Annotated in this window: 64 protein-coding genes, 3 tRNA genes and 1 pseudogene (2 of these 68 cut by a window edge); 58 read left to right on the forward strand and 10 right to left on the reverse strand. The window is 62.7% G+C overall.

Translation table 11 applies throughout. The features are described from left to right. From rnc to U1R88_RS00240, 4 genes are all read left to right on the forward strand, one after another. On the forward strand, positions 1 to 76 hold the end of the coding sequence (gene rnc / locus U1R88_RS00225; RefSeq protein ID WP_322429504.1) for a ribonuclease III. 638 nt of this gene lie to the left of the window's left edge; 76 of the gene's 714 nt are visible here — the last part of the coding sequence; its start codon lies off the left edge, out of view; it ends in the stop codon at positions 74 to 76. 237 nt (positions 77 to 313) lie between these two features. After that, positions 314 to 1228, forward strand: coding sequence for a GTPase Era (gene era / locus U1R88_RS00230; RefSeq protein WP_322429505.1), 915 nt, complete (start codon positions 314 to 316; stop codon positions 1226 to 1228). A 111-nt stretch (positions 1229 to 1339) separates the two neighbouring features. After that, positions 1340 to 2071: a DNA repair protein RecO gene (gene recO / locus U1R88_RS00235; protein ID WP_322429506.1), complete on the forward strand. Its 732-nt coding sequence runs from the start codon at positions 1340 to 1342 to the stop codon at positions 2069 to 2071. 64 nt (positions 2072 to 2135) lie between these two features. Continuing rightward, positions 2136 to 2675, forward strand: coding sequence for a hypothetical protein (locus U1R88_RS00240; protein ID WP_322429507.1), 540 nt, complete (start codon positions 2136 to 2138; stop codon positions 2673 to 2675). A 154-nt stretch (positions 2676 to 2829) separates the two neighbouring features. Here U1R88_RS00240 and U1R88_RS00245 read toward each other — a convergent pair whose 3' ends face one another. Further along, complete coding sequence (locus tag U1R88_RS00245; RefSeq protein ID WP_322429508.1) at positions 2830 to 3603, reverse strand: TrmH family RNA methyltransferase; 774 nt, start codon at positions 3601 to 3603, stop codon at positions 2830 to 2832. A gap of 214 nt (positions 3604 to 3817) precedes the next feature. Between U1R88_RS00245 and U1R88_RS00250 the strand changes: the two genes are divergently transcribed. The 9 genes from U1R88_RS00250 (at position 3818) to rplA (ending at position 8289) form a co-directional block, all read left to right on the forward strand. Next, positions 3818 to 3902: transfer RNA gene (locus U1R88_RS00250), tRNA-Tyr, on the forward strand. 28 nt (positions 3903 to 3930) lie between these two features. Beyond that, positions 3931 to 4004 (forward strand) — tRNA-Gly (locus U1R88_RS00255). Between the two features lie 139 nt (positions 4005 to 4143). After that, positions 4144 to 5334, forward strand: coding sequence for an elongation factor Tu (gene tuf / locus U1R88_RS00260; protein WP_322429509.1), 1191 nt, complete (start codon positions 4144 to 4146; stop codon positions 5332 to 5334). Positions 5335 to 5427: 93 nt separating this feature from the next. After that, entirely contained in the window at positions 5428 to 5748 is a 321-nt protein-coding gene (locus U1R88_RS00265; protein ID WP_068297496.1) for a YbjQ family protein, read from the forward strand. A 168-nt stretch (positions 5749 to 5916) separates the two neighbouring features. After that, positions 5917 to 5992 (forward strand) — tRNA-Trp (locus U1R88_RS00270). A 284-nt stretch (positions 5993 to 6276) separates the two neighbouring features. After that, positions 6277 to 6474, forward strand: coding sequence for a preprotein translocase subunit SecE (secE, locus tag U1R88_RS00275; RefSeq protein ID WP_068297493.1), 198 nt, complete (start codon positions 6277 to 6279; stop codon positions 6472 to 6474). Between the two features lie 11 nt (positions 6475 to 6485). Next, positions 6486 to 7019 carry a transcription termination/antitermination protein NusG gene (gene nusG / locus U1R88_RS00280; RefSeq protein ID WP_068297490.1) on the forward strand — a complete coding sequence of 178 codons (534 nt, stop codon included), beginning with the start codon at positions 6486 to 6488 and terminating at the stop codon, positions 7017 to 7019. Between the two features lie 135 nt (positions 7020 to 7154). Beyond that, positions 7155 to 7586, forward strand: a complete 432-nt coding sequence (gene rplK, locus U1R88_RS00285) for a 50S ribosomal protein L11 (protein WP_105865683.1) — start codon at positions 7155 to 7157, stop codon at positions 7584 to 7586. Positions 7587 to 7590: 4 nt separating this feature from the next. After that, positions 7591 to 8289 (forward strand): 50S ribosomal protein L1, encoded by a 699-nt coding sequence (gene rplA, locus U1R88_RS00290; protein ID WP_068297499.1) that lies wholly within the window; start codon positions 7591 to 7593, stop codon positions 8287 to 8289. Positions 8290 to 8347: 58 nt separating this feature from the next. Here the strand turns inward: rplA and U1R88_RS00295 are convergent, their stop codons facing one another. After that, positions 8348 to 8674, reverse strand: coding sequence for a hypothetical protein (locus U1R88_RS00295; RefSeq protein WP_322429510.1), 327 nt, complete (start codon positions 8672 to 8674; stop codon positions 8348 to 8350). A 578-nt stretch (positions 8675 to 9252) separates the two neighbouring features. On the opposite strand from U1R88_RS00295, the gene rplJ reads away from it, so the two are divergent. From rplJ to U1R88_RS00480, 37 genes are all read left to right on the forward strand, one after another. Further along, on the forward strand, positions 9253 to 9771 hold the full coding sequence (gene rplJ / locus U1R88_RS00300) for a 50S ribosomal protein L10 (RefSeq protein WP_068297481.1): 519 nt from the start codon (positions 9253 to 9255) through the stop codon (positions 9769 to 9771). Between the two features lie 54 nt (positions 9772 to 9825). Then, entirely contained in the window at positions 9826 to 10203 is a 378-nt protein-coding gene (gene rplL / locus U1R88_RS00305; protein WP_068297478.1) for a 50S ribosomal protein L7/L12, read from the forward strand. A 312-nt stretch (positions 10204 to 10515) separates the two neighbouring features. Beyond that, on the forward strand, positions 10516 to 14637 hold the full coding sequence (gene rpoB, locus U1R88_RS00310) for a DNA-directed RNA polymerase subunit beta (RefSeq protein WP_068297475.1): 4122 nt from the start codon (positions 10516 to 10518) through the stop codon (positions 14635 to 14637). 134 nt (positions 14638 to 14771) lie between these two features. Continuing rightward, positions 14772 to 18974, forward strand: a complete 4203-nt coding sequence (rpoC, locus tag U1R88_RS00315; RefSeq protein WP_322429511.1) for a DNA-directed RNA polymerase subunit beta' — start codon at positions 14772 to 14774, stop codon at positions 18972 to 18974. 482 nt (positions 18975 to 19456) lie between these two features. Further along, positions 19457 to 19828: a 30S ribosomal protein S12 gene (gene rpsL / locus U1R88_RS00320; protein WP_068299562.1), complete on the forward strand. Its 372-nt coding sequence runs from the start codon at positions 19457 to 19459 to the stop codon at positions 19826 to 19828. A gap of 14 nt (positions 19829 to 19842) precedes the next feature. Then, positions 19843 to 20313: a 30S ribosomal protein S7 gene (rpsG, locus tag U1R88_RS00325; RefSeq protein WP_068299564.1), complete on the forward strand. Its 471-nt coding sequence runs from the start codon at positions 19843 to 19845 to the stop codon at positions 20311 to 20313. A 28-nt stretch (positions 20314 to 20341) separates the two neighbouring features. Next, the gene (gene fusA / locus U1R88_RS00330) at positions 20342 to 22417 is read left to right on the forward strand and encodes an elongation factor G (RefSeq protein WP_068299571.1); all 2076 of its coding nucleotides are present in this window, start codon (positions 20342 to 20344) and stop codon (positions 22415 to 22417) included. A 54-nt stretch (positions 22418 to 22471) separates the two neighbouring features. Further along, positions 22472 to 23662, forward strand: a complete 1191-nt coding sequence (gene tuf / locus U1R88_RS00335; protein WP_322430473.1) for an elongation factor Tu — start codon at positions 22472 to 22474, stop codon at positions 23660 to 23662. Positions 23663 to 23731: 69 nt separating this feature from the next. After that, entirely contained in the window at positions 23732 to 24040 is a 309-nt protein-coding gene (gene rpsJ, locus U1R88_RS00340) for a 30S ribosomal protein S10 (protein WP_068292049.1), read from the forward strand. Positions 24041 to 24071: 31 nt separating this feature from the next. Then, complete coding sequence (rplC, locus tag U1R88_RS00345; protein WP_068292051.1) at positions 24072 to 24776, forward strand: 50S ribosomal protein L3; 705 nt, start codon at positions 24072 to 24074, stop codon at positions 24774 to 24776. A gap of 10 nt (positions 24777 to 24786) precedes the next feature. Beyond that, positions 24787 to 25407: a 50S ribosomal protein L4 gene (gene rplD, locus U1R88_RS00350; RefSeq protein WP_068292053.1), complete on the forward strand. Its 621-nt coding sequence runs from the start codon at positions 24787 to 24789 to the stop codon at positions 25405 to 25407. Further along, positions 25404 to 25700, forward strand: coding sequence for a 50S ribosomal protein L23 (locus U1R88_RS00355; protein ID WP_068292055.1), 297 nt, complete (start codon positions 25404 to 25406; stop codon positions 25698 to 25700). The genes rplD and U1R88_RS00355 overlap by 4 nt, the downstream gene beginning before the upstream one ends. Before the next feature lie 28 nt (positions 25701 to 25728). Next, entirely contained in the window at positions 25729 to 26562 is an 834-nt protein-coding gene (rplB, locus tag U1R88_RS00360; protein ID WP_068292059.1) for a 50S ribosomal protein L2, read from the forward strand. A gap of 11 nt (positions 26563 to 26573) precedes the next feature. After that, positions 26574 to 26852 (forward strand): 30S ribosomal protein S19, encoded by a 279-nt coding sequence (gene rpsS / locus U1R88_RS00365; RefSeq protein ID WP_068292063.1) that lies wholly within the window; start codon positions 26574 to 26576, stop codon positions 26850 to 26852. A 3-nt stretch (positions 26853 to 26855) separates the two neighbouring features. Beyond that, a complete protein-coding gene (rplV, locus tag U1R88_RS00370) occupies positions 26856 to 27236 on the forward strand; it encodes a 50S ribosomal protein L22 (RefSeq protein WP_068292065.1) in 381 nt (126 codons plus the stop codon). 10 nt (positions 27237 to 27246) lie between these two features. Next, positions 27247 to 27957 carry a 30S ribosomal protein S3 gene (rpsC, locus tag U1R88_RS00375; RefSeq protein WP_322429512.1) on the forward strand — a complete coding sequence of 237 codons (711 nt, stop codon included), beginning with the start codon at positions 27247 to 27249 and terminating at the stop codon, positions 27955 to 27957. 30 nt (positions 27958 to 27987) lie between these two features. Beyond that, complete coding sequence (gene rplP / locus U1R88_RS00380; protein WP_068292075.1) at positions 27988 to 28401, forward strand: 50S ribosomal protein L16; 414 nt, start codon at positions 27988 to 27990, stop codon at positions 28399 to 28401. A gap of 10 nt (positions 28402 to 28411) precedes the next feature. After that, positions 28412 to 28615 carry a 50S ribosomal protein L29 gene (gene rpmC / locus U1R88_RS00385; protein ID WP_068292078.1) on the forward strand — a complete coding sequence of 68 codons (204 nt, stop codon included), beginning with the start codon at positions 28412 to 28414 and terminating at the stop codon, positions 28613 to 28615. Positions 28616 to 28626: 11 nt separating this feature from the next. Next, positions 28627 to 28878: a 30S ribosomal protein S17 gene (rpsQ, locus tag U1R88_RS00390; protein ID WP_068292084.1), complete on the forward strand. Its 252-nt coding sequence runs from the start codon at positions 28627 to 28629 to the stop codon at positions 28876 to 28878. Positions 28879 to 29214: 336 nt separating this feature from the next. Continuing rightward, the gene (rplN, locus tag U1R88_RS00395; RefSeq protein ID WP_068292087.1) at positions 29215 to 29583 is read left to right on the forward strand and encodes a 50S ribosomal protein L14; all 369 of its coding nucleotides are present in this window, start codon (positions 29215 to 29217) and stop codon (positions 29581 to 29583) included. Position 29584: 1 nt separating this feature from the next. Next, positions 29585 to 29902: a 50S ribosomal protein L24 gene (gene rplX, locus U1R88_RS00400; protein ID WP_068292089.1), complete on the forward strand. Its 318-nt coding sequence runs from the start codon at positions 29585 to 29587 to the stop codon at positions 29900 to 29902. Further along, positions 29895 to 30482 carry a 50S ribosomal protein L5 gene (rplE, locus tag U1R88_RS00405; protein WP_068292092.1) on the forward strand — a complete coding sequence of 196 codons (588 nt, stop codon included), beginning with the start codon at positions 29895 to 29897 and terminating at the stop codon, positions 30480 to 30482. The genes rplX and rplE overlap by 8 nt, the downstream gene beginning before the upstream one ends. A 42-nt stretch (positions 30483 to 30524) precedes the next feature. Continuing rightward, positions 30525 to 30830 carry a 30S ribosomal protein S14 gene (gene rpsN, locus U1R88_RS00410; protein WP_068292095.1) on the forward strand — a complete coding sequence of 102 codons (306 nt, stop codon included), beginning with the start codon at positions 30525 to 30527 and terminating at the stop codon, positions 30828 to 30830. Between the two features lie 12 nt (positions 30831 to 30842). Further along, a complete protein-coding gene (gene rpsH, locus U1R88_RS00415) occupies positions 30843 to 31241 on the forward strand; it encodes a 30S ribosomal protein S8 (RefSeq protein ID WP_068292097.1) in 399 nt (132 codons plus the stop codon). 17 nt (positions 31242 to 31258) lie between these two features. Further along, entirely contained in the window at positions 31259 to 31792 is a 534-nt protein-coding gene (gene rplF / locus U1R88_RS00420) for a 50S ribosomal protein L6 (protein WP_322429513.1), read from the forward strand. Positions 31793 to 31804: 12 nt separating this feature from the next. Further along, positions 31805 to 32167: a 50S ribosomal protein L18 gene (gene rplR, locus U1R88_RS00425; RefSeq protein ID WP_068292101.1), complete on the forward strand. Its 363-nt coding sequence runs from the start codon at positions 31805 to 31807 to the stop codon at positions 32165 to 32167. A 12-nt stretch (positions 32168 to 32179) separates the two neighbouring features. Beyond that, the gene (gene rpsE, locus U1R88_RS00430; protein WP_068292104.1) at positions 32180 to 32737 is read left to right on the forward strand and encodes a 30S ribosomal protein S5; all 558 of its coding nucleotides are present in this window, start codon (positions 32180 to 32182) and stop codon (positions 32735 to 32737) included. Between the two features lie 16 nt (positions 32738 to 32753). Then, positions 32754 to 32945 carry a 50S ribosomal protein L30 gene (gene rpmD / locus U1R88_RS00435; RefSeq protein ID WP_068292106.1) on the forward strand — a complete coding sequence of 64 codons (192 nt, stop codon included), beginning with the start codon at positions 32754 to 32756 and terminating at the stop codon, positions 32943 to 32945. 12 nt (positions 32946 to 32957) lie between these two features. Further along, on the forward strand, positions 32958 to 33437 hold the full coding sequence (rplO, locus tag U1R88_RS00440) for a 50S ribosomal protein L15 (RefSeq protein ID WP_068292112.1): 480 nt from the start codon (positions 32958 to 32960) through the stop codon (positions 33435 to 33437). Positions 33438 to 33513: 76 nt separating this feature from the next. Beyond that, the gene (gene secY, locus U1R88_RS00445; protein ID WP_322429514.1) at positions 33514 to 34854 is read left to right on the forward strand and encodes a preprotein translocase subunit SecY; all 1341 of its coding nucleotides are present in this window, start codon (positions 33514 to 33516) and stop codon (positions 34852 to 34854) included. After that, positions 34854 to 35444 carry an adenylate kinase gene (locus U1R88_RS00450; RefSeq protein ID WP_322429515.1) on the forward strand — a complete coding sequence of 197 codons (591 nt, stop codon included), beginning with the start codon at positions 34854 to 34856 and terminating at the stop codon, positions 35442 to 35444. The genes secY and U1R88_RS00450 overlap by 1 nt, the downstream gene beginning before the upstream one ends. Before the next feature lie 217 nt (positions 35445 to 35661). Beyond that, the gene (gene rpsM / locus U1R88_RS00455; protein ID WP_068292123.1) at positions 35662 to 36030 is read left to right on the forward strand and encodes a 30S ribosomal protein S13; all 369 of its coding nucleotides are present in this window, start codon (positions 35662 to 35664) and stop codon (positions 36028 to 36030) included. Positions 36031 to 36089: 59 nt separating this feature from the next. Further along, on the forward strand, positions 36090 to 36482 hold the full coding sequence (rpsK, locus tag U1R88_RS00460; RefSeq protein WP_068292125.1) for a 30S ribosomal protein S11: 393 nt from the start codon (positions 36090 to 36092) through the stop codon (positions 36480 to 36482). A 67-nt stretch (positions 36483 to 36549) separates the two neighbouring features. Next, positions 36550 to 37581: a DNA-directed RNA polymerase subunit alpha gene (locus U1R88_RS00465; RefSeq protein WP_202908501.1), complete on the forward strand. Its 1032-nt coding sequence runs from the start codon at positions 36550 to 36552 to the stop codon at positions 37579 to 37581. Between the two features lie 39 nt (positions 37582 to 37620). Continuing rightward, a complete protein-coding gene (rplQ, locus tag U1R88_RS00470) occupies positions 37621 to 38037 on the forward strand; it encodes a 50S ribosomal protein L17 (RefSeq protein ID WP_068292128.1) in 417 nt (138 codons plus the stop codon). Between the two features lie 179 nt (positions 38038 to 38216). Beyond that, a complete protein-coding gene (locus tag U1R88_RS00475) occupies positions 38217 to 39611 on the forward strand; it encodes a Do family serine endopeptidase (protein ID WP_322429516.1) in 1395 nt (464 codons plus the stop codon). Beyond that, positions 39611 to 40921, forward strand: a complete 1311-nt coding sequence (locus tag U1R88_RS00480; protein WP_322430474.1) for a replication-associated recombination protein A — start codon at positions 39611 to 39613, stop codon at positions 40919 to 40921. Before U1R88_RS00475 ends, U1R88_RS00480 begins: the two co-directional genes overlap by 1 nt. Before the next feature lie 98 nt (positions 40922 to 41019). On the opposite strand, the gene U1R88_RS00485 is transcribed toward U1R88_RS00480, so the two are convergent. Beyond that, positions 41020 to 41769 (reverse strand): pyridoxamine 5'-phosphate oxidase family protein, encoded by a 750-nt coding sequence (locus U1R88_RS00485; RefSeq protein WP_322429517.1) that lies wholly within the window; start codon positions 41767 to 41769, stop codon positions 41020 to 41022. Between the two features lie 112 nt (positions 41770 to 41881). Between U1R88_RS00485 and pdxR the strand changes: the two genes are divergently transcribed. Further along, positions 41882 to 43282 carry a MocR-like pyridoxine biosynthesis transcription factor PdxR gene (gene pdxR, locus U1R88_RS00490; RefSeq protein ID WP_322429518.1) on the forward strand — a complete coding sequence of 467 codons (1401 nt, stop codon included), beginning with the start codon at positions 41882 to 41884 and terminating at the stop codon, positions 43280 to 43282. On the opposite strand, the gene U1R88_RS00495 is transcribed toward pdxR, so the two are convergent. Together U1R88_RS00495 and U1R88_RS00500 are read right to left on the reverse strand one after the other, a co-directional pair. Then, positions 43277 to 43699, reverse strand: coding sequence for a GFA family protein (locus U1R88_RS00495; RefSeq protein ID WP_322429519.1), 423 nt, complete (start codon positions 43697 to 43699; stop codon positions 43277 to 43279). The two genes, pdxR and U1R88_RS00495, sit on opposite strands and share 6 nt — an antisense overlap. Before the next feature lie 60 nt (positions 43700 to 43759). Beyond that, a complete protein-coding gene (locus U1R88_RS00500; RefSeq protein WP_322429520.1) occupies positions 43760 to 44188 on the reverse strand; it encodes a GFA family protein in 429 nt (142 codons plus the stop codon). A 67-nt stretch (positions 44189 to 44255) separates the two neighbouring features. Between U1R88_RS00500 and U1R88_RS00505 the strand changes: the two genes are divergently transcribed. The 5 genes from U1R88_RS00505 (at position 44256) to U1R88_RS00525 (ending at position 47386) form a co-directional block, all read left to right on the forward strand. After that, positions 44256 to 44513 carry a DUF1127 domain-containing protein gene (locus U1R88_RS00505; RefSeq protein WP_322429521.1) on the forward strand — a complete coding sequence of 86 codons (258 nt, stop codon included), beginning with the start codon at positions 44256 to 44258 and terminating at the stop codon, positions 44511 to 44513. Next, on the forward strand, positions 44488 to 44820 hold the full coding sequence (locus U1R88_RS00510) for an ArsR/SmtB family transcription factor (RefSeq protein WP_082979948.1): 333 nt from the start codon (positions 44488 to 44490) through the stop codon (positions 44818 to 44820). Before U1R88_RS00505 ends, U1R88_RS00510 begins: the two co-directional genes overlap by 26 nt. 107 nt (positions 44821 to 44927) lie before the next feature. Continuing rightward, a complete protein-coding gene (locus U1R88_RS00515) occupies positions 44928 to 45923 on the forward strand; it encodes an RluA family pseudouridine synthase (RefSeq protein WP_068292144.1) in 996 nt (331 codons plus the stop codon). A 3-nt stretch (positions 45924 to 45926) separates the two neighbouring features. Continuing rightward, positions 45927 to 46604 (forward strand): HAD-IA family hydrolase, encoded by a 678-nt coding sequence (locus tag U1R88_RS00520; protein ID WP_322429522.1) that lies wholly within the window; start codon positions 45927 to 45929, stop codon positions 46602 to 46604. Next, positions 46601 to 47386 (forward strand): ATP12 family chaperone protein, encoded by a 786-nt coding sequence (locus U1R88_RS00525; RefSeq protein ID WP_322429523.1) that lies wholly within the window; start codon positions 46601 to 46603, stop codon positions 47384 to 47386. The genes U1R88_RS00520 and U1R88_RS00525 overlap by 4 nt, the downstream gene beginning before the upstream one ends. Positions 47387 to 47614: 228 nt before the next feature. Here the strand turns inward: U1R88_RS00525 and U1R88_RS00530 are convergent, their stop codons facing one another. From U1R88_RS00530 to U1R88_RS00550, 5 genes are all read right to left on the reverse strand, one after another. Beyond that, complete coding sequence (locus U1R88_RS00530; protein WP_322429524.1) at positions 47615 to 48892, reverse strand: aspartate aminotransferase type Ic; 1278 nt, start codon at positions 48890 to 48892, stop codon at positions 47615 to 47617. Between the two features lie 89 nt (positions 48893 to 48981). Next, positions 48982 to 50811, reverse strand: a complete 1830-nt coding sequence (locus tag U1R88_RS00535) for a TRAP transporter large permease (protein WP_322429525.1) — start codon at positions 50809 to 50811, stop codon at positions 48982 to 48984. Next, a complete protein-coding gene (locus U1R88_RS00540; protein ID WP_322429526.1) occupies positions 50811 to 51476 on the reverse strand; it encodes a TRAP transporter small permease subunit in 666 nt (221 codons plus the stop codon). The genes U1R88_RS00535 and U1R88_RS00540 overlap by 1 nt, the downstream gene beginning before the upstream one ends. A gap of 285 nt (positions 51477 to 51761) precedes the next feature. After that, positions 51762 to 52907 carry a TRAP transporter substrate-binding protein gene (locus tag U1R88_RS00545; RefSeq protein WP_322429527.1) on the reverse strand — a complete coding sequence of 382 codons (1146 nt, stop codon included), beginning with the start codon at positions 52905 to 52907 and terminating at the stop codon, positions 51762 to 51764. Positions 52908 to 53200: 293 nt separating this feature from the next. Further along, entirely contained in the window at positions 53201 to 54127 is a 927-nt protein-coding gene (locus U1R88_RS00550) for a LysR family transcriptional regulator (RefSeq protein ID WP_322429528.1), read from the reverse strand. A gap of 118 nt (positions 54128 to 54245) precedes the next feature. Here U1R88_RS00550 and U1R88_RS35640 point away from each other — a divergent pair. Continuing rightward, a pseudogene (locus U1R88_RS35640) lies at positions 54246 to 54398 on the forward strand (YjiS-like domain-containing protein); the annotation flags it as partial. 75 nt (positions 54399 to 54473) lie between these two features. Continuing rightward, on the forward strand, positions 54474 to 54647 hold the 5' end (the start) of the coding sequence (locus U1R88_RS00555) for a GNAT family N-acetyltransferase (RefSeq protein ID WP_425545384.1). The gene runs 405 nt beyond the window's last position; only the first 174 of its 579 coding nucleotides appear in the window; the start codon lies at positions 54474 to 54476; the stop codon falls past the right edge of the window.

A 54647-nucleotide genomic window follows, 5' to 3' on the forward strand; every position in this document is an offset into this window, starting at 1 on the left:
GCGCCTGGCCGAGCAGGCCGCCGCAGCCGCCTTCATGGCGCGGGAAGGCATTTCCCTGGAGGAGCGTCGCGGCTGATCAGGTCGGCGGAACACCCCGTCATAAGCCTTCGGGCTCGTCGAGCTCTCCGGCAAACGAGGAATCAACCCGGCTGCTGTGCAACATCGGCCAATCGAGCCGTATTTCGGCACGCCAATGTCTGCTAGAGCAAGGTGCGGTTTCTGCGAACCTCACTTTGCTCTAGCTCCACGTTTCGACGCGTCTTTGCGATTTGAAATGATTTCCTCAAATCGCAAAACGCTTTAGAAAGCTGAAATGAACCAGACTTCAAACACCAGATGCGGCTTCGTCGCCCTGATCGGCGCTCCCAACGCCGGCAAATCCACGCTGATGAACGCCATCGTCGGCGCCAAGCTGTCGATCGTCACCCACAAGGTCCAGACCACGCGTGCCATCGTGCGCGGTATCGCCATGACGGGTGACGCGCAGATCATCTTCGTCGACACGCCCGGCATCTTCCAGCCCAAGCGCCGGCTCGATCGGGCCATGGTCACCACCGCCTGGAGCGGTGCGGCCGATGCCGATGCCGTCTGCCTGCTCGTCGATGCCCAGCGCGGGCTCGACGAAGGCAATGAGGCGATCCTGGAAAAGCTCTCCGCCACCAAGCAGAAGCGCATCCTCATCCTCAACAAGATCGATGCGGTGAAGCGCGAGAAGCTGCTGGAGCTTGCCCAGGCCGTCAATGCGCGACTATCTTTCGACGAGACCTTCATGGTATCGGCGCTGACCGGCAGCGGCGTGGAGGACCTCACCAACCATCTCGGCTCCATCATGCCGGCCGGGCCTTGGCTCTATCCCGAGGACCAGATCTCGGATGCGCCCCTGCGCTCGCTGGCCGCCGAAATCACGCGCGAGAAGCTGTTCCTGCGCCTGCATGACGAACTGCCCTATGAATCGACTGTGGAGACCACGGCCTGGACCACGATGAAGGATGGCTCGGCCCGCATCGAGCAGACGATTTATGTCACGCGCGAGGGGCACAAGAAGATCGTCATCGGCAAGGGCGGAGAGACCATCAAGGCGATCTCCATGGCGGCCCGCAGGGAAATCACGGCCATGGCAGAGGCGCCGGTGCATCTGTTCCTGTTCGTGAAGGTGCGCGAGAACTGGTCCGATGATCCCGAGCGCTATCGCGAGATGGGTCTGGAATTTCCGGTGGAGAAGCCCTGAGGCGGGTTCCTTTTTGGGAGTGTCAGCCTCCTGGCTGACATTCTGCGCGATGTCAGCCAGGAGGCTGACACTCCAAGCCCCGCGTTCCTCTTTCAGGGCGAGGCAGTCCAGATGGAATGGATCGACAGCGGTTACATCTTGGGTGTGCGTCGCCACGGTGAATCCAGCGTGATCCTGGAGGCGATGACCCGCGATCACGGCCGTCATCTCGGCATGGTGCGGGGAGGGCGCTCGCGGACATTGCAGCCGGTACTGCAGCCCGGCAATGAGGTACAGCTGACCTGGCGCGCCCGGATCGAAGGCCATCTCGGGCATTTCGCCGTCGAGGGGCTGACATTGCATGCCGCCCGCTTCCTCTCCTCCCGGCAGGCCCTGTTCGCCATGACCCATGTGGCGGCCCTCGTCCGCCTGCTGCCGGAGCGCGATCCGCATCCCGGCCTCCATGAGGCGCTCGGCCACCTCGTCGAAGTGCTCGGAGAGCGCGATCTGGCGCCGGCGCTGATCGCCCGCTTCGAACTTGAGATCCTGTCGGATCTCGGCTTCGGCCTCGATCTGGTCGCCTGCGCCGTTACCGGCCGGCAGGACGACCTCGTCTATGTCTCGCCCAAGAGCGGGAGGGCCGTTTGCCGGGAGGCCGGAGCCCCCTGGCACGACCGCTTGTTGCGCTTGCCCGCCTTCCTGCGTGGGGAAGAGGGTATGCCGGAGGCTGGCGATATCGCAGATGCCTTGCGTTTGACCCAGTATTTCCTCGAGCGCGACGTCTTTGCCCCGCGCGGCCTTGCCATGCCGGAGGGACGGCGCGTGCTGCTGGAGAGTCTGGTGGCGGGGCAAGAAAAGGGTTAACCAATCCTTATTCCGCCAAAGTCATTGGCTACGAGCGGCGGATGAAGTTTTCGAGGATGCCGCTGTGACGATCCGCCCCGTTTCCTTGCTGGCGATTGCGCTTTCTCTCGCCGCCGTCCCCCTGACGCAGGCCCAGGCAGGCTGGCGCGACGCGCCCTTCTACGGTGATGGCGGCGGCTGGGGCGGCGAGTTCGAGGCGCCCATGCGCCCCTATCATCCCAGGCCCATCTATCGCGAGGACGATGGCGGCTACGAGACCCGCAGCTTTTATCCGCGCCCTGCCTATCCGCGCCCCTGGGTGAGAAGCCCGGCTTATGAGCCCGATATCGACGGGTCTTATGACGTCCTGCCGGAGGAGCGCGGACCGGCGATGCGTCGGCTTCGCCCGCCGCGCAATGTTGTCGGAACACCCCAGAGCCTGCCGCGTCCGGCTCTGCCGAAGCCGCGCAGCGCGACCCTGTCGGCGCCGAAGAAGATGGACCCGGCGAAAGTCCTGCCGCCCGCAACTGCTCCCACACCGCGCCCCGAGCCGGTCCAGGAGGCAAGAGCGTTGCCGGTGCCGCGGCCCAATCTCGAAAGCATGGATTTCGAACCTTCGAAATAGAGCGGTGGCTTTTATGTGGGCGAGATCTGGAGTGTCAGCCTCCGGCTGACATCTCGGGTGCCGGAAAGCGCTTGGTTTTCAGGATGTCAGCCGGAGGCTGACACTCCGGATTGCTCGCGCGCTTCCCTGAGGGGCGGCCGGATCGAAAAGCGCTTCAGGCCGGTATTCTCGTCCGCGCGACATAGAGCGCGAGAGCGGCGGCGTTCGAGACATTGAGGCTCTTGATCGCGCCGGGCATGTCGAGACGGGCCAGGGCATCGCAGAGCGAACGCGTGCGTTGACGCAAGCCCTTGCCTTCGGCGCCGAGCACGAGCGCCAGCGGTCCGTCGAACGCCGTGCCCTCCAATGTCGCCGGTCCTTCCGAGTCGAGACCGATTCGTGTCACGCCGCTCGCCCCCATTTCATCCAGCGTATCGCCGAGATTGCGCACGGAAACGACCGGCACATGCTCGAGGCCGCCCGACGCCGACTTAGCAAGCACGCCGGTGGCTGCTGGCGAATGGCGCTCTGTGGTAATGATGGCTGCCACCTTGAAGGCAGCGGCCGATCGGATGATAGCGCCGACATTGTGGGGGTCGGTGATCTGGTCGAGCACCAGGACGATGTCCTGGGCGCCGAGTTCCCCGAAGGCGGGAGCGGGGAGGGGGGTTGCTTCGAGATAAAGCCCCTGGTGAATCGAATCGGGTGTGAGCAGGCGGTCGATCTCGCCGGGGCGGACGGTTTCTGCTTTGATTCGCGTCTCGATTTTCTCGTCGGCCAGCCTTTTCAGGGCGTTTTCGGTGGCGAGCAGCCGCTTGAGCTTGCGCTTGGGGTTCTGCAACGCCTCGCGCACCGGGTGCCAGCCATAGATCACCACGGTGTCGAGCGTTGCTTCGCCGGCATAGCCCCGATGGTGGCCGCGATGGCCCCTGCGGTCCCTGTCCTTCATGTCTATCTCCGTTCCGGAGACTGCCCATGGCATGGCTGGCGTGCCAAAAAAAGCCCTGTCCGCGATTAAGTGTAAAAACTCGTCGACAATTGTCGCCTTTTGGGTTGACAGGCACCGATCCCCTCACCATAACGGCGCCCTCTGAACGACGCGGTCGCGCCACTTGGCCGCTTCGATTTCGCAGCGGCGTCACAGCGTTGCGGAAGGACGTTTTGGAGGGGTGCCCGAGTGGTTAAAGGGGACGGACTGTAAATCCGTTGGCTCAGCCTACGTTGGTTCGAATCCAACCCCCTCCACCAAACGTCCAAGGAGTGCTGTGCTTGGTTTGCGGGTGTAGCTCAATGGTAGAGCAGCAGCCTTCCAAGCTGAATACGAGGGTTCGATTCCCTTCACCCGCTCCATTCCCTTCCGGTCGGATTTCGGGCCACCCAAGCCTCGTGCTCCATTCTCTTCTTGCGCGTTGCCGCAAAAACCCCTATCGAGCCGCCCGATATTTCGCACCGGCGAAATACCCAATCCTCCAATGCTGGAAACGGGGCTATGGCCAAAGAGAAATTTGAACGCACGAAGCCGCACTGCAACATCGGCACGATTGGTCACGTTGACCATGGCAAGACGTCGCTGACGGCGGCGATCACGAAGGTTCTTGCCGAGACGGGCGGTGCGACGTTCACGGCGTATGACCAGATCGACAAGGCTCCGGAAGAGAAGGCTCGCGGCATCACGATCTCGACGGCGCACGTCGAGTACGAAACGAAGAACCGCCACTATGCTCACGTCGACTGCCCCGGCCACGCCGACTATGTGAAGAACATGATCACGGGCGCGGCGCAGATGGACGGCGCGATCTTGGTCGTGTCGGCGGCTGACGGCCCGATGCCGCAGACCCGCGAGCACATCCTCTTGGCCCGCCAGGTCGGCGTTCCCGCGCTGGTGGTGTTCCTGAACAAGGTCGACCTGGTCGACGATCCGGAACTGCTCGAACTGGTCGAGATGGAAGTTCGCGAGCTTCTGTCGAAGTACGAGTTCCCCGGCGACGACATTCCGATCACCAAGGGCTCGGCCAAGGTTGCGCTGGACAATGGCGACAAGGCCATCGGCCACGACGCCATCCTGGCTCTGATGCAGACGGTTGACGACTACATTCCGCAGCCGGAGCGTCCGATCGACCAGCCCTTCCTGATGCCGGTCGAAGACGTGTTCTCGATCTCGGGCCGTGGCACCGTGGTGACCGGCCGTGTCGAGCGCGGCATCGTCAAGGTTGGCGAGGAAGTCGAGATCGTCGGCATCCGCGCCACGCAGAAGACGACCGTCACGGGCGTCGAGATGTTCCGCAAGCTGCTCGACCAGGGCCAGGCCGGCGACAACATCGGCGCGCTGCTGCGCGGCACCAAGCGTGAGGACGTGGAGCGCGGCCAGGTGCTGTGCAAGCCCGGCTCCGTGAAGCCGCACACCAAGTTCAAGGCCGAAGCCTACATCCTGACCAAGGAAGAGGGTGGCCGCCACACGCCGTTCTTCGGCAACTACCGTCCGCAGTTCTACTTCCGCACGACGGACGTGACGGGCGTGGTGACGCTGCCGGAAGGCACGGAAATGGTGATGCCGGGCGACAACATCGCCATGGAAGTGAACCTGATCGTGCCGATCGCCATGGAAGAGAAGCTGCGCTTCGCCATCCGTGAAGGCGGTCGTACCGTCGGCGCCGGCGTCGTCGCCGCCATCATCGAATAAGCCCGGGCGAAAGCTCGAGTTCGAAACGGCGCAGCCTTGGCTGCGCCGTTTTTGTTTGTATTGCTGGTTCCATCCGCATTCGAGGAACAAGTCATGATCGTCGTCACCACCAATGATCTCCCAGGCTACCGTGTCGTGAAGCATTTCGGCGTGGTGCGTGGCATCACCGTGCGTTCACGCAGCGTGATCGGCAATATTGGCGGTGCCATTCAATCGGTCTTCGGCGGCAAGCTGTCCGTCTATACCAACCTGGCGGAAACGGCCCGGCAGGAGGCTTATGAGCTTCTGGTGCGCCATGCCGAGGAGATGGGCGCCAATGCCATCATCGCCATGCGCTACGATGCCAATGAGATCATGGACGGAATCACCGAGGTGCTGGCTTACGGCACTGCGGTGGCCGTCGAGCCGGTTTGAGTGAGGTCAGAGGCAGCGGAAGCCTGAAAAGGCGCCACGAAAGGGCGGCGAGCGCAGGTCGGCCGGACTTCTGCCCGGTCGGCGATGAAAATTTACATGATCATCCCCATCTGTGGGATTGCGCCAAATCATTTGCGCGGCTATGTAGGCGCCGCGCGAGCAACGCGTAGGGGTATAGCTCAGCTGGTAGAGCGACGGTCTCCAAAACCGTAGGTCGCGGGTTCGATCCCTGCTGCCCCTGCCAATTTACGCGGATGAGGCGTTCAGCTTTTTTCGCTCTGTCATGAAAGCCGGGGGATGGGGCTTGGCCGCACCCTCGGTTTTGTGTTGGCAAAAACGGCCGGACAGGATTTGCAAGCCCGCAGGGCGGGGTGGCAAGGCCTGCGAGGTTCACAGTCGTCGCAGAGCCTGGCTGGTCGGATCATCTCCGCATCCGCCACGCTCCGCTCAGGCCCGGTCTTGCATTTGCGAGGCAGGATTTCGAAATGAGTGCCGGAACAATCTTGTTTCGGTCAAGGCGGTAGAACGATGGCAAAGACGACTCCGATGGAGTTCTTGCGACAGGTTCGCAATGAAACGAACAAGGTCACCTGGCCCACCCGCCGGGAGACCATGATCACGGCCCTCATGGTTGTGATCTTCACCATCGCCATGGCCATCTTCTTTTCGATCACGGATGCCGTTTTGATCCGTGTCGTCTCCTTCATCGTGAATCTGGGCCGCTAGGGAAATCCATAATGGCCAAGCGCTGGTATATCGTTCACGCCTATTCCAACTTCGAGAACAAGGTCGCGCAGTCGATTCGCGAGCAGGTCGCCCAGCGTGGGCTCTCCGACCTGTTCGAAGAAATCCTGGTGCCGACCGAGAAGGTCGTCGAGGTTCGCCGTGGCCGCAAGGTCGACACCGAACGCAAGTTCTTCCCCGGCTATGTGCTGGTGAAGTGCGACCTGACGGACGAGGTGCATCACCTCATCAAGAACACGCCGAAGGTCACCGGCTTCCTGGGCGCCGACAAGGCCAAGCCCGTGCCGATTCCCGACCGTGAGGCGGAACGCATCAAGGGGCAGGTCGCCGACGGCGTCGAGCGTCCCAAACCCTCCGTCAGCTTCGAAGTCGGCGAGCAGGTCAAGGTGGCCGACGGCCCCTTCGCCTCCTTCAACGGCATCGTCGAGGAAGTCGACGAGAGCCGCGCCCGCCTCAAGGTGGCGGTTTCCATTTTCGGCCGGGCCACCCCGGTCGAACTCGAATACGGGCAGGTCGAAAAGGTCTGATCCCGTACGCGGGAGGGGAAGCAGGGCCATCGCCGCCTTGCCGAACCGAACCGCGAAACTCCGGCCATCGCATTGGTGGCCAGCCATCGGAGACGATGGCCGACAACCGCGGGGCAACCCGCATAGGAGCAACAAATGGCGAAGAAAATTACGGGCTACGTCAAGCTTCAGGTTCCGGCCGGTGCCGCGAACCCGTCGCCGCCCATCGGTCCCGCGCTTGGTCAGCGCGGCCTGAACATCATGGAATTCTGCAAGGCCTTCAATGCGAAGACCGCGCAGATGACCAAGGGCATGCCGATCCCGGTCATCATCACGGCCTATCAGGACCGTTCCTTCACCTTCGAACTGAAGCTTCCCCCGGTGTCCTACTGGGTCAAGGAAGCTGCCGGCATCAAGTCCGGTTCGCAGACCCCCGGCAAGGGCGCCAAGGCTGGCAAGATCACGATCGCCCAGATCCGTGAGATCGCCGAGAAGAAGTTGCCCGATCTCAACTGCGATACGGTTGAGGCCGCCATGGCCATGGTGAAGGGTTCCGCCCAGTCGATGGGCCTCGAGATCGTCGGGTGATATGATGGCACATCAAGGAAAGCGTATCCGCGCGGCCAAGGAAGGCATTGACCGCATCAAGCTTTACGGTCTGGACGAGGCCGTGGCCCTGATCAAGGACCGCGCCAAGGCCAAGTTCGACGAGACCGTCGAGATCGCCATGAACCTGGGCGTTGACCCCCGCCATGCCGACCAGATGGTCCGCGGCGTGTGCAACCTGCCCAACGGTTCGGGTCGTACCCTGCGCGTGGCGGTGTTCGCCCGCGGCGCCAAGGCTGACGAAGCTCGCGCTGCCGGTGCCGACGTGGTCGGCGCCGAGGATCTCGTCGAGATCGTCAACGGCGGCAAGATCGACTTCGATCGCTGCATCGCCACCCCCGACATGATGCCGCTGGTCGGCCGTCTGGGTAAGGTGCTCGGCCCGCGCGGCATGATGCCGAACCCGAAGGTCGGTACGGTGACCATGGACGTCACCGGTGCCGTGCAGGCTTCGAAGGGCGGCGCCGTCGAGTTCCGTGTCGAGAAGGCCGGCATCGTGCACGGTGCTGTCGGCAAAGCTTCGTTCACGGCCGAGAAGCTGGCCGAGAACATCAAGGCTTTCGCCGATGCCGTGGTCAAGGCCAAGCCGACCGGCGCCAAGGGCACCTATGTCCAGCGCGTCGCCCTGTCCTCGACCATGGGGCCGGGCGTGAAGATCGATCCGGCCAGCGTGCTCAGCGCCTGATCGACCTGACAGGTTGAGATCAAGAACCCCGCCGAAGCTGCTTCGGCGGGGTTTTTTATCATTGCGCTGGTCTTGACGCGACCTTCTCGCGCCATGACGCAAGATCCAGGAAGACCGGATCATCCTCATCTTCCGAATAAGTCCACCAACCATCCGCTTCTTCGGCCAGAAGACGCAGGAGCTGTGCCTGTCTCGCTGTTATCGTACCGTGCCCGTACGAGGTCTCCGGGGCGATTTGCCAAAGAGCATATTCCAGATCTGACATCCAGGCGGCGTAGTAGCATTGCTCGCTGATACCCGTCATCAGCGCCAGCAAACCCAGCGCAGCGCCGTTTTGCGGGCTTTCCGTAAAGAGGCAATCGATCGTCGCTCGCGGGATTTCCAACTTGTACCTCTCCATCGCCCTGCTATTCTGAGACAGCAAGGCCTCGCGATATTGGCACGCCAATGTCTTTCGGTTGCGCCTTGAAAAATTGGGGCAGCGATAAAATTCCCCCTTGGCAATTCGCCCGGGAGGGACTATATCGCGGTTCTCACTGAACTGATCAAAGGTTCATGACCCTGGGATGTGTAAACAGCCCGGGATTTTTGCTGTCCGAAGCAATTTGGACGGCTGACTGGCCGGCTGGGTTTTCGAACCTTGACGGCCATGTCCTGTCCGAGACTGCAGGCGCAGGGAAACCTGCTTAATTGCCAGGAGAGGCCGTTAAAAGCGCTCCTTTTGGCCTGCATAGACGGGGAAGACCGGTTTTCGGTGTCCGCCTCGCGGCTGCCTCGTGAATTGGTTCGATCCGACTCACTCGTCCTAATGGTCTGTGTCATTTTGACGCAGGCATGACGGCGAGGGACAGGCAATCGAGCGTCGCCTTCGCCAAAGCTCCGGTTCGCCGGTGCCCGGAAGGCGGCAAGTGCAACGGTCGGCTTTCCCACCAATTTCGGAAAGCTGCAACCGGAGAGAGCAACGTGGAAAGAGCGGAAAAGCAGGAGTTCATCGGCTTTCTCCAGGAGGTCTTCACGACCACTGGGGTTGTCGTCGTAGCTCACTATTCCGGCCTGACCGTCGCCCAGATGCAGAACCTGCGCAAGCAGATGAAGCAGGCTGGCGCGACTGTGAAGGTCGCGAAGAACCGCCTCGCCAAGATCGCTCTTGATGGCACGGATGTGGCCTCTATCGCGCCCCTCATGAAGGGCCCGACCCTGATCGCTTATTCGAGCGATCCGGTGGCTGCACCCAAGGTCGCCGTCGATTTCGCCAAGGCCCACGACAAGTTCGTGATCCTCGGCGGCGCGATGGGCAAGACCTCTCTGGACCAGAACGGTGTCAAGGCGCTTGCGACCTTGCCGTCTCTGGACGAACTGCGCGCCAAGCTGATCGGCCTCATCCAGGCCCCGGCTACCAAGATCGCTCAGGTCGTCAACGCACCGGCTGCCAAGCTGGCTCGCGTGTTCGGAGCCTATGCCAAGCAAGACGAAGCGGCGTAAGGCCGTTCGCAACCCGATTAAACCGGTACGAACCAAAACCAAGGATTATGGACAATGTCCAAGATTGAAAAGCTTGTTGAAGACCTGTCGAGCCTGACCGTGCTCGAGGCTGCCGACCTCGCCAAGGCCCTGGAAGAGAAGTGGGGCGTTTCGGCTGCTGCGGCTGTTGCCGTCGCTGCTGCTCCCGGCGCTGCTGCCGCTGCTCCGGCTGCTGAAGCCCAGACCGAGTTCACCGTCGTTCTGGCTGCTGCCGGCGACAAGAAGATCGAGGTCATCAAGGAAGTCCGCGCGATCACCGGCCTCGGCCTCAAGGAAGCCAAGGACTTGGTCGAAGCTGCTCCGAAGCCGGTCAAGGAAGCCGTTGCCAAGGAAGAAGCCGACAAGATCAAGGCCGCCCTCGAGAAGGTCGGCGCCAAGGTCGAGCTCAAGTAAGAGAGCTTGCTTCAGGCGTTTTGGCTCCGGGGTTTTCCCCCGGGGCCTTTTCGGCGTTTTAGGCCAACCTCCAGCAGGACCTGGCCTGGGCGCCGGAACGGCGGACCAGAGAATCTTCGAGGCGCAGCCTCCTGGGATTTTCCGGTCTGCCGTGACGAGAACGGTAAAGGCCGGGTGTCCCGGCCGGAAGTTTCAGCGTCGGTCCGCGACAGCGGGGCGGTGCCAGGCGGGGAAGGAACATCTTCCTCGCGCAATCAATGCCTGCAGGAGCGGTGCGGTGGCGCCGGGCTTGCTTGAAAGGACGAGGACCACATGGCTCAGACGACCAATGCCCGCAAGCGCGTCCGCCGGTTTTTCGGAAAGATCCGCGAAGTCGCGACGATGCCGAACCTGATCGAGGTTCAGAAGGCTTCCTATGACCAGTTTCTCCAGGTCTTTGAGCCAGATGGCGGGCGGACGGATGAGGGATTGCAGACCGTCTTCAAGTCGGTCTTCCCGATCTCGGACTTTTCCAACAAGGCGATGCTCGAATTCGTCCGCTATGAATTCGAAGCGCCGAAATATGACGTCGATGAGTGCCGCCAGCGTGGCATGACCTTCGCCGCACCCCTCAAGGTGACGCTGCGCCTGATCGTGTTCGATGTCGACGAGGAAACCGGCGCCCGCTCCGTCAAGGACATCAAGGAGCAGGATGTCTACATGGGCGACATGCCGCTCATGACCTCGAATGGCACCTTCATCGTCAACGGCACCGAGCGCGTCATCGTCTCCCAGATGCACCGTTCGCCGGGCGTGTTCTTCGATCACGACAAGGGCAAGACCCATTCCTCGGGCAAGCTTCTGTTCGCGGCCCGCATCATTCCCTATCGCGGTTCCTGGCTCGACATCGAGTTCGATGCCAAGGACATCGTGCATGCCCGTATCGACCGCCGCCGCAAGATCCCGGTCTCCTCGCTGCTGTTCGCCCTCGGCATGGACGGCGAGGAAATTCTGCGCACCTTCTACAATTCCATCACCTATGTCCGCGACAAGGATGGCTGGCGCGTTCCATACGACTGGAACCGTCTGAAGGGCGTCAAGCCGACCACCGACTTCATCGACGCCGATACCGGCGAGATCGTGGTCGAGTCCGGCAAGAAGCTGACGGCGCGTTCGGCACGCGCCCTGGCCGAGAAGGGCCTCAAGGCCCTGCGCGTCACGGATGAGGACCTGATCGGCCGTTATGTCGCCGAGGACATCGTCAATCTGAATACCGGCGAGATCTATCTGGAAGCCGGCGACGAGCTCAGCGAGAAGAACCTCAAGCTGCTCGGTGACGAGGGCTTCGACGAGATCCCGGTGCTCGACATCGACCACGTCACCGTTGGCGGCTATATCCGCAACACGCTGGCGGTCGACAAGAACAACTCGCGCGAAGAGGCCCTGTTCGACATCTATCGCGTGATGCGCCCGGGCGAGCCGCCGACCATCGACTCCGCCGAGGCGATGTTCCAGTCGCTCTTCTTCGATGCCGAGCGCTACGACCTCTCCTCGGTCGGCCGCGTCAAGATGAACATGCGCCTCGACCTCGACGCCGAGGACACCGTGCGCGTGCTGCGCAAGGACGACATCCTGGCTGTGGTCAGGACGCTGGTGGACCTGCGTGACGGCAAGGGCGAGATCGACGACATCGACCATCTCGGCAACCGCCGCGTGCGTTCGGTCGGCGAACTGATGGAAAATCAGTATCGCGTGGGCCTGCTGCGTATGGAGCGCGCCATCAAGGAACGCATGTCCTCGGTCGACGTCGACACCGTGATGCCGCAGGACCTGATCAACGCCAAGCCGGCGGCTGCCGCCGTGCGCGAGTTCTTCGGTTCCTCGCAGCTCTCGCAGTTCATGGACCAGACCAACCCGCTGTCGGAAATCACCCACAAGCGCCGCCTGTCGGCCCTTGGCCCGGGCGGTCTGACCCGCGAGCGTGCCGGCTTCGAAGTCCGCGACGTGCATCCCACGCATTATGGCCGCATCTGCCCGATCGAGACGCCGGAAGGCCCGAATATCGGTCTGATCAACTCGCTGGCGACCTTTGCGCGCGTCAACAAGTACGGCTTCATCGAGGCGCCCTACCGTCGCGTCCGCGACAGCAAGGTCACGCCCGAGGTCGTCTATCTGTCGGCGATGGAAGAGGGCAAGTACTACGTCGCCCAGGCCAACATCCCGGTCGACCAGGAAGGCCGCCTCACCGAGGACTTCGTGGTCTGCCGCCATGCCGGCGAGAACGTCATGGTCACGCCCGACCGCGTCGACTACATGGACGTGTCGCCCAAGCAGCTCGTCTCCGTCGCTGCGGCGCTCATTCCCTTCATCGAGAATGACGACGCCAACCGCGCGCTGATGGGTGCGAACATGCAGCGTCAGGCCGTGCCGCTGGTGCGCGCCGATGCGCCGTTCGTCGGCACCGGCATGGAGAGCGTAGTGGCCCGCGACTCGGGCGCCGCGATCGCCGCTCGCCGCACCGGCATCGTCGACCAGATCGACGCGACGCGTATCGTCATCCGCGCCACCGCCGATCTCGATCCGACCCAGTCGGGCGTCGACATCTACCGCCTGATGAAGTTCCAGCGTTCCAACCAGTCGACCTGCATCACGCAGAAGCCGCTGGTGCGCGTGGGTGACGTGGTCAGGAAGGGCGACATCATTGCCGACGGTCCTTCGACCGAGCTCGGCGAGCTGGCGCTCGGCCGCAACGTCCTTGTCGCCTTCATGCCCTGGAACGGCTACAACTTCGAGGACTCCATCCTGCTCAGCGAGAACATCGCCAAGGAGGACGTGTTCACCTCGATCCACATCGACGAGTTCGAAGTGATGGCCCGCGATACCAAGCTGGGTCCGGAAGAAATCACGCGCGACATTCCGAACGTCTCGGAAGAAGCGCTGAAGAACCTGGACGAAGCCGGTATCGTCTATATCGGTGCCGAAGTGCAGGCGGGCGACATCCTCGTCGGCAAGATCACGCCGAAGGGCGAGAGCCCGATGACGCCGGAAGAAAAGCTCCTGCGCGCCATCTTCGGCGAAAAGGCCTCCGACGTGCGCGACACCTCGCTGCGCGTGCCCCCGGGCGTCACCGGCACCATCGTCGAAGTGCGCGTGTTCAACCGCCACGGCGTCGACAAGGACGAGCGCGCCCAGGCGATCGAGCGCGAGGAGATCGAGCGCCTGGCCAAGGACCGCGACGACGAGCAGGCGATCCTCGACCGCAACGTCTATCAGCGTCTCGTCGAGATGCTGGAAGGCAAGGCGGCGATCGGCGGGCCGAAGGGCTTCAAGAAGGAGACGGTGCTCACTGCTGACGTGATGCAGGAGTATCCGCGCTCGCAGTGGTGGAACTTCGCCGTGGCCGACGACGCGCTGATGAGCGAAGTCGAGGCCATGCGCAAGCAGTACGACGAATCCAAGAAGCGCCTCGAACAGCGCTTCCTGGACAAGGTCGAGAAGCTGCAGCGCGGCGACGAGCTGCCGCCCGGCGTGATGAAGATGGTCAAGGTCTTCGTCGCCGTGAAGCGCAAGATCCAGCCGGGCGACAAGATGGCCGGCCGTCACGGCAACAAGGGCGTGGTCTCGCGCATCATGCCGATCGAAGACATGCCCTTCCTCGAGGATGGCACGCCGGTCGACATCGTGCTCAACCCGCTGGGCGTTCCGAGCCGCATGAATGTCGGTCAGATTCTCGAAACCCATATGGGTTGGGCGGCTGCTGGCCTCGGCAAGCTCGTCGGCCAGGCCATCGATGCCTACAAGAAGGGCAAGGGGGCCAGCCAGCTCAAGAATACGCTCGACCGCATCTACGGTAACAACGAGGAAATCGAGTCCATGGACGAGCGTGAGCTCGTCGACATGTCCTCGACGCTTCGCCGCGGCGTGCCGATCGCGACCCCGGTCTTCGACGGTGCCAAGGAAAGCGACATCGTCGACTTCCTCAAGATGGCTGGCCATGACGCTTCGGGTCAGGTGCAGCTCTATGACGGACGCACGGGCAACCCCTTCGACCGCAAGGTGACAGTCGGCTACATCTACATGCTGAAGCTGCACCATCTGGTCGACGACAAGATCCACGCCCGTTCGATCGGTCCGTACTCGCTGGTCACGCAGCAGCCGCTGGGTGGCAAGGCGCAGTTCGGCGGCCAGCGCTTCGGCGAAATGGAGGTGTGGGCCCTCGAAGCCTATGGCGCCGCCTACACGCTGCAGGAGATGCTCACCGTCAAGTCCGACGACGTGGCGGGCCGTACCAAGGTCTACGAGGCCATCGTGCGTGGCGACGACACCTTCGAGGCGGGCATCCCGGAATCGTTCAACGTTCTGGTCAAGGAAATGCGTTCGCTGGGCCTCAACGTCGAGCTCACCGGCCTGCGCAACGCCGACCAGATGCTGCCGCCGGCCGAGGCTGCCGAGTGACATTGCCCGGGAGGCGGGTCTTCGGACCCGCCGTGACCGTGCCGCGAATGAGGCGGGTCTGAAGACCCGCCCCCCAATTTTATCCGCGCGGGCAGGGGCGTTGGCCCCGCCTTAGCGCAAACCTGGAGACGGCCATGAACCAAGAGGTCATGAATCTCTTCAACCCCGTAGCGCAGCCGCAGACCTTCGATCAGATCAAGATCTCGATCGCTTCGCCGGAAAAGATTCTTTCGTGGTCCTACGGCGAGATCAAGAAGCCTGAGACCATCAATTACCGTACGTTCAAGCCCGAGCGTGACGGCCTGTTCTGCGCGCGCATCTTCGGACCGATCAAGGACTACGAATGCTTGTGCGGCAAGTACAAGCGCATGAAGTACAAGGGTGTCATCTGCGAGAAGTGCGGCGTGGAAGTCACGCTGTCGCGCGTCCGCCGTGAGCGTATGGGCCATATCGAGCTCGCCGCGCCCGTCGCCCATATCTGGTTCCTGAAGTCGCTGCCGAGCCGCATCGGCCTGTTGATGGACATGACGCTCAAGGATCTCGAGCGCATCCTGTACTTCGAATATTACGTCGTGATCGAGCCCGGCCTCACCCCGCTGAAGGAGCGTCAGCTCCTCTCCGAGGATGAGTATGCGCGCGCCCAGGACGAGTATGGCGAGGACTCGTTCACCGCCATGATCGGTGCCGAGGCCATCCGCGAGATGCTGCGCGCCATGGATCTGGAGAAGATCGCGGCGGACCTGCGCGTCGAGATCGCCGAGTCCACCTCCGAGCTCAAGCCCAAGAAGCTCGCCAAGCGCCTGAAGATCATTGAGGCCTTCATCCAGTCGGGCAACAAGCCCGAATGGATGATCCTGACGGCCGTGCCGGTGATCCCGCCGGATCTGCGTCCGCTCGTGCCGCTGGACGGCGGCCGCTTCGCGACCTCGGACCTTAACGATCTCTATCGCCGCGTCATCAACCGCAACAACCGCTTGAAGCGGCTGATTGAGCTGCGTGCGCCTGATATCATCATCCGCAACGAAAAGCGCATGCTGCAGGAAGCAGTGGACGCGCTCTTCGACAACGGCCGCCGCGGTCGCGTCATCACGGGCGCCAACAAGCGTCCGCTGAAGTCGCTGTCCGACATGCTGAAGGGCAAGCAGGGCCGCTTCCGCCAGAACCTGCTCGGCAAGCGCGTCGACTATTCCGGCCGTTCGGTGATCGTCGTCGGTCCCGAGCTGAAGCTGCATCAGTGCGGCCTGCCCAAGAAGATGGCGCTGGAGCTGTTCAAGCCCTTCATTTATTCGCGCCTCGACGCGAAGGGCCTGTCGGCGACCGTCAAGCAGGCCAAGAAGCTGGTCGAGAAGGAAAAGCCGGAAGTCTGGGATATCCTCGACGAGGTCATCCGTGAGCATCCGGTGCTGCTCAACCGCGCTCCGACGCTGCACCGCCTCGGCATCCAGGCCTTCGAGCCGGTGCTGATCGAAGGCAAGGCCATCCAGCTGCATCCGCTGGTCTGCACGGCCTTCAACGCGGACTTCGACGGTGACCAGATGGCCGTGCACGTCCCGCTGTCGCTCGAAGCGCAGCTGGAAGCGCGCGTCCTGATGATGTCGACCAACAACATCCTGCATCCGGCCAACGGTCAGCCGATCATCGTGCCGTCGCAGGACGTCGTGCTAGGTCTGTATTACGTGACGCTGATGTCGGACGGCGAGCCCGGACAGGGCATGGTGTTCGGCAATGTCGGCGAACTCGATCACGCGATCGACAACAAGGTCGTCACGCTGCACTCCAAGATCAAGTGGCGCTGGAAGGGCGTCGATGCCGAGGGCAACGAGGTCAGCAAGATCTACGACACCACGCCCGGCCGCGTGAAGCTGGCCGAGCTGCTGCCGAAGAATCCGAAGATCTCCTTCGAGGCCGCCAACAATCTGATGACGAAGAAGGCGATCTCCGCCCTCATCGACGTCGTCTATCGTAACGTCGGCCAGAAGGAAGCGGTCATCTTCTGCGACCGCATCATGACGCTCGGCTTCTCCAACGCCTTCAAGGCGGGCATTTCCTTCGGCAAGGACGACATCGTCGTGCCGGACAACAAGTGGAAGATCGTCGCCGAGACCGACGCTTTGGCGAAGGACTATGAGCAGCAGTACAATGACGGCCTGATCACCCAGGGCGAAAAGTACAACAAGGTCGTCGACGCCTGGGCGAAGTGCGCCGATCGTCTCGCCAAGGAGATGATGGATCGCATTTCGGCCGTGAAGAAGGACGATAGCGGCCGCGACAAGCCGATCAACTCCATCTACATGATGGCGCATTCCTCGGCTCGTGGCTCGCCTGCTCAGATGCGCCAGCTCGGCGCCATGCGCGGCCTGATGGCCAAGCCGTCGGGCGAGATCATCGAGACGCCGATCATCTCGAACTTCAAGGAAGGCCTGACCGTGCTCGAGTACTTCAACTCGACCCACGGCGCCCGCAAGGGTCTGGCCGACACCGCCTTGAAGACGGCGAACTCGGGTTACCTGACCCGTCGTCTCGTCGACGTCGCCCAGGATTCGATCATCACCGAAACCGATTGCGGCTCGCAGGGCGGCATCGGCGTGCGTGCGATCGTCGATGCGGGCCAGGTCGTGGCTTCGCTGGGCATTCGTGTCCTCGGTCGTACCGCCGCCGAGAACATCACCGACCCCTCGACCGGTACCGTCATCGTGCCGATGGGCGAGATGATCGACGAAAAGGCTGTCGACCTGATCGCCGCTTCGGGCCTGCAGGAGATCAAGATCCGTTCGGTGCTCACCTGCGAGACCAAGAACGGCGTCTGCGCCACCTGCTATGGTCGCGATCTGGCACGCGGTACGCGCGTCAACATGGGCGAGGCCGTCGGCGTCATTGCGGCGCAGTCGATCGGTGAACCGGGCACGCAGCTCACCATGCGTACCTTCCACATCGGCGGCGCGGCGCAGATCAACGAGCAGTCGAACATCGAGTCGACCTTCGAGGGCACGGTCAAGATCCGTAACCGCAACGTCGTGCGCAATTCGGATGGCGAGCTGATCGCCATGGCGCGTAACCTGGCTGTCGTCGTCCTCGACCATGACGGCACGGAGCGTTCGGTCAACCGCGTCCCCTACGGTGCCCGCATCAAGGTGGACGACGGCGACAAGATCAAGCGCGGCCAGCGCATTGCCGAGTGGGATCCCTATACCCGCCCGGTGATCACCGAACTCGACGGCGTGATCGGCTATGAGGATCTGGTCGATGGCATCTCGGTCAACGAGAGCGCCGACGAGTCGACCGGCATCACCAAGCGCGTCGTCTCCGACTGGCGGACCTCGAGCCGTTCGGCGGATCTGCGTCCGGCCCTGGTGATCAAGGGTGGCGATGGCAAGATCGCCAAGCTGTCGCGTGGCGGCGACGCCCGCTACTTCCTGGCGGCTGAATCCGTCATCTCGGTCGACCCCGGCTCGAAGGTGAATGCTGGCGACGTCATTGCCCGCGTGCCGCTGGAAAGCGCCAAGACCCGCGACATCACGGGCGGTCTGCCGCGCGTGGCGGAGCTGTTCGAGGCCCGTCGTCCGAAGGATGCGGCGATCATCGCCGAGATCACCGGCACGATCCAGTTCGGCCGCGACTACAAGAACAAGCGTCGTCTCGTGATCCAGCCGCATGAGGCTGATCAGGAGCCGGTCGAATATCTGATCCCGAAGGGCAAGCACATCCATCTCCAGGACGGCGACGTCGTCGAGAAGGGTGACTTCATCGTCGACGGCAACCCGGCCCCGCATGATATTCTGGCGGTCAAGGGCGTCGAGGAACTGGCGGCTTACCTGGTCAACGAGATCCAGGAAGTCTACCGCTTGCAGGGCGTGCAGATTAACGACAAGCACATCGAAGTGATCGTCCGGCAGATGCTGCAGAAGATCGAGGTCACCGACGCCGGTGAGACCGAGTTCCTGCCCAGCGAGCAGGTCGACCGCATCGAGTTCGAGGCGGCCAACCTCAAGGCGGTCGAAGAAGGCCGCAAGCCCGCAGTCGGCCATCCGGTGCTGCTCGGTATCACCAAGGCTTCGCTGCAGACGCGTTCGTTCATCTCGGCCGCCTCGTTCCAGGAGACCACCCGCGTGCTCACCGAAGCTGCCGTCAACGGCAAGTCGGACACGCTGGAGGGCCTCAAGGAGAACGTCATCGTCGGCCGTCTCATCCCGGCCGGCACCGGCGCCCAGATCGCGCGGGTCCGCGAGATCGCCAAGCGCCGCGACGACCTCATCCTGCAGCAGAAGCAGGCCGAGGCCGGCGTTCCCGCCGCACCGGCAGGCGATGCCGAAGTGGTGGCTCTGCCCGCGGCGGAGTAGGAAAATTCAACCGAACGGTTGAATGGAAGGGCGGCTCGCAAGGGCCGCCCTTTCGTCTTTGAGGCAGGCGTGCTCGTGGCGGAGGAAGGGAGTCTCTCCGGCTTCAAGCCATGCAAAACGGCAAAGGGGCTATGCAGAAGCTCCTATCGCCGCCAAAACCGCATCTATTGGCGATTTTGACACGCTTCGTGCTTGACGACAGGCGAGTCGGCCGTTAAAGACCACTTCACTTTCAGGGCGGGCCGTAAGACGTATTGTTCCTGCTGTCGACAAGACGCGGAACTGAGTTCTTAAACGCTGCCTCCGGACTACCAGACACAGTTCCGGTCATGATCGTCACGCCCTGCGTTGCGATCCTCTGTGGGTGTCGCGCTTGCATCCCTCAAAAGGGAAGCTGGCGCGGTTTCGTTTTGCGTGGTTGTTCACGCAGGGCAAAGCAGTGCGTTCGTAAGGGCGTACTAATCGATGTTGAAGGGCGAACGATGCCAACCATTAGCCAGCTGATCCGCAAGCCGCGCGAACCGAAAGTGTATCGCGAGAAGGCGCGCCACCTGGAAGCATGCCCGCAGAAGCGCGGTGTGTGCACTCGCGTGTATACGACGACCCCGAAGAAGCCGAACTCGGCTTTGCGTAAGGTTGCCAAGGTGCGTCTCACCAATGGCTTTGAGGTCATCGGCTACATCCCCGGCGAAGGCCATAACCTTCAGGAGCATTCCGTGGTCATGATCCGCGGCGGCCGCGTGAAGGACTTGCCCGGCGTCCGCTATCACATTCTCCGCGGTGTCCTCGATACCCAGGGTGTCAAGAACCGTAAGCAGCGTCGTTCGAAGTACGGCGCGAAGCGTCCGAAATAAGGGAAGATTTCACCATGTCCCGTCGCCATCGTGCAGAAAAGCGTGAGATCATTCCGGATCCGAAGTTCGGTGATCTCGTCGTGACCAAGTTCATGAATGCCATCATGTATGATGGCAAGAAGTCGGTTGCCGAAAAGATCGTCTACGACGCTTTCGACACCATTGAAGCCAAGGCCAAGCAGAGCCCGATCACGGTGTTCCAGACGGCCTTGTCGAATGTCGCTCCGGCGATCGAAGTTCGCTCCCGCCGCGTCGGTGGTGCGACCTATCAGGTCCCGGTCGAAGTTCGCCCGGAGCGCCGTCAGGCTCTCGCCATCCGTTGGATCCTCAGCGCGGCCCGCAACCGCAACGAGAAGACCATGGAAGAGAAGCTGTCGGGCGAGCTGCTCGACGCCTCCAACAACCGCGGCAACGCCGTGAAGAAACGCGAAGACACGCACCGGATGGCCGAGGCCAACCGCGCCTTCTCGCATTACCGCTGGTAAGGCTGGAAGCAGGATCGAGGATCACACGATGGCCCGTACGCACGCGATCGAGGACTACCGCAATTTTGGTATTATGGCGCACATCGACGCCGGTAAGACCACGACGACCGAGCGGATCCTTTACTACACCGGTAAGTCCCACAAGATCGGCGAAGTCCATGACGGCGCCGCCACGATGGACTTCATGACCCAGGAGCAGGAGCGCGGCATCACGATTACGTCCGCCGCGACGACCGCTCTGTGGGCTGGCAAGCGCCTCAACATCATCGACACCCCCGGGCACGTCGACTTCACCATCGAAGTCGAACGCTCGCTGCGCGTGCTTGACGGTGCCGTCTGCGTGCTCGACTCCAACCAGGGCGTCGAGCCTCAGACCGAGACCGTCTGGCGCCAGGGTGACAAGTACAAGGTTCCGCGTATCGTCTTCGCCAACAAGATGGATAAGACGGGTGCTGACTTCTACAAGTGCCTCGACGACATCGTGAAGCGCCTCGGCGCCAAGCCGATTGCCATTCAGTTGCCGATCGGTTCGGAGTCGAACTTCAAGGGCATCATCGATCTCGTTCGCATGAAGGCCGTGATCTGGTCGGGTGAATCGCTGGGCGCCGAATTCGACGCCAACCTGCCGATCCCGGAAGACATGGTCGAGAAGGCCAACGAGTACCGCAACATGCTCATCGAAGCTGCTGTGGAACTCGATGACGACGCTCTCGCCGCCTTCTTCGACGGCCAGGAGCCGGATGAAGCAACCCTGAAGCGCCTGATCCGCAAAGCCGTCCTCACCGGCGCCTTCTATCCCGTGCTTGCTGGTTCTGCCTTCAAGAACAAGGGCGTGCAGACGCTTCTTGATGCAGTGGTCGACTATCTGCCGTCGCCGGTGGACGTGCCCGCCATCAAGGGCATCGACCCCAAAACCGAAGAAGAAGTCGAGCGCAAGTCCTCGGACGCCGAGCCGCTTTCGCTCCTTGGCTTCAAGATCATGGACGACCAGTATGGCGTCCTGACCTTCTGCCGCATCTATTCGGGCAAGCTCGAGAAGGGCGTTTCGCTGCTCAACTCCAGCCGCGAGAAGAGCGAGCGCGTTGGCCGCATGGTGCTCATGCATGCCAACAACCGCGAGGAAATCGCCGAAGCCTATGCCGGCGACATCGTCGCTCTGGTCGGCCTCAAGGATACCCGCACCGGCGACACGCTGTGCGACCCCGCGCATCCGGTCATCCTGGAGCGTATGGAATTCCCTGAGCCGGTCATCGAAATGGCGATCGAGCCCAAGACCAAGGCCGACCAGGAAAAGATGGCGCTGGCCCTGATCAAGCTCGCTTCGGAGGATCCGTCCTTCCGCGTGTCGACCGACCAGGAATCCGGCCAGACCATCATCAAGGGCATGGGCGAACTCCATCTCGACATCAAGGTCGACATTCTGCGTCGCACCCACAAGGTCGAGGTCAATGTCGGCGCGCCGCAGGTGGCCTTCCGTGAGAAGATCACCAAGCGGGCCGAGATCGACTACACGCACAAGAAGCAGACCGGCGGTACCGGCCAGTTCGCTCGCGTCAAGTTCATCGTCGAGCCGAACGAGCCCGGCAAGGGCTTCGAGTTCGAGTCGAAGATCATTGGCGGTTCGGTGCCGAAGGAATACATCCCCGGCGTCGAGAAGGGCCTCAACTCGGTTCTGGGCGCGGGCATCGTTGCCGGCTTCCCGGTGGTCGACGTCAAGGTGACGCTGATCGACGGTGCCTTCCACGAAGTCGACTCGTCGGCACTTGCCTTCGAAATCGCCTCGCGTGCGGCCTTCCGTGAAGCCCTGCAGAAGGGCGGTTCGGTTCTGCTCGAGCCGATCATGAAGGTCGAGGTCGTGACTCCGGAAGAATATACCGGCTCGGTCATCGGCGATCTCAACTCCCGGCGTGGACAGATCCAGGGCCAGGACATGCGCGGCAACGCGAATGTCGTGAATGCCATGGTTCCGCTCATGAACATGTTCGGCTACGTCAACCAGCTGCGCTCCTTCACCCAGGGCCGCGCCAGCTACACGATGCAGTTCGATCATTACGAACAGGCGCCGTCCAACGTCGCTGCTGAAATCCAGGCGAAGTACGCCTGATCCCCTTGATTTGAGTTTCATCCGCCGTTTCGGCGACAGGTGAAGGAGGCCCCGATGGCCAAAGAGAAATTTGAACGCAACAAGCCGCACTGCAACATCGGCACGATTGGTCACGTTGACCATGGCAAGACGTCGCTGACGGCGGCGATCACGAAGGTTCTTGCCGAGACGGGCGGTGCGACGTTCACGGCGTATGACCAGATCGACAAGGCTCCGGAAGAGAAGGCTCGCGGCATCACGATCTCGACGGCGCACGTCGAGTACGAAACGAAGAACCGCCACTATGCTCACGTCGACTGCCCCGGCCACGCCGACTATGTGAAGAACATGATCACGGGCGCGGCGCAGATGGACGGCGCGATCTTGGTCGTGTCGGCGGCTGACGGCCCGATGCCGCAGACCCGCGAGCACATCCTCTTGGCCCGCCAGGTCGGCGTTCCCGCGCTGGTGGTGTTCCTGAACAAGGTCGACCTGGTCGACGATCCGGAACTGCTCGAACTGGTCGAGATGGAAGTTCGCGAGCTTCTGTCGAAGTACGAGTTCCCCGGCGACGACATTCCGATCACCAAGGGCTCGGCCAAGGTTGCGCTGGACAATGGCGACAAGGCCATCGGCCACGACGCCATCCTGGCTCTGATGCAGACGGTTGACGACTACATTCCGCAGCCGGAGCGTCCGATCGACCAGCCCTTCCTGATGCCGGTCGAAGACGTGTTCTCGATCTCGGGCCGTGGCACCGTGGTGACCGGCCGTGTCGAGCGCGGCATCGTCAAGGTTGGCGAGGAAGTCGAGATCGTCGGCATCCGCGCCACGCAGAAGACGACCGTCACGGGCGTCGAGATGTTCCGCAAGCTGCTCGACCAGGGCCAGGCCGGCGACAACATCGGCGCGCTGCTGCGCGGCACCAAGCGTGAGGACGTGGAGCGCGGCCAGGTGCTGTGCAAGCCCGGCTCCGTGAAGCCGCACACCAAGTTCAAGGCCGAAGCCTACATCCTGACCAAGGAAGAGGGTGGCCGCCACACGCCGTTCTTCGGCAACTACCGTCCGCAGTTCTACTTCCGCACGACGGACGTGACGGGCGTGGTGACGCTGCCGGAAGGCACGGAAATGGTGATGCCGGGCGACAACATCGCCATGGAAGTGAACCTGATCGTGCCGATCGCCATGGAAGAGAAGCTGCGCTTCGCCATCCGTGAAGGCGGTCGTACCGTCGGCGCCGGCGTCGTCGCCGCCATCATCGAATAAGAGCTTATCAAAGCGCGTCTTACGGCGCGCCGTTAAGCGGCGCGCCACTTAATTTTCGGAGTCAGGGCAATGAACGGCCAGAACATCCGCATCCGTCTCAAGGCGTTCGACCATCGTATCCTCGATACGTCGACCCGCGAGATCGTATCGACGGCCAAGCGCACTGGCGCCGCCGTCCGCGGACCGATCCCGCTGCCAACGCGGATCGAAAAGTACACGGTGAACCGCTCGCCACACGTGGACAAGAAATCGCGTGAGCAGTTCGAGATGCGCACCCATAAGCGCCTGCTCGACATCGTAGACCCCACCCCGCAGACCGTGGACGCGCTCATGAAGCTCGACCTCGCCGCAGGCGTGGACGTCGAGATCAAGCTCTGATCAGGCTCCTCTAGGCTTAGGAACGAACGCCATGCGTTCTGGTGTCATTGCACAGAAGATCGGCATGAGCCGCGTCTATAACGACGCTGGCGAGCATGTCCCGGTCACGGTTCTCCGTCTCGACGATTGCCAGGTCGTCGCTCACAGGACCAACGATAAGAACGGCTATACTGCGCTTCAGCTCGGTGCCGGCCTCGCCAAGGTCAAGAACACGACCAAGGCGCAGCGCGGCCACTTCGCTGTTGCCAACGTTGAGCCCAAGCGTAAGGTCGTCGAATTCCGCGTGCCGGAAGCCGACCTGATTCCGGTTGGCGCGACGATCACCGCGGACCACTTCGTCCCGGGCCAGTTCGTCGATGTCACGGGCACGTCGATCGGCAAGGGTTTTGCCGGTTCGATGAAGCGCTGGAACTTCGCCGGCCACCGCGCCAGCCATGGTAACTCGATCACGCATCGTGCCCATGGTTCGACCGGTCAGCGCCAGGATCCAGGCAAGACGTTCGCCGGCAAGAAGATGGCGGGTCACATGGGTGACGAGCGCATCACCACCTTGAACCTCAAGGTCGTGCGCACCGACGTCGAGCGTGGCCTGATCCTGGTCGAGGGTGCCGTTCCCGGCGCCAAGGGCGGCTGGATCCTGGTGCGCGACGCCGTGAAGAAGCAGCTGCCGGAAGCAGCGCCGAAGCCCGGCGCGTTCCGCTTGCCCGAAGCTGCTGCTGCAGCCGCCGGCGAGTGAGGAGGAGCCGATGAAACTCGCAATTACCACTCTCGAAGGCTCCGAAGCCGGTTCGGTCACGCTGTCTGACGAGATCTTCGGTCTCGAGCCGCGCGCCGACATCCTGCAGCGTGTCGTGCGCTGGCAGCTGGCCAAGCGCCAGGCCGGTACGCACAAGACCCTCGGCCGGTCCGAAATCAACCGGACCAAGAAGAAGCTGTACAAGCAGAAGGGCACCGGCGGTGCTCGTCACGGTGCAGCCTCGGCTCCGCAGTTCCGTGGCGGTGGTCGCGCCTTCGGTCCGGTCGTGCGCTCTCATGCGCATGATCTGCCCAAGAAGGTCCGTGCCCTCGGCCTCAAGCATGCGCTTTCGTCCAAGGCGAAGACGCAGCAGCTGATCATCGTCGACAAGGCCGTCGCCGAAGTGATCAAGACCAAAGCGCTGAAGGAAACCTTCGGCAAGCGCGGTCTGGCCAATGTGCTGATCATCGACGGCGCCGAACTCGACCAGAACTTCGCACTGGCCGCCCGCAACATCCCCAACGTGGATGTGCTGCCGGTCCAGGGCATCAACGTCTACGACATTCTCCGCCGTGACAGCCTCGTGCTTACCAAGGCGGCCGTCGATGCGCTGGAGGCGCGCTTCAAATGAGCACCGATGTCAGGCATTACGACGTGATCGTGTCGCCGGTGATCACCGAGAAGGCGACCGCTCAGTCGGAACATAACCAGGTGGTGTTCCGGGTTTCCCCGGATGCGACCAAGCCGCAGATCAAAGCCGCCGTCGAAAAGCTGTTCAATGTCAAGGTGACGGGTGTCAATACGCTCGTTCGCAAGGGCAAGACCAAGCGTTTCAAGGGCATTCTGGGCACTCAGAGCGATGTCAAGCGCGCGATCGTGACTCTGGCCGAAGGCCACACGATCGACGTGACGACGGGCCTCTGAGGCGCGGGCCGGAAAGGGAGAGAGACCAATGGCTCTCAGGAAATACAAGCCGGTTACGCCGGGCCTGCGCCAGCTCGTGCTGGTCGACCGTTCCGCCCTGTACAAGGGCGCTCCGGTCAAGACCTTGACCGAGGGCCTGACCAAGTCGGGTGGCCGCAACAACACGGGCCGCATTACCTCGTTCCGCAAGTCGGGCGGGCATAAGCGGGCCTATCGCATCGTTGACTTCAAGCGCCGCAAGCTCGATGTCGAAGGTACGGTCGAGCGGATCGAGTACGATCCCAACCGCACGGCGTTCATCGCGCTGATCGACTACACCGATGGCGAGAAGGCCTACATCCTGGCTCCGCAGCGTCTGGCTGTCGGCGACAAGGTGATTGCCGCCGCCTCGGCCGACGTGAAGCCGGGCAATGCCATGCCGATGTCGGCGATGCCGGTAGGCACCATCGTCCACAATGTAGAGCTCAAGCTCGGCCGTGGCGGTTCGGTGGCCCGGTCTGCCGGCAGCTATGCCCAGATCGCCGGCCGCGATGGCGCCTATGTCATCCTGCGCCTGAACTCGGGCGAGCAGCGCTTGGTTCTGTCGAGCTGCTTTGCCACGGTGGGTGCGGTGTCGAACCCGGACCACATGAACATCTCGCTCGGTAAGGCGGGTCGTTCGCGCTGGCTGGGCGTCAAGCCGTCCGTCCGCGGTGTTGCCATGAACCCGATCGACCATCCCCATGGTGGCGGTGAAGGCCGTACCTCGGGTGGCCGTCACCCTGTCACGCCCTGGGGCAAGCCGACCAAGGGCAAGAAGACGCGTTCGAACAAGGCGACGAACAAGTTCATCGTCTCGTCCCGTCACGCTAAGAAGAAGTAAGGAGACCACCCGTGTCCCGCTCAGTCTGGAAAGGCCCGTTTGTCGACGGGTACCTCCTGAAAAAGGCGGATGCCGCGCGCGGCTCCGGCCGCAGCGAGGTCATCAAGACCTGGAGCCGTCGCTCCACCATCCTGCCGCACTTCATCGGCGTGACTTTTGGCGTCTACAACGGCCAGAAGCATGTCCCGGTGCAGGTGACCGAAGACATGGTTGGTATGAAGCTCGGCGAGTTTGCTCCGACCCGGACCTTCTATGGTCACGCGGCGGACAAGAAGTCGAAGAGGAAGTAAGTCATGGGCAAGCCGAAGTCCGAACGGGCCCTGCCTGACAATGAAGCGAAGGCGGTTGCGCGCATGCTGCGCGTTTCGCCGCAGAAGCTCAATCTCGTCGCGTCCCTGATCCGCGGCAAGAAGGTGGACTCGGCTCTGGCCGACCTGACCTTCTCGCGCAAGCGCATCGCCACCGACGTGAAGAAGACGCTGCAAAGCGCCATTGCCAATGCCGAAAACAATCATGGCCTCGACGTGGACGATCTGATCGTCTCCGAAGCCTATGTCGGCAAGGCATTCGTCATCAAGCGTTTCCATGCCCGCGCCCGCGGCCGGGCAGGGCGCATCGAGAAGCCCTTCTCCAACCTGACGGTCGTCGTCCGCCAGGTCGAAGCCAAGGCGTAAGGAGCAAACGATGGGACAGAAAGTTAATCCGATCGGCCTGCGTCTGGGCATCAACCGGACCTGGGATTCCCGCTGGTTCGCCAACAAGGGCGAATATGGCAAGCTGCTGCACGAGGACATTGCGATCCGCCAGGCGCTGATGAAGCTCCTGAAGCAGGCCGCCGTGTCGCGCATCGTCATCGAGCGTCCGCACAAGAAGTGCCGCGTCACGATCTACTCGGCTCGTCCGGGCATCGTGATCGGCAAGAAGGGCGCCGACATCGACAAGCTGAAGAAGGCCGTGTCGAAGCTCACCACCTCGGAAGTGCACATCAACATCGTTGAAGTGCGCAAGCCCGAAGTGGATGCGACCCTGGTTGCGGATTCGATCGCTCAGCAGTTGGAGCGTCGCGTTGCGTTCCGCCGCGCCATGAAGCGTGCCGTGCAGTCGGCCATGCGTCTGGGCGCCGAAGGCATCCGTATCAATTGCTCGGGCCGTCTGGGTGGCGCTGAAATCGCGCGTCTGGAGTGGTATCGCGAAGGTCGCGTGCCGCTGCATACGCTGCGCGCCGATGTCGATTACGGCACGGCGACGGCATTCACTACCTTCGGTACGTGCGGCATCAAGGTCTGGATCTTCAAGGGCGAAATCCTCGAGCACGATCCGATGGCCCAGGACAAGCGCCTGGCGGAGGCCGACACCGGCCGTTCGTCTTCGCGCCCCCGTCACGAAGCTGCGTGAGCGGCTTGCGGGAGTTGAGAGAATAGAACCATGTTGCAACCCAAGCGCACTAAATTCCGTAAGCAGTTCAAGGGCCGCATTCACGGTGTGGCCTCTTCGGGCGCGCTCCTGAACTTCGGCCAGTTCGGTCTGAAGGCCCTGGAACCCGAACGTATCACCGCGCGTCAGATCGAAGCCGCTCGTCGTGCGATCACCCGTGAGATGAAGCGCCAGGGCCGTGTATGGATCCGCATGTTTCCGGACGTGCCGGTCTCGGCAAAGCCGGCTGAAGTGCGCATGGGTAAGGGCAAGGGTGCTCCCGATCATTGGGTCGCCCGTGTCAAGCCGGGGCGCATCATGTTCGAGCTGGATGGTGTGAGCGAGGAAATCGCTCGCTCCGCCCTGACCCTCGCTGCCGCCAAGCTGCCGATCAAGACCCGCATCATCCAGCGCATTGCTGAGTGAGGAAAACACCATGAAGATTCAAGACATCAAGGTGCTGTCCGACGACCAGCTTGCCGATGAACTCGCCAAGCAGAAGAAGTCGCAGTTCAACATGCGCTTCCAGAAGGCCACGGGTCAGCTCGAAAACACGGCCGAGGTGCGCAAGGTTCGCCGCACTATCGCCAAGATCAAGACGGTTCAGAGCCAGAAGGCCGCGACCAAAGCCAAGGCTTGAGGAGATAATTCATGCCCAAGCGCGTCCTGCAAGGCGTCGTCGTCTCTGACAAGAACGACAAGACGATTGTGGTGAAGGTGGAGCGCCGCTTCACCCATCCGCTGCTGAAGAAGACGGTGCGTCGCACCAAGAACTACCATGCTCATGACGAGAGCAACGGCCATAAGGTCGGTGATATCGTGTGGATCGAAGAGGGTCGCCCGATGTCGAAGCTGAAGCGCTGGGTCGTCGTCGACCAGGCGGCGGAAGCAGCCAAGGCTTGATCGTCTGGCAGGGCAGGGAGGCGTTCCAGCGCCTTCGCGCCGACACGGTAAAATAAAAGCCGGCGGAAGCCGGCTTTGTGCTTGTGATTGGCCGAAGGAATCGCTAGAAGACCGGCTTTCCTGGAGCGTTGGCGAAAGGGGTGGAGGTCTCCACCGCCTTGGCCGCGCTTTCGTGCTTGTTAGTGATTTGCCGGCTGCAAGGCTGGCGAAGTGGGCTCAAAGCCGAGCAGGCGGCGAGCTTCACGGCGGTTGGGTTTCGATCCTGCTGCCAAACCCGAGGTTGGGCCGGGTCCGCTGCGTGCGGATACCAGCCTGCGAAGAATAAGAGGGTACGTCATGATTCAGATGCAATCGAATCTCGACGTCGCGGACAATTCTGGTGCCCGACGCGTGATGTGCATCAAGGTTTTGGGCGGCTCGAAGCGGAAATATGCTTCCGTCGGCGACGTTATTGTCGTTTCGATCAAGGAAGCCATTCCGCGCGGGCGCGTCAAAAAGGGTGATGTGATGAAGGCCGTGGTCGTGCGTACGGCCAAGGACATCCGTCGTCCCGACGGTTCGGTGATCCGCTTCGACCGCAATGCGGCCGTGCTGATCAACAATCAGAAAGAGCCGATCGGCACCCGCATCTTCGGGCCGGTTCCGCGCGAGCTGCGCGCCAAGAACCACATGAAGATCATCTCTCTGGCTCCGGAGGTGTTGTAACATGGCCGCCAAGATCAAGAAGGGCGACAAGGTCGTCGTCATGACCGGCCGCTCCAAGGGCCGTGTCGGTGAAGTGATCCAGGTGTTCCCGGAAGAGAACCGTGCGATCATCCGCGGCGTGAACGTCGTGCGTCGCCATCAGCGCCAGACCGCGAGCCAGGAAGGCGGCGTGGTTTCGAAGGAAGCGCCGATCCACCTGTCGAACGTCGCCATTGCCGATCCCAAGGATGGCAAGCCGACCCGCGTCGGCTTCAAGGTTCTCGATGGCGGCAAGAAGGTTCGCGTCGCCAAGCGTTCGGGAGAGCAGATCGATGGCTAAGTCCCCAGCCACGGCCGAGACCGCGAATGGCGATGCCTATTCGCCGCGTCTGAAGGCCTATTACAATGACGTGGTTCGTCCCGAGCTGATCAAGCAGTTCGGCTACAAGAACCCGATGGAAGTCCCCACGATCTCCAAGATCGTGCTGAACATGGGCGTGGGCGAAGCCACCGCCGACACCAAGAAGGTCACCGTTGCGGCCGCCGACCTTGCTCTCATTGCGGGTCAGAAGCCGGTGATCACGCGGGCTCGCAAGGCGATCTCGCAGTTCAAGGTGCGTGAGAACATGCCGATCGGCGCGAAGGTCACCCTTCGCAAGACTCGCATGTATGAGTTCTTCGACCGCCTGGTGACGATCGCGCTGCCGCGTGTTCGTGACTTCCGTGGCCTCAACCCGAAGAGCTTCGATGGCCGTGGCAACTATGCCATGGGCTTCAAGGAGCACATCGTGTTCCCCGAGATCAACTACGACAAGGTCGATCAAGTCTGGGGTATGGACATCGTCGTCTGCACCACGGCCAAGACCGATGAGGAAGCGCGTGCGCTTCTGAAGTTGATGAACTTCCCCTTCCGGCAGTGAGGCGGTTGATCCGCCCTCAAACGCGGAACGTTGGAGACCTACATGGCTAAGAAAAGTTCGATTGAGAAGAACAAGCGCCGCGAAAAGCTCGCCAAGCAGTATGCTGGCCGCCGCTCCCGCTTGAAGGCCATCGCCAATGACGAGTCGTTGTCGATGGAAGAGCGCTTCACCGCTCGTCTGAAGCTCTCGGAACTGCCGCGCAACTCCGCCAAGGAGCGCGTGCGCAACCGTTGCGAAGTGACCGGCCGCCCGCGCGCCGTTTACCGCAAGCTGAAGATGTCGCGTATTGCTTTGCGCGAACTCGGTTCCAAGGGGCTGGTTCCCGGCCTCGTGAAGTCGAGCTGGTGAGGAGATATCGTCATGGCGATCAATGATCCTGTCGGCGATATGCTGACCCGTATCCGTAACGCGCAGATGCGCCGCAAGACCAGCGTTTCGACGCCCGGTTCCGGCCAGCGCGCTCGCGTTCTCGATGTGCTGCAGGCGGAAGGCTATATCCGCAACTACACCGTTACCGATTTCGGCAACGGCCGCAGCGAGTTCGAGATCGAGTTGAAATATTATGATGGCGCCCCGGTGATCCGCGAGATCGCCCGCGTCTCGAAGCCCGGCCGCCGCGTCTACGTGTCCGTCAAGGACATTCCGCGCGTCGCTAACGGACTGGGCGTGTCCATCGTTTCGACCCCGCGTGGTGTCATGGCCGATCATCAGGCTCGTGAATCCAATGTCGGTGGCGAAGTGATCTGCACCGTGTTCTGAGCCGGGGGAGAGTTAGAATGTCTCGTATCGGTAAGAAGCCGGTTGCCGTTCCTGCTGGCGTCACCGCCAGCCTGGATGGCCAGACCGTCAAGGCCAAGGGCCCCAAGGGCGAACTGTTCTTCACCATTCCCGACCTCATCGCGGTCGAGTTCAAGGATGGTGCGTTCAAGGTCGACCCGAAGGACGATTCCAAGCTCGCCCGCTCCCAGTGGGGCATGTCGCGCACCATGGTGTCCAACATCCTGGTCGGCGTGACGCAGGGCTTCGAGAAGCGTCTCGAAATCAACGGCGTCGGCTACAAGGCCGCCGTTGCCGGCAAGGTCGTCAAGCTGTCGCTCGGCTATTCGCACGACGTCGATTATCCGATCCCGGAAGGCATCACCGTGGTGACGCCCAAGCCGACGGAAATCGTCGTGTCGGGTATCGACAAGCAGAAGGTTGGCCAGGTCGCGGCTGAGATCCGCGAATATCGCGGCCCCGAACCCTACAAGGGCAAGGGCGTCAAGTATGCTGGCGAATTCATCTTCCGCAAGGAAGGCAAGAAGAAGTAACGGAGCCAATCCATGGCAACTACAAGGCAAGCTCTTGAGCGCCGTAAGGCGCGTGTCCGCCGGCAGCTGCGCTCGGTGGCGAACGGACGGCCGCGCCTCTCGGTTTTCCGCTCTTCCAAGCACATCTACGCTCAGGTCATCGACGATGCGAACGGCAATACGCTGGTTTCTGCATCGACCCTCGAAAAGGACCTGCGCGGCAGCTTGAAGACGGGCGCCGACATCGAGGCCGCGAAGGTAATCGGCAAGCTCCTTGGCGAGCGTGCGGTTGCCAAGGGCGTCAAGGACGTCTTTTTCGATCGCGGCGGCTACATCTTCCACGGGCGCGTCAAGGCGCTCGCTGATGCGGCCCGCGAAAGCGGCCTCAACTTCTAAGGAACGGATTCTATGGCTCGTGAACGTGAACGTGATCGTCAGCGCGAAGAGCGCGACAGCGAGTTCGTGGACCGCCTAGTCCACATCAACCGTGTTGCCAAGGTGGTGAAGGGCGGCAAGCGCTTCGGTTTTGCGGCGCTCGTCGTCGTCGGTGACCAGAAGGGTCGTGTCGGCTACGGCCATGGCAAGGCTCGCGAAGTGCCGGAAGCCATCCGCAAGGCGACCGACCAGGCCAAGCGCGGCCTAGTGCGCGTGTCGCTGCGCGAAGGCCGCACCCTGCATCATGACGTCAATGGTCGTCATGGCGCCGGCAAGGTCATCCTGCGCGCCGCTCCGGCCGGTACCGGCATCATCGCCGGCGGCCCGATGCGTGCCGTGTTCGAATCGCTCGGCATGCATGACGTCGTCGCCAAGTCGCTGGGGTCTTCCAACCCCTACAACCTGGTGCGCGCCACTTTCGACGCCCTGAAGCATGAGGACAGCCCGCGTTCGGTCGCGGCTCGCCGCAGCCTCAAGGTGTCGCAGATCCAGAGCCGCCGTCAGGGCATCGACGCCGAGTCGACGGACTGATCGGAGGGGATGAGCAATGGCTAAGACCAAGACCGTTACGGTCGAGCAGATCGGTAGCCCGATCCGCCGTACCTCGGACCAGCGCGCGACCCTCGTCGGCCTGGGCCTTAACAAGATCCGCCGCAAGAGCACGCTGGAAGATACGCCGGCCGTGCGTGGCATGATCGCCAAGCTCGGCCACCTCGTCCGCGTGGTCGAGGCCGAGTAAGGAGACGCGACGATGAAACTCAACGATCTTCGCGACAATGAAGGCGCTACCAAGGCCCGTATCCGCGTCGGACGCGGTATCGGTTCTGGCAAGGGCAAGACCGGCGGCCGTGGCGTCAAGGGTCAGACCTCGCGTACCGGCGTCGCCATCAAGGGCTTCGAAGGTGGTCAGATGCCGTTGCATCGCCGCCTGCCGAAGCGTGGCTTTAACAACATCTTCGCCCTGGACTTCGCCGAGGTGAACCTCGACCGTATCCAGGTTGCCGTCGACGCCGGCAAGCTCGACGCCAAGGCTCCGGTCACCGCCGAAGCCCTGGTGCAGGCTGGCGTGATCCGTCGCGTGCTGGATGGCGTGCGCCTGCTCGGCCGCGGCGAGATCAAGGCCAAGCTCGCCTTCGAGGTCGCCGGTGCGACCAAGAGCGCCGTGGCCGCGGTCGAAAAGGCCGGCGGTTCCGTCAAGGTGCTGAAGGCTGTGGCAAAGGCGGAAGCCTGATCCTATATGAGAGCGGCTCGCCTCGTCTGGCGGGCCGCACCTTTTTTGGCGCGCTTTCGACACGGCGGAGCACCACATGGCATCGGCGGCGGAGCAGCTTGCTGCGAGCATCAATTGGAGTTCGTTCTCCAAGGCTGACGAACTCAAGAAGCGTATCTGGTTTACGCTTGGTGCGTTGGTCATCTATCGGCTGGGAACCTACATCCCGCTGCCCGGAATCAATCCCGAAGCCTATAAGTCTGCCTTCGACGGCCAGGCCGGCGGTATTCTCGGCCTCTTTAATATGTTCTCGGGCGGCGCTGTTTCGCGCATGGCGATCTTTGCGCTCGCCATCATGCCCTATATCTCCGCCTCGATCATCATCCAGCTGTTGACGACGGTGGTGCCCCAGCTCGAAGCCCTCAAGAAAGAGGGCGAGCAGGGTCGCAAGATCATGAACCAGTATACGCGCTACCTCACGGTGGTGCTGGCGACTGCGCAGGCCTGGGGCATCGCCATCGGGCTTGAGGGCGGGCAGGGGGGCATTGTGCTCGCGCCCGGACTGTTCTTCAAGATTTCGACCACGATCACGCTGGTCGGCGGCACCATGTTCCTGCTGTGGCTGGGCGAGCAGATCACCTCGCGCGGCATTGGCAACGGTACCTCTCTGATCATCCAGGCAGGCATCGTCGCCGAGTTCCCGGCGCATCTGGGCCAGATGCTCGATCTCGCGCGGACCGGCGGCATGTCGCCGGTGACTCTGCTGGTCTCGGTCGCCGTCGCCGTTGCCGTCGTGCTGGCCATCGTCTTCTTCGAGCGTGCGCAGCGTCGTCTGCTGATCCAGTATCCCAAGCGCCAGGTCGGCAACCGCCTCTATGAGGGGCAGTCTTCGCATCTGCCGCTTAAGCTGAACACTTCGGGCGTGATTCCGCCGATCTTTGCTTCGTCGCTGCTGCTGTTGCCGACCACGGCCGCTGCCTTCGTGGCGCAGGGCAACCCGAATTCCTGGCTGGCGAATATCTCGATCTATCTCAATCACGGCAAGCCGCTGTTCATGGTGCTCTACGCGCTGTTGATCGTGTTCTTCTGCTTCTTCTACACGGCAATCGTGTTCAATCCGACCGAGACGGCCGACAATCTCAAGAAGCATGGCGGCTTCATTCCTGGTATCCGCCCGGGCGAGAACACCGCCAAGTTCATCGACTATGTGCTCACGCGCATCACCGTGGTCGGTGCGATCTATATCGCCCTGGTTTGCATGGTCCCGGAAATTCAGAATTATATGGTTCCCTCGATTCCCTTCGTGCTGGGCGGTACATCTCTGCTCATTACGGTGAGCGTCTCGATGGACACGCTGGCCCAGGTTCATGGCCATCTGCTTGCCCATCAGTATGAAGGGCTGGTACGCAAGACCAAGCTGAGGGGGAGCCGTCGCTGATGAAGCTCATTCTGCTGGGACCGCCGGGGGCGGGCAAGGGAACCCAGGCTGTCAGGCTGTCGGAGAAGCACGGCATTCCGCAGCTCTCGACGGGTGACATGTTGCGTGCGGCCGTGCAGGCCGGTACGCCGGTTGGGCTGAAGGCCAAGGTCGTTATGGATTCCGGTGGGCTGGTTTCGGACGACATCGTCGTCGGCATCGTCGCCGACCGCATCGAGGAAAAGGATGCGGCCAATGGCTTCATCCTCGATGGTTTCCCTCGCACCGTGGCGCAGGCCTCCGCCCTCGACCGCATGCTGGCGGAGAAGGGCTTGCGCCTTGACGCCGTGATCGAGTTCGTGGTCGACGAGTCTGTGTTGCTGTCGCGTATCGAGAAGCGCGCCGCCGAAACGATCGCTCGCGGCGAGAAGGTGCGGCCTGACGACAATGCGGAAGCCTTCAAGACCCGTCTTGAAGCCTATCGCGCCCAGACGGCACCGCTGTCTGACTATTATCGCAAGAGCGGCGATCTTCGCGCCATCGATGCGATGAAGTCGATCGACGAGGTCACTCGCGAGATCGACACCACACTGGCGGCGGTCTCGGTCTGATTCGCCACCCGCATACGCCGTGAGGCGATATGCATGAAGTTTGTCTTTACGAGTTGACGTCTTCGCAGAGAATCTCTAGAAGACGGCTCTCACGTCAAAGACGCGCGGGTCGATCGCTCGGTCAGAGCGAACGGCTCGTTTTTGCGCTGCCGGTTCGCCGGCGATGATTGAACTGATATTCGGCCCTACGCCGGATCAAAGATTTGGAGACCGGAACGTGGCCCGCATCGCTGGTGTCAACATTCCCACTGCCAAGCGTGTCGAAATCGCGCTGCAATACATCCACGGCATTGGCCCCGCCAAAGCCAAGGAGATCGTTGCCAAGGTCGGCATTGCGCCTGAGCGCCGTGTCCACCAGCTGTCGGACCAGGAGGTCCTGCAGATTCGCGAAACCATCGACCGCGATTACATCGTGGAAGGTGATCTTCGTCGCGACGTCGCGATGAACATCAAGCGTCTGATGGACCTGGGCTGCTATCGCGGTCTGCGCCATCGTCGCAGCTTGCCCGTTCGTGGCCAGCGCACGCATACCAATGCCCGCACCCGCAAGGGCAAGGCAAAGCCGATCGCCGGCAAGAAGAAGTAATTCGTTTTCATTCAATCCCGAGCGCCTGGTGCAACGGGCGCGCTTGAAGGATCCGTACTATGGCAAAAGAAGCCGCTGGTCGCGTTCGCCGTCGCGAGCGCAAGAATATCGTTTCTGGCGTTGCTCACGTCAATTCGAGCTTCAACAACACCATGATCACCATCACCGACGCCCAGGGCAACACGATTGCCTGGTCCTCGTCGGGCACGATGGGTTTCAAGGGTTCGCGTAAGTCGACCCCCTATGCCGCGCAGATGGCCGCAGAAGACGCCGGCCGCAAGGCCAGCGAGCATGGCATGCGCACGCTGGAAGTTGAAGTTTCTGGTCCGGGTTCGGGTCGTGAATCGGCTCTGCGCGCCTTGCAGGCGTCGGGCTTCACGATCACGTCGATCCGCGACGTGACGCCAATTCCGCATAATGGTTGCCGCCCGCGCAAGCGTCGTCGCGTCTAATTTCGCGATTTGAGATGGCCCGGCCGCTATTCGAGCGAGCCGGGCTTATTGGCCGCACCGAGACCGATTGAAGGGTGTCGTCGTGATTCAGAAGAACTGGCAGGAACTTATCAAGCCCCAAAAGCTCGAAGTGACTCCGGGAGAAGATCCGAAGAGCCAGGCAACTGCCGTTGCCGAGCCGCTGGAGCGTGGCTTTGGCGTGACTTTGGGCAATGCGCTGCGCCGTGTCTTGCTGTCGTCCCTGCAGGGTGCGGCCGTGACCTCGGTGCATATCGATGGCGTGTTGCACGAGTTCTCGTCGATCCCCGGCGTGCGTGAGGACGTGACCGATATCGTCCTCAACATCAAGGAAGTCGCCGTCAAGATGGGCGCTGAAGGCCCCAAGCGGATCGTGCTGAAGAAGCAGGGTCCGGGTCAGGTCTTCGCTGGCGATATCCAGACCACCGGCGACATCCAGATCCTCAATCCGGAGCACGTGCTGTGCACGCTGGACGAGGGCGCTGAGATTCGCATGGAGTTCACGGTCAACACCGGCAAGGGCTATGTCGCGGCTGACCGCAACCGGCCCGAGGATGCCCCGATCGGTCTCATTCCGGTCGACAGCCTTTATTCGCCTGTGAAGAAGGTGGCTTTCAAGGTGGAAAACACCCGTGAAGGCCAGATCCTCGACTATGACAAGCTGACGCTGACGGTCGAGACCAATGGCTCGATCACCCCGGAAGACGCGCTGGCCTTCGCGGCCCGCATCATCCAGGACCAGCTCGAAGTCTTCGTCAACTTTGAGGAGCCGAAGAAGGAATCCGAGGCCCCGGCCATTCCGGAGCTCGCCTTCAACCCGGCGCTGCTCAAGAAGGTGGACGAGCTGGAACTGTCGGTCCGTTCGGCGAATTGCCTGAAGAACGACAACATCGTCTATATCGGCGACCTGATCCAGAAGACGGAAGCGGAAATGCTCCGTACGCCGAACTTCGGCCGCAAGTCCTTGAACGAGATCAAGGAAGTGCTGGCTCAGATGGGTCTTCATCTGGGCATGGAAGTGCCCGGCTGGCCGCCGGAAAACATCGAAGAGCTCGCCAAGCGCTTCGAAGAACATTATTGATCTGGCGCATCGCGCTGCCAAACTTGAAGGAACAGGGCAATGCGTCACGGCAAGGCTCACCGCAAATTCAATCGTACCGCCGAACACCGCAAGGCGATGTTCGAGAACATGGCGGCCTCGCTCATCAAGCATGAGCAGATCGTCACCACGCTTCCCAAGGCCAAGGACCTGCGTCCGATCGTCGAGAAGCTGGTCACCCTCGGCAAGCGGGGCGACCTGCATGCCCGCCGCCAGGCCATTGCGACGCTTCAGGACGAGACCATCGTCAGGAAGCTCTTCGACGTGCTGGCGACCCGCTACAAGGACCGTCAGGGTGGTTACACCCGCGTGCTGAAGGCCGGTTTCCGCCATGGCGATTCCGCGCCAATCGGCGTGATCGAGTTCGTCGATCGTGACGTCTCGGCCAAGGGCCAGGACTCCGGTCCGGTTGCCGAGGATCAGGCCGAGGCGGCCTGATCCGTTCGACGGCGAAGGAACATTCGAAAAGGGCGGTGCGCAAGCGCCGCCCTTTTTGCTTGGAGCGCGGACTGGAAGTCCGCGCTCCCAAAGACCACATTTGCACCATTGGCTTCGCGGATGATCTGGTCCAGAAGGGTTTGCGAAGCTGACCAAGCCGTCCCATTCGGAGTCCATTCATGCGCCGACTGTCCTATGCCGCCTTCGTGCTCCTTGCCGGCCTCGTGCCGGCGCAGGCCCAGGAAAGCGTTGTGCCCGAAAGTGCGGCACAGGTGAAGCTGTCCTTCGCCCCGGTGGTGAAGAGCGTCACTGCGGCCGTGGTCAACGTCTATGCCCAGCATGTCGAGAAGGCGCAGGCCAATCCGATGTTCAACGACCCCTTCTTCCGCCAGTTCTTCGGCGGCGGAGCGGCACCGCGCGAACGGGTGGAGCGCTCGCTGGGCTCGGGGGTGATCGTTGCCAAGGACGGCATGATCGTCACCAATTATCACGTGATCGCCAATGCCACGCAGGTCCGCGTTGCCCTGTCCGACAAGCGGGAGTTCGACGCCGACATCATCCTCAAGGACCAGCGCGCCGATCTTGCCGTACTCCGCCTCAAGGGTGTGAAGGGCGATCTCGCCACGCTTGATTTCGCCGATTCCGACAAGGTTCAGGTGGGCGACCTCGTGCTCGCCGTCGGCGATCCCTTCGGTGTCGGCCAGACGGTGACCTCCGGCATCGTATCGGCGTTGGCGCGCAGCCAGGTCGGCCAGTCGGACTTCCAGTCCTTCATCCAGACCGATGCAGCCATCAATCCGGGCAATTCGGGCGGAGCCCTGGTGGATCTCAACGGCAAGCTGGTGGGGATCAACACCGCGATCGTGTCGCGCTCGGGCGGCAATATCGGCATCGGCTTTGCCATTCCCGCCGCCATGGTGAAGGTGGTGGTGGCCTCGGCCCAGGCCGGTTCCGATCGGGTGCTGCGCCCCTGGATCGGCGCCAGCATGCAGAGCGTTTCGTCCGAGATCGCCGAGTCCCTGTCGATGGAGCGGCCGTCCGGTGCCCTGGTGACCGAGGTTGCCAAGAACGGGCCGGCAGCCGAGGGGGGGCTGCAGACGGGGGATGTCGTGCTGGCCGTCGACGGCGCTGCGGTTTCCGATCCCGACGAGTTCGGCTATCGCTTCGCGACCAAGCCTCTGGGGGGCGAAGCGCAGCTCGATGTGTTGCGCAAGGGCGAGCGGCTGAAGGTTTCGGTCAAGCTTGCGGCAGCGCCGGAGACGACGCCGCGCGACGAGACCGTTCTGCAGGGTCGCTCGCCGCTCAGCGGCGCCACGGTCGCCAATCTCTCGCCGGCCATGGCCGAGACCCTGGGCATGCCGCTCGATACCAATGGCGTGGTGATCACCAATGTCGAGGACGACAGCGCCGCGGCCAATTTCGGCTTTCAGAAGAAGGACGTAATCCAGGTGATCAACGGCCAGAAGGTCGATGATGCCAAGGCGTTGGACGCCTTGGTGCAGGAACCGCGACGGTTGTGGCGCATCACCATCAGCAGGGATGGCCAGCAAATCTCGACGATCCTGGGGGGATGATGTCGGATCTATTTTCGGCAGCGGGACTGGAGAAGGGGGCGCCACGGCCGCTGGCCGACAGGATGCGCCCCAAGCATCTCTCCGAGGTGGCGGGGCAGGATCATCTCGTCGGTGCCGAGGGCGCGCTCACGCGTCTGCTGGCGTCTGGCTCCGTCGGCAGCCTGATCTTCTGGGGCCCACCCGGCACCGGCAAAACCACGGTGGCGCGCCTGCTGGCTGGCGAGACCGATCTCGCCTTCGAACAGATCTCGGCGATCTTCACCGGCGTCGCCGATCTGAAGAAGGTGTTCGAGGCGGCGCGCTCGCGGCGGATGATGGGGCGCGGCACACTGCTCTTCGTCGACGAGATCCATCGCTTCAACCGGGCCCAGCAGGATGGCTTCCTGCCGGTGATGGAGGACGGCACCGTGACGTTGGTGGGCGCCACTACCGAAAACCCGTCCTTCGAGCTCAATGCGGCCTTGCTGTCTCGGGCGCGGGTGATGGTGTTCAATGCCTTGGACGACGCGGCGATCCTCAGTCTCCTCGACCGTGCCGAGGAAGTCGAGGGCAGGAAACTGCCTCTTGACGAGGAGGCGAGGGCGGTGCTGGTGCGCATGGCCGATGGCGACGGCAGGGCCAGCCTCACCCTTGCCGAGGAGGCCTGGCGCGCGGCCAAACCAGGCGAGGTCTTTACCGCGGCCAAGCTGCAGCAGGTGCTGCAGCGCCGGGCGCCGATCTATGACAAGTCGGCCGATGGCCACTACAATCTGATCTCGGCCCTGCACAAATCGGTGCGCGGTTCCGACCCTGACGCGGCGCTTTATTATCTCGCGCGCATGTTCGATGCGGGCGAAGATCCGCTTTTCATCGCGCGGCGGGTGGTGCGCATGGCGGTAGAGGATATCGGCCTCGCCGATCCGCAGGCCCTGGTGATCGCCAATGCCGCCAAGGATGCCTATGACTTCCTTGGCAGCCCGGAGGGCGAGCTCGCCATCGCCCAGGCGGTGATCTATGTGGCGACGGCGCCGAAGTCGAACGCGGCCTATAATGCCTACAAGGCGGCGATGCGCCTTGCCAAGGAGGGGGGCTCGCTGATGCCGCCCAAGATCATCCTCAACGCGCCGACCAAGCTGATGCAGGCCGAAAGCTACGGCCAGGGCTATCGCTACGACCATGACGAGCCCGAAGCGTTCTCCGGCCAGAATTATTTCCCCGATGCTTTGGGGCGGCGCCAGTTCTATGATCCGGTCGAGCGCGGCTTCGAGCGCGAGATCCGCAAGCGGCTGGAGTATTGGGACAAGATCCGCCGCGAGCGCGGCGAAGGATAGTCTTCCTGGGGCCGCAGGAGTCTTGGCTGCGCCTTCCTCCTCTCAACACGGAGCGTTTCCAAGGGTAGACGAGACGCCTGCGATCCCAGATTGGGCGCTCAGTCTGCCAATTCGGCTACTTCCTCATCACCCTCATAGAGTTCCTGGGCCTCGAGCAAGGCTTCGTCGAGACGTCGCCCGGCGCGATAGCCAGCCAGGCCTGCCGTCTTTCCCATGCCCGGCAGCAGGCGCGGGCAGGGCTCGGCCGTGCCGATCATCGTCTGGACCGGGATGACGCCGGCCCAGACCGGATGGCCGTAATCCTCCTCGTCGTCACCGACGCCGGCGGCGCGGGCCTTGGCCGAGGCCTCCTCGATGCGCATGCCGATCACCATGGTCGCCTTGCTTTCCTGCGCATGCGTCTGGCGCAGTTCCGCGGCACGCCCGGGAAAAAAGCGATCGACGACGCCGAGCAACGCCTTTGCCTTCTCATCCGGCTCGTCGATGATGCGGGCGGTGCCAAAACAGATCGCCGAGCGGTAATTGGCCGAATGATTGAAGCCGCTGCGCGCCAGCACCAAGCCGTCGAGATGCGAGACCGTCAGGCAGACCGGCGTGCCGCCCTTGAGATTGCGCAGCATGCGGCTGGCCGAGGAACCGTGCCAGTAGAGCCAGTCGCCCTCGCGCCAGTGAATGGTCGGTGTGCAATAAGGCTGTCCGTCGATGACATAGGCGACATGGCACATGAAGCCGGCATCGAGCACGGCATAAACCGCCTCGTGATCATAGCGGCCACGATCATGGCGCCGCTTCAGGCGATTGCGGGCACTGACGCCGAAGCGGTCCGATGTTGCTTCCTGTTCCTTCATGATGCCTTGCTTTCAACGATGAACATGCACAAGGTGCGCCATCGCATTGGTCCAGGAAAGATCCAATTTGGATAAAAGAATTCGAACCAATTTGCCGGATTGGTCAACCCTGATGCCCGTCTTGCCGGGGCAGGGCCCGCGCAGGCGAGAGCTCTATGTCGCCATACGTAGACTGATCGAGACAGGGCTGGCGCGACCGGGTACCAAGCTGCCGACGACGCGTGACCTCGCCAAGCGCCTCGGCCTGTCGCGAGCTGCTGCCGTCGCCGCCTTCGAAATGCTCGTTGCCGATGGCTTTGCCGAGGCCCGCATCGGAGCGGGCACCTTCGTTGCGGCACGGGTACCTGCAGTCTCGGAGCGAACTGCCAGCCGCACCGGGCAGGTTTCGGCCTCGCCGGCACTGCCTTGCGAACTGGGCGTGGCCAGCATCGACGACAAGACCATGCGTGTCTTTCGCGGCCTGCTCTTGCGAAACCTCGCCCAACCGGGACCGGAACATTTTCGCTATGGCGATCCGCGTGGTGGGAACAAGTTGCGGGAAGCCATTGCGGCCTATCTGCGGGCGGCACGGGGCGTACGTTGCGATGCCGAGCAGATCGTCGTCACTACTGGTACCATGCATGGGCTGGATCTCGTTGTGCGCACCGTTCTCAAGCCGGGTGACGCCGCCTGGATCGAGGATCCATGCTATCCGCTGGCCAGGGCCACACTGGAAGCCGCGGGAGCAAGGCTGGTCGGTATTCCCGTCGACGGGGAGGGCATCGATGCTGCTGGCGGCGAGAGTCTCGGAGGCGGAGGGCGGCTCGTCTACGTCACGCCCTCGCACCAGTTTCCGCTCGGCGTCACCATGACCATGCGCCGGCGCCTGGCTCTGATCGACTGGGCTGATCGCAACGATGCCTGGATCATCGAGGACGACTATGACAGCGAATTTCGCTTCTCGGGCCCGCCGCTCACCGCCCTGCAAGGCATGGACGGCGCCGGTCGGGTCGCTTATCTCGGCACATTCTCAAAGGTCCTGTTCCCCGGCATCCGCATCGGCTATGCGGTGTTGCCAGAGGTCTTGCTCGATAGGGTGCTGCGCCTGAGGACGCTGTCTGACAGGCAGCCGCCTACCCTGGTGCAGGGGGCCGTGGCCGATTTCCTCAACGATGGTCATTTCGCAGCCCATCTGCGCCGGGCCCGCCGGCGCGTGCAGGTCGCGCGGGACGGGTTCGTCACTGCACTCCGCCATCATTGCGGAGGTATGCTCGACTTTGCCGTGCCGGAGCATGGGCTTCATCTGGTCGCGGCTTTGGCTGCTTCGGCTGGCGATCGCGATCTGGTCCGCAGTCTGCTTGCCGAAGGAGTCGGGGCGCGGGCCTTGTCGCCAATGTATGTGGACGCACCGGCCCGTCAGGGCCTCGTGCTCGGCTTCTCGGGATTTGAGCCGGACGTCCTGACCAGCGCCGCGAGGCGCATTGGCGATGTCCTGGGCGACGCCCTCAAGGCCGCTGCGTCGATCCGTTCATAGACGATCGGTCTCTTGCCCCTCCTGCGGCAAGCCATCGGCAATCTCGTAATAGTCGCCCTTCTGATTCACGCAGATATGCTTGATCAATTTGAGGCCGGTCGGCTCGTTGAGCGTTCCCGCCGCAATGGAGATGTGGTCGCTGCCCTTGCCGTCCCAGAAGATCTGGGCGCCGCATTTGGAGCAGAAACCGCGACGCGCCGTCGGCGAAGACCGATACCAGCGCAGCTTGTTGGTCGGCGCGATTTCGAGATCGGCAGGGTCACAGGCCGCATAGGCCCCGAAATGGCTGTGTAGCCGCCGGCACAGGACGCAGTGGCAAGCCCAGACGTCGCGCACGGCGCCACGGATGGTATAGCGCACCGATCCGCACAGGCAGCCGCCTGTCGCTCGTATGGGACGTTCCTGGCTCGTCTGCATCGTCAACTTTCCTTTATCGTCGCTCGTCGTGGGACATGAGGCAGCAGGGGCGCGCTATCCTCAACACCTGCTTTCCGGATCTCGCCCGCCCTCCTGGGGCAAGCCATCGGCAAGTTCGTAATAATCGCCCTTCTGGTTCACGCAGACATGCTTCACCAGCCTGAGCCCTGTGGGCTCGTCGACGCTCGAAGCCATGATGGAGACGCGAGTGCGCCCGGTGCCGATCGAGAAGAGCTGGGCTCCGCATTTGGAGCAGAAGCCGCGTCGGGCCATTGGCGACGCGCGATGCCAGCGCAGCCGCGTGGAAGGCAGGATCTCGAGATCGGCGGCATCGCAGGCCGTATAGGCGCAACAATAGCCGTGCAGGCGCCGGCATATCAGGCAATGGCAAGCCTTCACGTCCGCCAGCGCGCCACGCACGACATAGCGCACCGATCGGCACAGGCAACCGCCGCTAGCGCGTATCGACCGGTCGCCTTGCTTCATCATTGCCTCCTTGCAAATCCGGAAAATAGGACTACATTTCTAGAACTATGGTTCTATTCAGGAGGCGACCATGTTTGGTTGGATCAAGGACATTCTCGGAGATTTGCTTGCGGAGCGCCAGCGCCGTGCCAATATCGAGTACTTCGATGGCCTGAGCGATCGGGTGTTGCGGGATATCGGTATCGAAAGAAGCGATATTGAAAAAATATTCGACCGGGCCGATCCTTTCTGGCAAAGGCGGCGCCGCTCTTTCGCCGATTCCTGGACGGTCCTGAAGCATTTTGGAGGCGCACGAAAACACAATGGCGCTGGCGGATATGGCGTTTGACGATGCGGCGCGGTGTTTGGCCGAACTCGGCCACCCGCACAGGCTTCAGATTTTCCAGCTGCTTATCAAGGCTGGGGATGATGGCCTTGCCGTCGGCGACATCCAGAGGGAACTGGGCATTCCCAAATCGACCCTGGCGCATCATATCGCGCAATTGCTGACGGTTGGCCTGATGACTCAGGAGCGGCAGGGCCGAGTGCAACGCTGCCGTATCGCGGCCGGCAAGGCCAGTGCCTTCGTGAATTTCTTCGTTGCCGATTGCTGTGAAGGGCTGCCGGGTATCGATGGCCTGGAAGTAAGAGCCTAGGTGCATGCACGACCGGCAGGTCACGCGCTTTTGGGCGATTTCCGGCAGACAGCGGCGCCATGCTGCTTTATAGGGACGCGATCCCTCAATTGCGTGTCGGAACCTTGATGTCCTTTCTGGTCGAAACCCGTATCGTCACCGCCGATGAGGACGGCATGCGCCTCGACCGCTGGTTCAAGACGCATTTCCCGGACCTCGCCTTCGGCCATCTGCAGAAATTGCTGCGCTCCGGTCAGATCCGTGTCGATGGCGCGCGCGCCAAGACCAATGACCGTCTCAGCAAGGATCAGAACGTGCGCGTGCCGCCGCTGCCGCGTTCTGATCCGGCGATCACCAGCGTCAAACGCTCGGCGCAGAGCCAGAAGGACGCCGATTTCATCCGCTCCCTGATCCTGCACGAGGACAAGGACGTGCTGGTGATCAACAAGCCGCATGGCCTCTCCGTGCAGGGGGGCTCCGGCACAGAGCGCCATGTCGATGGCATGCTCGCAGCGCTGGCCGGGCCGGATGGCGAGAAGCCTCGCCTGGTCCATCGCCTCGACCGCGACACCTCCGGCGTGCTGGTGCTGGCCAAGACACGCAAGGCCGCTTCCGATCTCGGCGCCATCTTCCGCACCCGCTCGGCCCGCAAGATCTACTGGGCCCTGGTCAAGGGCGTGCCCGCACCCAAGCAGGGCCGCATCTCGCTGTTCCTTTCCAAGCAACTCGGCATGGATGGCGAGAAGGTGCGCGTCATGAAGCATGGCGACGAGGAGGCCGTGCACTCGATCACCTATTATTCGCTGGTCGACCGTGCCGCCAATTCGGTGTCCTGGCTGTCGCTCAAGCCGGTGACGGGACGTACCCATCAGCTGCGCGCCCACACCGCCCATATTGGCCATCCCATCATCGGCGACCCGAAATATGGCGAGGCCATGGAGAACATTCCCGAGGAGTTGCCCAAGAAGCTGCACCTCCATGCGCGCCGTATCACCCTGCCGCATCCGCGCGGCGGCACGCTCGACGTCACGGCACCCCTGCCGCCGCATATGAAGCAGAGCTTCGAGATCCTGGGCTTCGACACCTCGGCCTATGATCCCATCGTCGACGCTCCGGAGGATTGAGACGTGAAACTTGTCCTGTTCGACGTCGACGGTACTCTGCTCGACAGCCAGCATCTGATCCATGCCTGCTTGGTCGAGACCTTCAAGGGCATGGGGCGCCCGCCGCTGCCGCGCGCGGAGATGCTGAGCATTGTCGGGCTCTCGCTGGTGCCGGCGATCCAGCGCCTGTTCGGCGACGACACCAGCGCCGGCGATATCGAGAAGGCTGCCGGCTTCTATCGCGAAGCCTTCCTCGCCCGCGTCAATGATCCGGCTTTCGCACCGCCCTTGTTCCCGGGCGCTGCCGAGGCGGTGGCCGAATTGCGCCAACGCGACGACGTGATCCTGGGCCTGGCCACCGGCAAGTCGCGGCGCGGCGTCGACCGCATCCTGGAGAGCTTCGGTTGGGAAGGGTTGTTTGCCACCATCCAGACCGCCGATACCGCCCCTTCCAAGCCCCATCCCGGCATGATCGTGCAGGGGGCCGGCGAGGTGGGTCTGCGTCCCGAGGATGCCATCATGATCGGCGACACCAGCTTCGATATTCTGATGGGGCGCAGCGCCGGCGCTCACACCATCGGCGTTTCCTGGGGCAATCATCCGGTTACCGACCTCGCCGAGGCGGGGGCCGACCATATTATCGACGACTTCGCGCAGCTGCCGCCGCTGGTCGAAGCTTTCAAGGTGGCCGAGCCACAATGAGCGATCGTGATTTCTACGGCGACTGGTTCCGCGACGGCGCCACGCCCGATCCCATGCATGCCGCCCAGAAGGGTATGAAGCCCGAACTGCCCAAGCGCTTCTACAAGGAAGCCGCGGTGATCGGTGAGGACGGCCGGCACGTGGTCTCCCTCGATGGCCGGGTGGCCCGCACGCCCGCCAAGAACCTGCTTGCCTTCGCCGCGCCTGAAATGGCGCAGGCGGTGGTGGCGGAATGGAACGCGCAGGGGACGCATATCGATCCCTTCTCGATGCCGGTCACCCGCATCGCCAATTCCGCCATAGATGGTGTGCGTCCGGCCCGGCAGGCGGTGATCGAGGAGATCGCCAAATATGGCGGTTCGGATTTCCTGTGCTATCGGGCCGATCAGCCCGAGGAACTGGTGCGTCGCCAGAATGAAGCCTGGGATCCGGTGCTGGCCTGGGCGGCCGAGTATCTCGGCGCCGAGCTCGACGTCACGCACGGCATTCTCCACAAGCAGCAATCGCCTGAGGCACTGGCCGCGATTGCCAAGGCGGTTTCCGGCCATGACGAACTCGGTCTGGCTGCCCTTCACGTGGTGACGACCCTGACCGGCTCGGTCATTCTCGCGCTGGCGGTGGCGCAGGGACATCTGGAGCCCGAGGCTGCCTGGGCCGCTGCCCATGTCGACGAGGATTATCAGGCCGAACTGTGGGGGCAGGACGAGGAGGCGCAGCAGCGCCGTGCCTGGCGTTGGCGCGAGATGGAAGCGGCCTCGCGCCTGCTGGCGCTGGGACGGTAAAGCGCCGAGGCTGGGACCGCGGACGTCCCGTCCGCCTCTTGGATGCATCGCGCTTGCTAGAGCAAAGCGCGTTCAAGTGTGAACGCTTATTTGCTCTAACTCTTTATTCTAAGGCGTCTTTGCGATTCGAAATGACACTGTCAAATCGCAAAACGCTATAGGCAGGAAGAGCGGACGAAACGTCCGCGATCCCAGCCGGCGTGCTTCTGGCGCGAAATCGGATATCTTCTACCCAGCCATGCGCTTTTCGCACGCCGCCAGCAGGGTGCAGAGCGCCACGGCATCGGCGGCCAGCTTCACCTCGGCGAGACCAGGATAGGTCGGCGCGATGCGCAAGGTCCGGTCCTCGGGGTCCTTGCCGTAGGGATGGGTGGAACCGGCCGGGGTGAGGGCCAGGCCGGCCGCCTTGGCGAGGGCCACCACGCGCGAGCCCGTGCCTTCCATCACGTCCAGAATGATGAAATAGCCGCCGGCCGGCTTGGTCCAGCGCGCGAAGCCGTGGCTGGCAAGCCGGCGTTCAAAGGCCTCCTCCACCGCCGCGAATTTCGGGGCGATCAGGGCGCGGTGCTTTTCCATATGGGCGTGAATGCCGTCGAGGTCGCGCAGGAAGCGGACATGACGCAATTGGTTGAGCTTGTCGGGGCCGATGGTGCGCTTGCTCGCATTGTCGAGATACCAACGCACATTGGCAGGCGAGGCGGCGATGAAGGCGAGGCCGGCACCGGCGATGGTGACTTTCGAGGTCGAGGCGAAGACAACAGGCCTGTCGGGATTGCCCGCCGCTGCGCAGGCCTCCAGGATGTTGGCGAGATGCGGCCTGGTCTCGCCGAGATGGTGCAGGGCATAGGCGTTGTCCCACAGGATGCGGAAATCGGCGGCGCCCGTCTTCATGCGTGCCAGTCTTTCGACCACGGCATCCGAATAGGTCTCGCCGCTCGGATTGGAATATTGCGGCACGCACCAGATCGCCTTGACCTTCGGGTCGGCAGCCAGGCGCTCGACCTCGTCCATGTCGGGGCCTTCGCCGGTGAGCGGCACCGGGATGAGCTTGATGCCGAAGGACTCGCTCAGGGCGAAATGCCGGTCATAACCCGGCACCGGGCAGAGGATGGCGATCTCCTCTTCCTTGCTCCAGGGCTTCGCTCCGCCGGGGACGCCGCGCAGCAGCGCATAGACATGGACGTCATGCATCAGCGCCAGGCTGGAATTGTTGCCGACGATGACCTGGGCAGCCGGTGCGCCGAGCACCGGGGCAAACAGGCTGCGCACCTCGGCCAGGCCCTGTAGGCCGCCATAGTTGCGGGTATCCTCGCCGGCCTCGCTGAGGTGGTCGCGATTGCCGGGCAAAGCGAGCATGCCTTCGGCGAGGTCGAGCTGCTCGGGCGCCGGCTTGCCGCGCGTCATGTCGAGGGAGAGCTTGCGGTCTTTCAAGGCCTCATATTCGCGCGTCAGTTCGCCGTGGAGGGCGGCGAGGGCATCGGGGCGCAGTTCGGCCAGGCTCGACATGGCAATTTCCTGTTGAGGACGATGATGAACGTCGCACTACAGCGCAATGGCACCCGAGTCGAGCCTTTGCATCGATGGTCGGCACCAAATCACCGGCCATAGAGATATTGCGGCAGCCAGAGCGTCAGGCCGGGCCATAGATACATTAGCACCATGCACAGCACGACGATGGCCATATAGGGCATCATGCCGGCGAAGATCTGGTTGATCGTCACATGCGACGGCGCCACGCCCTTGAGATAGAAGGCCGACATCGCCACCGGCGGCGACAGGAAGGCCGCCTGCAGGTTCACGAAGACGATGACGCCCCAGAGGATGGGATCGATCTCGAAATGCTTCAGCAGCGGCAGGAAGATCGGCACGAAGATGATGATGATCTCGGTCCATTCCAGTGGCCAGCCGAGCAGGAAGATGATCGCCTGCGACAGGATCATGAATTGCAGGGGCGTCAGGTCGAGCGACAGCACCCATTGCTCGATCAGCGCCTGTCCGCCGAGAATGGCGAAGACCGCCGAAAACACGGCCGATCCGATGAAGAGCCAGCACACCATCGCCGTGGTCTTGGCGGTGAGGAAGACGGCTTCCTTGGTGCGCTTCCAGTCGAGCGTGTGGGCAGTCATGGCCAGGGCGAGGGCTCCGGCGGCCCCCACGGCCGCCGATTCCGTGGCGGAGGTGATGCCGAACAGGATGACCGCCAGCACCAGGACGGTGAGGATAGCGAGCGGCAGGACCGAAGAGCTCAGGAGCTTGATGACTTCCAGCCGCTCCGGCCCCATGGCGCGATAGTAGCGGGCCAGGATCACGGTCGCCATGGCGGCGATGATGCCGAAGGTCACCAGGAAGGCCGTGGCAGGGCCGGTTGGGACCGTCGCCGGCGCGTTTCCTGCGTCCGGGCTTCCGAGTTGCTCGGGAGCGCCGAGCTGTTCGGGGGGCGAACCGAGCTGTTCGGGAGCCGAGCCGAGTTGCTCGGGGCTCGAGCCGAGTTGCTCCAGGCCGGCGGTTGCATCCGGTTCGACGCCGGCCTGGCCGTGAATGACGACATACCACCACAGCAGGCCGAGGGTCCCGGCGACCAGGAGGAAGGGTATCAGCGTCGCGGCAAAGTTCCCGGCGATCTCCCGGTAGGTCAGGCGGCCGTTTCCGGTCTCCAGCCCGAGCGCGCGGCGGGGCGAGAACAGGGCTCGCAAGAGCCCCGCCGGCATGTTCGACGAATAGAGCGTCTGGAAGCGCGGCATCCAGGCCGGAACCGGCACTCTGGTCTGTTCCGGCGGCAAGGCGGGGGCGATGCGTGGATTGAGCATGGCCCAGCCGATGATGTAGACGAGGTAGAGAAAGGCCAGGAAGAAGCCCGGAAACATCGCGGCGGCATAGAGCTTGACCACCGACTGACCGGCGACGGCGGCATAGACGATGATCATCACCGAGGGAGGGATGAGGATGCCGAGCGTGCCGCCGGCGGTGATCACACCGGAGGCGAGCTTCACGTCGTAGCCGGCCCGCAGCATCGGATTGAGGGCGATCACCCCCATCAGCACCACGACGGCGCCGACAAGGCCGCTGGCGATGCCCCAGAAGGTGCAGACGATCAGCGTCGTCACCGCCAGCGCGGCCGGCAGGCGGCGGAAGGAGAGCTGGATCGAATAGAACATCTTGTCGACCAGGGCGCCGCGTTCCATCACATAACCCATCAGCACGAAGAGCGGGATGGAGATCAGGACATCGTTGGTCATTGCGCCGTAGCTGCGCTGGACCATCAGGTCGAAGATGCGATTGTCCATCCAGTGCTGGGAGGGATCGTAATAGGCATAGAAGCCGAAGAAGATGCCGAGGCCCATCAGGGTGAAGGCCGTCGGAAAGCCCATCATGATCACCACCACGATGAGCCCGAGCATGAGAAGGCCGAGTGCAGGATCGCTCATCAGGACTGGTCTCCACCCATGCCGCGCTGGCGGGCCGCTTCGTCGATGCGCTGCACGCCGGCGATCGCGGCCTCGCGCACACTGGCATCGACATATTGGCTGTGCTCCAGCTGCTCGCCCACCACGTCGATTTCGTTGACGTCCTTGAGCCGCTCGGGCCAGCGCCCGGTCTTGAGGCAGAGCACGCAACGCGTGATCTCTGCCAGGCCTTGGAGCATGACCAGGGCGCCGGCGATCGGGATCACCGTCTTGAAATGATAGAGGGGCGGCCCGTCGGCCGTGATGCTGGAATGCTCGCCGATGCGCCAGGACGAGGCGGCGTAGTCGGTCCCCGCATAGACCAGGGCGGCGATGCCTGGCAGGAAGAAGACGATATAGAGCACGAGGTCGAAGCTGGCCTGGGTGCGTGGACGCATCGAAGAATAGAGGAAATCGCCGCGGACATGGGCGTTCTGGGCTAACGCATAGGCCCCTGCCAGCATGAACAGCGAGCCATAGAGCATGTTGCTGGCATCGAAAATCCAGGCCGTCGGCTGGTTCAGGATGTAGCGCTTGAAGACTTCGGCGCACACCAGCAGCATGAGGGCGATCACCAGCCAGGCTGCCGCCTTGCCGACCCAGGTGCTGATGGCATCGATCCCGTAAAGTAAACGCCGAATGGTCATGCGGCTGCCCGGCGGGAGGAGGAAACGGAATAGGAAGGCCGGGGTCGGCAGGACGGGCCCGTCGATGAAGAAGGGCCGCGCGGGACTCTGCCGTCCCTCGAGGCGGCCTGGCGTCAGCGGAACAAGAATGGCCCGACTTTTGTCATTGCCGGGCTTGAGCCGGCAATCCAGTCCATGTCGCCCGATCGAAAAGGAGGTAGGCTCTGGATGCCTGGATCAGGTCCGGGCATGACAAAGGTCGGCACTTCAATTTCCGGATGGCCAGGCCAGCCGACCCGTCAGATTTCAGATCTTCTTGGCGGCGCCATTGGCCCCAAAATAGTGATCGAAGGCCATACGCCGATTGACCACCGTGTCCTGCTCCCAGCGCGCGGCGCGCTTGGCGAAGGCGATCTGGGAATCCAGGATCTCCTTGAACAGGGGATTATCGGCCGCCTTCTTCTTCACCACCTCGTCATAGACTTCGAGCTGCTTCTTCAGGAGCGCCTCAGGCGTCTTGTAGAACTTGACGCCATTCTTTGACTGCAACTCGGCATAGTCCTGGGAGTAGCGGTCGATCGCCTTCCACTGCATGTCCTGGGATGCCGCCTCGGTGGCATTGGCGATGATGGACTTCAGCTTGTCGGGCAGGGCGTCATATTTGGTCTTGTTGAACAGGATCTCGAACTGCTCGGCGTTCTGGTGGTAGCTCTGCAACATGCACACCTTCGACACGTCGGCGAAGCCCAGGGCCCGATCGGAGGAGGCATTGTTGAATTCGGCCGCATCAAGCAGGCCGCGGTCCATCGCCGAGACGATCTCGCCGCCGGGCAGGGCATTCACGGCCGCGCCCATGCCGGAGAACACGTCGATGGAGATGCCGACGGTACGGAATTTCAAGCCGCTGAGATCCTCTAGCTTGCCGACCGGTTTCTTGAACCAGCCGAGCGGCTGGGTCGGCATGGCGCCATAGGGCAGGGAGACGACATTGGCGCCGATCGAGGCATAGAGCTTCTCGAGCAGCTCCTTGCCGCCACCATATTTATGCCATGCCATCAGCATGTTGGCGTCCATGCCGAAAGCAGGACCTGAGCCCCACAGGGCCAAGGCGGTCTGCTTGCCGTAGTGATAGACCATCACGCCATGCCCGCCGTCGAGCGTTCCCTTCGACACGGCGTCCAGCAGGCCGAAGGCAGGAACCACGGCACCGGCCGGCAGCACCTCGATCTTGAGCTCGCCGCCGGTCATGTCATTGACCTTCTTGGCGTAGTCCTGGGCGAATTCGTGAAAGATGTCCTTGGCCGGCCAGGTGCTCTGCCAGCGCATGCTAGTGGGGGTCTGCGCCCGCGCGACAGATGGGGCCGCAATGGCGACGGCAGCGGCGGCTGCAGCCTCGCCGAGGAATTTACGGCGGGACGATTGTCCTGCGCCGGTCGTCCGAATCTTGGTCATACAATCCTCCCTGGATGTAGGCCTTCGAAAGATCCGGATAGTCGGATGCGTTCATTATTGTCGTTTTGAACGGCTCTCCATTCCGGATGCACGCCGATGGATGGGAAGTCGGCGCCAAAGGCTTGATCAGACTATTGCACGGCGATTTGTCGTCGCCAACTGGAGCTCACCTCCCGATAGGACGATGATTTCATGTCGAAGAGCGCAATTTTTCTCCCGGGCACCGCCATTTTCGGGAGGATGGACATTGCCGCTACCAAGGAAAGCGGTTTAGCGCGTCTGATTACAAATTATTAATCTTCGCGAATGGTCCCGGACGCTGCGGAAGTGGGCGGTGAGCCAGGCAGTTCGCGCAGGGCTCGCATGATTTCCTTAAGCCCGCGATGAAGGGGCTTGTCGCGCCGGACAATGATGGCGAGCATGCGAGAGAGGGGCGGCGAGAGCGGCTGTGCCGTCAAAGCGCCGGAGGCCGCATCGCCACGAACGGCGATGCCGGGCAGGATCGAGCAGCCAAGGCCTGCTCTTACGAGTTCCTTGATCGCTTCGACGCTGCCGAGCGACATCACCGGACGCGGAGACAGGCCGGCTTGCGCAAACCATTCGTCGGAGAGGCGCCGTGTATTGCCGCCGGGTTCGAACAGCAGCAGCGGCAATTCGGCGAGGGCGGCGGGAGAAGCCGGCACGGGCAGGCGGGTCTGCGGCGGCCCGATGACCATGAAAGGGTCCTTCAGGACCGGTTCGATCTCGAGCGAGCGGCTCGAGACAGGCATGGTGACCAGAGCGAGGTCGAGGCGGTTATCCTCCACCGCACGTGAGATCTCGCCGGTATTGCCGGTGGTGATGACGATCTCCAGCCGGGGATGGCGTCGCCTGAGGCTCTGGAGCAGGGCGGGCAGCAGGAAGATGCAGGCCGTCGCACCGGTACCGATGCGCACCGTGCCCATCACCCCTTCGCTCTGGCGGGCGACAGCCTCGAGCGCCGCCTGCACGGCAGCATTTATGCGGGCGGCATGCAGCAGCAGTTCCGTGCCGGCTGCAGTCGGCCTTGCCTTGCGCCCGACGCGTTCGATCAGCGTGGTGCCGAGGCGCCGCTCCAACTGGCGGACCTGCAGGCTGACGGCGGGCTGCGTCAGGTTCAGTCGTTCGGCTGCCGCCGAGAAGCTGCCGAGTTCGACGACATCGGCGAAGGCCTTGAGGTGATCGAGGTTGAGCCGGTCCATATCGACGTCGTTCTCATATCAAAAATTTCCTTATGCTTAGCATGATTTTCCAAAGCTTCCTTTATCCATAGAGGACGGCGACAATCCGGCTGGTTTTACCAGGCGGAGAGAACATAGGATGGCAAGGCGCCTGTCGCTTCCGGCAGCATGCGTGGCAATCGCCCGGGAGACAGGGCGCTATCTCGCCTTGTCTGCCCGCTCGCACCTGCACCAGCGGGCGGCCTTGCGCGAACTCGACGATCGGCTGCTTGCGGATATCGGTCTGACCAGGCTGGAAGCGCTGGTTGGGCGGCCGGTGGCGGGAAGGGGCGATCCTGCTATGAAGGAAGGCAACCAGGCGACGGCAATGACAGCGAATCGGATGGATCCAACCGCCAATGCGGCAGCCATTCTCGTGCGGGATGCTCGCGAGAAGGACATGGCGGCGGTGCAGCCCATCTATGCCCACCACGTCTTGCAGGGGCTGGCGAGTTTCGAGGAGGTGCCGCCGAGCCTGGAAGAGCTGGTTTCGCGCCGCCAT

The sequence above is a fragment of the Labrys sedimenti genome (genome assembly GCF_034424805.1).
Taxonomy (GTDB): domain Bacteria; phylum Pseudomonadota; class Alphaproteobacteria; order Rhizobiales; family Labraceae; genus Labrys; species Labrys sedimenti.

Coding starts and splice junctions, on each gene's coding strand:
- rplV (WP_068292065.1), top strand. CDS start 26,856: ATGGGCAAGCCGAAGTCCGAACGGGCCCTGCCTGACAATGAAGCGAAG.
- U1R88_RS00535 (WP_322429525.1), bottom strand. CDS start 50,811: ATGAGCGATCCTGCACTCGGCCTTCTCATGCTCGGGCTCATCGTGGTG.
- rplK (WP_105865683.1), top strand. CDS start 7,155: ATGGCGAAGAAAATTACGGGCTACGTCAAGCTTCAGGTTCCGGCCGGT.
- rplN (WP_068292087.1), top strand. CDS start 29,215: ATGATTCAGATGCAATCGAATCTCGACGTCGCGGACAATTCTGGTGCC.
- U1R88_RS00355 (WP_068292055.1), top strand. CDS start 25,404: ATGAGCACCGATGTCAGGCATTACGACGTGATCGTGTCGCCGGTGATC.
- U1R88_RS00515 (WP_068292144.1), top strand. CDS start 44,928: ATGTCCTTTCTGGTCGAAACCCGTATCGTCACCGCCGATGAGGACGGC.
- rplL (WP_068297478.1), top strand. CDS start 9,826: ATGTCCAAGATTGAAAAGCTTGTTGAAGACCTGTCGAGCCTGACCGTG.
- fusA (WP_068299571.1), top strand. CDS start 20,342: ATGGCCCGTACGCACGCGATCGAGGACTACCGCAATTTTGGTATTATG.
- rplP (WP_068292075.1), top strand. CDS start 27,988: ATGTTGCAACCCAAGCGCACTAAATTCCGTAAGCAGTTCAAGGGCCGC.
- rplF (WP_322429513.1), top strand. CDS start 31,259: ATGTCTCGTATCGGTAAGAAGCCGGTTGCCGTTCCTGCTGGCGTCACC.
- U1R88_RS00540 (WP_322429526.1), bottom strand. CDS start 51,476: ATGACCATTCGGCGTTTACTTTACGGGATCGATGCCATCAGCACCTGG.
- rplR (WP_068292101.1), top strand. CDS start 31,805: ATGGCAACTACAAGGCAAGCTCTTGAGCGCCGTAAGGCGCGTGTCCGC.
- U1R88_RS00545 (WP_322429527.1), bottom strand. CDS start 52,907: ATGACCAAGATTCGGACGACCGGCGCAGGACAATCGTCCCGCCGTAAA.
- rplA (WP_068297499.1), top strand. CDS start 7,591: ATGGCACATCAAGGAAAGCGTATCCGCGCGGCCAAGGAAGGCATTGAC.
- rplO (WP_068292112.1), top strand. CDS start 32,958: ATGAAACTCAACGATCTTCGCGACAATGAAGGCGCTACCAAGGCCCGT.
- U1R88_RS00510 (WP_082979948.1), top strand. CDS start 44,488: ATGGCGCTGGCGGATATGGCGTTTGACGATGCGGCGCGGTGTTTGGCC.
- secE (WP_068297493.1), top strand. CDS start 6,277: ATGGCAAAGACGACTCCGATGGAGTTCTTGCGACAGGTTCGCAATGAA.
- rplD (WP_068292053.1), top strand. CDS start 24,787: ATGAAACTCGCAATTACCACTCTCGAAGGCTCCGAAGCCGGTTCGGTC.
- U1R88_RS00530 (WP_322429524.1), bottom strand. CDS start 48,892: ATGTCGAGCCTGGCCGAACTGCGCCCCGATGCCCTCGCCGCCCTCCAC.
- recO (WP_322429506.1), top strand. CDS start 1,340: ATGGAATGGATCGACAGCGGTTACATCTTGGGTGTGCGTCGCCACGGT.
- rplX (WP_068292089.1), top strand. CDS start 29,585: ATGGCCGCCAAGATCAAGAAGGGCGACAAGGTCGTCGTCATGACCGGC.
- rpoC (WP_322429511.1), top strand. CDS start 14,772: ATGAACCAAGAGGTCATGAATCTCTTCAACCCCGTAGCGCAGCCGCAG.
- rpsN (WP_068292095.1), top strand. CDS start 30,525: ATGGCTAAGAAAAGTTCGATTGAGAAGAACAAGCGCCGCGAAAAGCTC.
- U1R88_RS00505 (WP_322429521.1), top strand. CDS start 44,256: ATGTTTGGTTGGATCAAGGACATTCTCGGAGATTTGCTTGCGGAGCGC.
- rplB (WP_068292059.1), top strand. CDS start 25,729: ATGGCTCTCAGGAAATACAAGCCGGTTACGCCGGGCCTGCGCCAGCTC.
- U1R88_RS00525 (WP_322429523.1), top strand. CDS start 46,601: ATGAGCGATCGTGATTTCTACGGCGACTGGTTCCGCGACGGCGCCACG.
- rpmC (WP_068292078.1), top strand. CDS start 28,412: ATGAAGATTCAAGACATCAAGGTGCTGTCCGACGACCAGCTTGCCGAT.
- pdxR (WP_322429518.1), top strand. CDS start 41,882: ATGCCCGTCTTGCCGGGGCAGGGCCCGCGCAGGCGAGAGCTCTATGTC.
- U1R88_RS00450 (WP_322429515.1), top strand. CDS start 34,854: ATGAAGCTCATTCTGCTGGGACCGCCGGGGGCGGGCAAGGGAACCCAG.
- U1R88_RS00475 (WP_322429516.1), top strand. CDS start 38,217: ATGCGCCGACTGTCCTATGCCGCCTTCGTGCTCCTTGCCGGCCTCGTG.
- U1R88_RS00245 (WP_322429508.1), bottom strand. CDS start 3,603: ATGAAGGACAGGGACCGCAGGGGCCATCGCGGCCACCATCGGGGCTAT.
- rplQ (WP_068292128.1), top strand. CDS start 37,621: ATGCGTCACGGCAAGGCTCACCGCAAATTCAATCGTACCGCCGAACAC.
- rpsC (WP_322429512.1), top strand. CDS start 27,247: ATGGGACAGAAAGTTAATCCGATCGGCCTGCGTCTGGGCATCAACCGG.
- rpsH (WP_068292097.1), top strand. CDS start 30,843: ATGGCGATCAATGATCCTGTCGGCGATATGCTGACCCGTATCCGTAAC.
- rpsK (WP_068292125.1), top strand. CDS start 36,090: ATGGCAAAAGAAGCCGCTGGTCGCGTTCGCCGTCGCGAGCGCAAGAAT.
- nusG (WP_068297490.1), top strand. CDS start 6,486: ATGGCCAAGCGCTGGTATATCGTTCACGCCTATTCCAACTTCGAGAAC.
- rpsJ (WP_068292049.1), top strand. CDS start 23,732: ATGAACGGCCAGAACATCCGCATCCGTCTCAAGGCGTTCGACCATCGT.
- rpsQ (WP_068292084.1), top strand. CDS start 28,627: ATGCCCAAGCGCGTCCTGCAAGGCGTCGTCGTCTCTGACAAGAACGAC.
- rpmD (WP_068292106.1), top strand. CDS start 32,754: ATGGCTAAGACCAAGACCGTTACGGTCGAGCAGATCGGTAGCCCGATC.
- rplE (WP_068292092.1), top strand. CDS start 29,895: ATGGCTAAGTCCCCAGCCACGGCCGAGACCGCGAATGGCGATGCCTAT.
- rplC (WP_068292051.1), top strand. CDS start 24,072: ATGCGTTCTGGTGTCATTGCACAGAAGATCGGCATGAGCCGCGTCTAT.
- rpsL (WP_068299562.1), top strand. CDS start 19,457: ATGCCAACCATTAGCCAGCTGATCCGCAAGCCGCGCGAACCGAAAGTG.
- U1R88_RS00500 (WP_322429520.1), bottom strand. CDS start 44,188: ATGATGAAGCAAGGCGACCGGTCGATACGCGCTAGCGGCGGTTGCCTG.
- tuf (WP_322429509.1), top strand. CDS start 4,144: ATGGCCAAAGAGAAATTTGAACGCACGAAGCCGCACTGCAACATCGGC.
- rpsG (WP_068299564.1), top strand. CDS start 19,843: ATGTCCCGTCGCCATCGTGCAGAAAAGCGTGAGATCATTCCGGATCCG.
- U1R88_RS00265 (WP_068297496.1), top strand. CDS start 5,428: ATGATCGTCGTCACCACCAATGATCTCCCAGGCTACCGTGTCGTGAAG.
- secY (WP_322429514.1), top strand. CDS start 33,514: ATGGCATCGGCGGCGGAGCAGCTTGCTGCGAGCATCAATTGGAGTTCG.
- U1R88_RS00550 (WP_322429528.1), bottom strand. CDS start 54,127: ATGGACCGGCTCAACCTCGATCACCTCAAGGCCTTCGCCGATGTCGTC.
- rpoB (WP_068297475.1), top strand. CDS start 10,516: ATGGCTCAGACGACCAATGCCCGCAAGCGCGTCCGCCGGTTTTTCGGA.
- era (WP_322429505.1), top strand. CDS start 314: ATGAACCAGACTTCAAACACCAGATGCGGCTTCGTCGCCCTGATCGGC.
- U1R88_RS00485 (WP_322429517.1), bottom strand. CDS start 41,769: ATGAAGGAACAGGAAGCAACATCGGACCGCTTCGGCGTCAGTGCCCGC.
- U1R88_RS00495 (WP_322429519.1), bottom strand. CDS start 43,699: ATGCAGACGAGCCAGGAACGTCCCATACGAGCGACAGGCGGCTGCCTG.
- rpsE (WP_068292104.1), top strand. CDS start 32,180: ATGGCTCGTGAACGTGAACGTGATCGTCAGCGCGAAGAGCGCGACAGC.
- tuf (WP_322430473.1), top strand. CDS start 22,472: ATGGCCAAAGAGAAATTTGAACGCAACAAGCCGCACTGCAACATCGGC.
- U1R88_RS00480 (WP_322430474.1), top strand. CDS start 39,611: ATGTCGGATCTATTTTCGGCAGCGGGACTGGAGAAGGGGGCGCCACGG.